Annotated in this window: 46 protein-coding genes and 1 pseudogene (1 of these 47 running past the window's edge); 23 read left to right on the forward strand and 24 right to left on the reverse strand. The window is 63.5% G+C overall.

Going from position 1 to position 57,671, the window contains the following annotated elements; all coding sequences use genetic code 11:
• Nucleotides 1–327 (forward strand): annotated as a pseudogene (locus VGH41_RS10265) (glycosyltransferase family 2 protein); the annotation flags it as partial.
• A gap of 101 nt (nucleotides 328–428) precedes the next feature.
• Here VGH41_RS10265 and dnaE read toward each other — a convergent pair.
• A complete protein-coding gene (gene dnaE, locus VGH41_RS10270; protein WP_331597339.1) occupies nucleotides 429–4,007 on the reverse strand; it encodes a DNA polymerase III subunit alpha in 3,579 nt (1,192 codons plus the stop codon).
• 275 nt (nucleotides 4,008–4,282) lie between these two features.
• Here dnaE and VGH41_RS10275 point away from each other — a divergent pair, with 275 nt between their 5' ends.
• The gene (locus tag VGH41_RS10275; protein ID WP_331597340.1) at nucleotides 4,283–5,146 is read left to right on the forward strand and encodes a sulfurtransferase; all 864 of its coding nucleotides are present in this window, start codon (nucleotides 4,283–4,285) and stop codon (nucleotides 5,144–5,146) included.
• Between the two features lie 85 nt (nucleotides 5,147–5,231).
• Nucleotides 5,232–6,128 (forward strand): tRNA glutamyl-Q(34) synthetase GluQRS, encoded by an 897-nt coding sequence (gene gluQRS, locus VGH41_RS10280; protein ID WP_331597294.1) that lies wholly within the window; start codon nucleotides 5,232–5,234, stop codon nucleotides 6,126–6,128.
• Between the two features lie 377 nt (nucleotides 6,129–6,505).
• Here gluQRS and VGH41_RS10285 read toward each other — a convergent pair whose 3' ends face one another.
• The 6 genes from VGH41_RS10285 to purT form a co-directional block, all read right to left on the reverse strand.
• A complete protein-coding gene (locus VGH41_RS10285; RefSeq protein WP_331597295.1) occupies nucleotides 6,506–7,972 on the reverse strand; it encodes a DEAD/DEAH box helicase in 1,467 nt (488 codons plus the stop codon).
• 360 nt (nucleotides 7,973–8,332) lie between these two features.
• Nucleotides 8,333–9,769, reverse strand: coding sequence for an aldehyde dehydrogenase family protein (locus VGH41_RS10290; RefSeq protein ID WP_331597296.1), 1,437 nt, complete (start codon nucleotides 9,767–9,769; stop codon nucleotides 8,333–8,335).
• Between the two features lie 79 nt (nucleotides 9,770–9,848).
• Nucleotides 9,849–11,501: an acetolactate synthase large subunit gene (locus tag VGH41_RS10295; RefSeq protein WP_331597297.1), complete on the reverse strand. Its 1,653-nt coding sequence runs from the start codon at nucleotides 11,499–11,501 to the stop codon at nucleotides 9,849–9,851.
• 270 nt (nucleotides 11,502–11,771) lie between these two features.
• Complete coding sequence (locus VGH41_RS10300; RefSeq protein WP_414696632.1) at nucleotides 11,772–12,140, reverse strand: MliC family protein; 369 nt, start codon at nucleotides 12,138–12,140, stop codon at nucleotides 11,772–11,774.
• A 45-nt stretch (nucleotides 12,141–12,185) separates the two neighbouring features.
• Complete coding sequence (locus tag VGH41_RS10305) at nucleotides 12,186–12,386, reverse strand: DUF6726 family protein (protein ID WP_331597342.1); 201 nt, start codon at nucleotides 12,384–12,386, stop codon at nucleotides 12,186–12,188.
• 173 nt (nucleotides 12,387–12,559) lie between these two features.
• Nucleotides 12,560–13,774: a formate-dependent phosphoribosylglycinamide formyltransferase gene (gene purT / locus VGH41_RS10310; protein WP_331597298.1), complete on the reverse strand. Its 1,215-nt coding sequence runs from the start codon at nucleotides 13,772–13,774 to the stop codon at nucleotides 12,560–12,562.
• A 154-nt stretch (nucleotides 13,775–13,928) separates the two neighbouring features.
• On the opposite strand from purT, the gene VGH41_RS10315 reads away from it, so the two are divergent.
• Both VGH41_RS10315 and VGH41_RS10320 read left to right on the forward strand, forming a co-directional pair.
• Entirely contained in the window at nucleotides 13,929–14,567 is a 639-nt protein-coding gene (locus VGH41_RS10315; protein WP_331597299.1) for an META domain-containing protein, read from the forward strand.
• A gap of 183 nt (nucleotides 14,568–14,750) precedes the next feature.
• Complete coding sequence (locus VGH41_RS10320) at nucleotides 14,751–18,512, forward strand: FtsK/SpoIIIE family DNA translocase (protein WP_331597300.1); 3,762 nt, start codon at nucleotides 14,751–14,753, stop codon at nucleotides 18,510–18,512.
• 130 nt (nucleotides 18,513–18,642) lie between these two features.
• Here VGH41_RS10320 and VGH41_RS10325 read toward each other — a convergent pair whose 3' ends face one another.
• Nucleotides 18,643–19,926, reverse strand: a complete 1,284-nt coding sequence (locus VGH41_RS10325; RefSeq protein WP_331597301.1) for a lactonase family protein — start codon at nucleotides 19,924–19,926, stop codon at nucleotides 18,643–18,645.
• Between the two features lie 205 nt (nucleotides 19,927–20,131).
• Between VGH41_RS10325 and VGH41_RS10330 the strand changes: the two genes are divergently transcribed.
• Nucleotides 20,132–20,284, forward strand: a complete 153-nt coding sequence (locus VGH41_RS10330) for a DUF3096 domain-containing protein (protein ID WP_331597302.1) — start codon at nucleotides 20,132–20,134, stop codon at nucleotides 20,282–20,284.
• 203 nt (nucleotides 20,285–20,487) lie between these two features.
• On the opposite strand, the gene VGH41_RS10335 is transcribed toward VGH41_RS10330, so the two are convergent.
• The gene (locus VGH41_RS10335; RefSeq protein ID WP_331597303.1) at nucleotides 20,488–20,733 is read right to left on the reverse strand and encodes a hypothetical protein; all 246 of its coding nucleotides are present in this window, start codon (nucleotides 20,731–20,733) and stop codon (nucleotides 20,488–20,490) included.
• 285 nt (nucleotides 20,734–21,018) lie between these two features.
• Here VGH41_RS10335 and VGH41_RS10340 point away from each other — a divergent pair, with 285 nt between their 5' ends.
• Together VGH41_RS10340 and VGH41_RS10345 are read left to right on the forward strand one after the other, a co-directional pair.
• Nucleotides 21,019–22,875, forward strand: a complete 1,857-nt coding sequence (locus tag VGH41_RS10340; protein ID WP_331597304.1) for a glycoside hydrolase family 15 protein — start codon at nucleotides 21,019–21,021, stop codon at nucleotides 22,873–22,875.
• Nucleotides 22,876–23,131: 256 nt separating this feature from the next.
• Entirely contained in the window at nucleotides 23,132–24,409 is a 1,278-nt protein-coding gene (locus VGH41_RS10345; RefSeq protein WP_331597305.1) for a polyhydroxyalkanoate depolymerase, read from the forward strand.
• Between the two features lie 167 nt (nucleotides 24,410–24,576).
• Here the strand turns inward: VGH41_RS10345 and VGH41_RS10350 are convergent, their stop codons facing one another.
• Nucleotides 24,577–25,209, reverse strand: coding sequence for a TetR/AcrR family transcriptional regulator (locus VGH41_RS10350; protein WP_331597306.1), 633 nt, complete (start codon nucleotides 25,207–25,209; stop codon nucleotides 24,577–24,579).
• Between the two features lie 280 nt (nucleotides 25,210–25,489).
• On the opposite strand from VGH41_RS10350, the gene rsxB reads away from it, so the two are divergent.
• The 3 genes from rsxB (at nucleotide 25,490) to VGH41_RS10365 (ending at nucleotide 27,605) form a co-directional block, all read left to right on the forward strand.
• Entirely contained in the window at nucleotides 25,490–26,350 is an 861-nt protein-coding gene (gene rsxB / locus VGH41_RS10355; protein WP_331597307.1) for an electron transport complex subunit RsxB, read from the forward strand.
• 8 nt (nucleotides 26,351–26,358) lie between these two features.
• Nucleotides 26,359–27,003 carry an endonuclease III gene (gene nth / locus VGH41_RS10360; RefSeq protein WP_331597308.1) on the forward strand — a complete coding sequence of 215 codons (645 nt, stop codon included), beginning with the start codon at nucleotides 26,359–26,361 and terminating at the stop codon, nucleotides 27,001–27,003.
• Between the two features lie 167 nt (nucleotides 27,004–27,170).
• The gene (locus tag VGH41_RS10365) at nucleotides 27,171–27,605 is read left to right on the forward strand and encodes a DUF1841 family protein (protein WP_331597310.1); all 435 of its coding nucleotides are present in this window, start codon (nucleotides 27,171–27,173) and stop codon (nucleotides 27,603–27,605) included.
• Between the two features lie 120 nt (nucleotides 27,606–27,725).
• Here the strand turns inward: VGH41_RS10365 and VGH41_RS10370 are convergent, their stop codons facing one another.
• Nucleotides 27,726–28,109: a cytochrome c gene (locus VGH41_RS10370; RefSeq protein WP_331597312.1), complete on the reverse strand. Its 384-nt coding sequence runs from the start codon at nucleotides 28,107–28,109 to the stop codon at nucleotides 27,726–27,728.
• Nucleotides 28,110–28,168: 59 nt separating this feature from the next.
• Entirely contained in the window at nucleotides 28,169–28,537 is a 369-nt protein-coding gene (locus VGH41_RS10375) for a c-type cytochrome (protein WP_331597314.1), read from the reverse strand.
• 421 nt (nucleotides 28,538–28,958) lie between these two features.
• Between VGH41_RS10375 and VGH41_RS10380 the strand changes: the two genes are divergently transcribed.
• From VGH41_RS10380 to VGH41_RS10400, 5 genes are all read left to right on the forward strand, one after another.
• Nucleotides 28,959–29,801, forward strand: a complete 843-nt coding sequence (locus VGH41_RS10380) for a MoxR family ATPase (RefSeq protein ID WP_331597315.1) — start codon at nucleotides 28,959–28,961, stop codon at nucleotides 29,799–29,801.
• Between the two features lie 88 nt (nucleotides 29,802–29,889).
• Nucleotides 29,890–31,065, forward strand: coding sequence for a VWA domain-containing protein (locus VGH41_RS10385; RefSeq protein ID WP_331597316.1), 1,176 nt, complete (start codon nucleotides 29,890–29,892; stop codon nucleotides 31,063–31,065).
• A gap of 83 nt (nucleotides 31,066–31,148) precedes the next feature.
• Entirely contained in the window at nucleotides 31,149–32,360 is a 1,212-nt protein-coding gene (locus VGH41_RS10390) for a benzoate/H(+) symporter BenE family transporter (RefSeq protein WP_331597317.1), read from the forward strand.
• 246 nt (nucleotides 32,361–32,606) lie between these two features.
• Entirely contained in the window at nucleotides 32,607–33,560 is a 954-nt protein-coding gene (gene tal, locus VGH41_RS10395; protein ID WP_331597318.1) for a transaldolase, read from the forward strand.
• A 189-nt stretch (nucleotides 33,561–33,749) separates the two neighbouring features.
• The gene (locus VGH41_RS10400) at nucleotides 33,750–34,166 is read left to right on the forward strand and encodes a VOC family protein (RefSeq protein WP_331597319.1); all 417 of its coding nucleotides are present in this window, start codon (nucleotides 33,750–33,752) and stop codon (nucleotides 34,164–34,166) included.
• A 23-nt stretch (nucleotides 34,167–34,189) separates the two neighbouring features.
• On the opposite strand, the gene VGH41_RS10405 is transcribed toward VGH41_RS10400, so the two are convergent.
• From VGH41_RS10405 to VGH41_RS10430, 6 genes are all read right to left on the reverse strand, one after another.
• Complete coding sequence (locus VGH41_RS10405; protein ID WP_331597320.1) at nucleotides 34,190–35,326, reverse strand: FUSC family protein; 1,137 nt, start codon at nucleotides 35,324–35,326, stop codon at nucleotides 34,190–34,192.
• A gap of 127 nt (nucleotides 35,327–35,453) precedes the next feature.
• Nucleotides 35,454–37,004 carry a monocarboxylate uptake permease MctP gene (mctP, locus tag VGH41_RS10410; RefSeq protein WP_331597321.1) on the reverse strand — a complete coding sequence of 517 codons (1,551 nt, stop codon included), beginning with the start codon at nucleotides 37,002–37,004 and terminating at the stop codon, nucleotides 35,454–35,456.
• Nucleotides 37,001–37,240 (reverse strand): DUF3311 domain-containing protein, encoded by a 240-nt coding sequence (locus tag VGH41_RS10415; RefSeq protein ID WP_331597322.1) that lies wholly within the window; start codon nucleotides 37,238–37,240, stop codon nucleotides 37,001–37,003. The genes mctP and VGH41_RS10415 overlap by 4 nt, the downstream gene beginning before the upstream one ends.
• A gap of 332 nt (nucleotides 37,241–37,572) precedes the next feature.
• The gene (locus VGH41_RS10420) at nucleotides 37,573–38,487 is read right to left on the reverse strand and encodes a spermidine synthase (protein WP_331597323.1); all 915 of its coding nucleotides are present in this window, start codon (nucleotides 38,485–38,487) and stop codon (nucleotides 37,573–37,575) included.
• A complete protein-coding gene (locus VGH41_RS10425) occupies nucleotides 38,484–38,957 on the reverse strand; it encodes a DNA-deoxyinosine glycosylase (RefSeq protein WP_331597324.1) in 474 nt (157 codons plus the stop codon). The genes VGH41_RS10420 and VGH41_RS10425 overlap by 4 nt, the downstream gene beginning before the upstream one ends.
• Nucleotides 38,957–39,715, reverse strand: a complete 759-nt coding sequence (locus VGH41_RS10430) for a chorismate--pyruvate lyase family protein (RefSeq protein WP_331597325.1) — start codon at nucleotides 39,713–39,715, stop codon at nucleotides 38,957–38,959. The genes VGH41_RS10425 and VGH41_RS10430 overlap by 1 nt, the downstream gene beginning before the upstream one ends.
• A gap of 192 nt (nucleotides 39,716–39,907) precedes the next feature.
• On the opposite strand from VGH41_RS10430, the gene VGH41_RS10435 reads away from it, so the two are divergent.
• Nucleotides 39,908–40,453 carry an OmpA family protein gene (locus VGH41_RS10435; RefSeq protein ID WP_414696631.1) on the forward strand — a complete coding sequence of 182 codons (546 nt, stop codon included), beginning with the start codon at nucleotides 39,908–39,910 and terminating at the stop codon, nucleotides 40,451–40,453.
• Between the two features lie 123 nt (nucleotides 40,454–40,576).
• On the opposite strand, the gene VGH41_RS10440 is transcribed toward VGH41_RS10435, so the two are convergent.
• Both VGH41_RS10440 and VGH41_RS10445 read right to left on the reverse strand, forming a co-directional pair.
• Nucleotides 40,577–42,397, reverse strand: coding sequence for a tetratricopeptide repeat protein (locus tag VGH41_RS10440; RefSeq protein WP_331597326.1), 1,821 nt, complete (start codon nucleotides 42,395–42,397; stop codon nucleotides 40,577–40,579).
• Between the two features lie 69 nt (nucleotides 42,398–42,466).
• Nucleotides 42,467–44,275 (reverse strand): tetratricopeptide repeat protein, encoded by a 1,809-nt coding sequence (locus tag VGH41_RS10445; protein WP_331597327.1) that lies wholly within the window; start codon nucleotides 44,273–44,275, stop codon nucleotides 42,467–42,469.
• A gap of 201 nt (nucleotides 44,276–44,476) precedes the next feature.
• Between VGH41_RS10445 and VGH41_RS10450 the strand changes: the two genes are divergently transcribed.
• Nucleotides 44,477–44,746 carry a hypothetical protein gene (locus VGH41_RS10450; RefSeq protein ID WP_331597328.1) on the forward strand — a complete coding sequence of 90 codons (270 nt, stop codon included), beginning with the start codon at nucleotides 44,477–44,479 and terminating at the stop codon, nucleotides 44,744–44,746.
• A gap of 140 nt (nucleotides 44,747–44,886) precedes the next feature.
• Here VGH41_RS10450 and htpG read toward each other — a convergent pair whose 3' ends face one another.
• Together htpG and VGH41_RS10460 are read right to left on the reverse strand one after the other, a co-directional pair.
• Entirely contained in the window at nucleotides 44,887–46,785 is a 1,899-nt protein-coding gene (htpG, locus tag VGH41_RS10455) for a molecular chaperone HtpG (protein ID WP_331597329.1), read from the reverse strand.
• 107 nt (nucleotides 46,786–46,892) lie between these two features.
• Complete coding sequence (locus tag VGH41_RS10460) at nucleotides 46,893–48,347, reverse strand: PLP-dependent aminotransferase family protein (RefSeq protein ID WP_331597330.1); 1,455 nt, start codon at nucleotides 48,345–48,347, stop codon at nucleotides 46,893–46,895.
• 225 nt (nucleotides 48,348–48,572) lie between these two features.
• Between VGH41_RS10460 and VGH41_RS10465 the strand changes: the two genes are divergently transcribed.
• The 5 genes from VGH41_RS10465 to VGH41_RS10485 all read left to right on the forward strand — a co-directional run bounded on the left by VGH41_RS10465 (nucleotide 48,573) and on the right by VGH41_RS10485 (nucleotide 55,083).
• Nucleotides 48,573–49,271, forward strand: coding sequence for a VOC family protein (locus VGH41_RS10465; RefSeq protein WP_331597331.1), 699 nt, complete (start codon nucleotides 48,573–48,575; stop codon nucleotides 49,269–49,271).
• Between the two features lie 139 nt (nucleotides 49,272–49,410).
• Nucleotides 49,411–50,607 carry a PLP-dependent aminotransferase family protein gene (locus VGH41_RS10470; protein WP_331597332.1) on the forward strand — a complete coding sequence of 399 codons (1,197 nt, stop codon included), beginning with the start codon at nucleotides 49,411–49,413 and terminating at the stop codon, nucleotides 50,605–50,607.
• 39 nt (nucleotides 50,608–50,646) lie between these two features.
• Nucleotides 50,647–51,111 (forward strand): RidA family protein, encoded by a 465-nt coding sequence (locus VGH41_RS10475; protein WP_331597333.1) that lies wholly within the window; start codon nucleotides 50,647–50,649, stop codon nucleotides 51,109–51,111.
• Nucleotides 51,112–51,345: 234 nt separating this feature from the next.
• Entirely contained in the window at nucleotides 51,346–52,230 is an 885-nt protein-coding gene (locus VGH41_RS10480) for a PhzF family phenazine biosynthesis protein (RefSeq protein WP_331597334.1), read from the forward strand.
• Between the two features lie 489 nt (nucleotides 52,231–52,719).
• Complete coding sequence (locus tag VGH41_RS10485) at nucleotides 52,720–55,083, forward strand: bifunctional diguanylate cyclase/phosphodiesterase (RefSeq protein ID WP_331597335.1); 2,364 nt, start codon at nucleotides 52,720–52,722, stop codon at nucleotides 55,081–55,083.
• A gap of 136 nt (nucleotides 55,084–55,219) precedes the next feature.
• Here VGH41_RS10485 and VGH41_RS10490 read toward each other — a convergent pair whose 3' ends face one another.
• A complete protein-coding gene (locus tag VGH41_RS10490) occupies nucleotides 55,220–55,678 on the reverse strand; it encodes a CopD family protein (RefSeq protein ID WP_331597336.1) in 459 nt (152 codons plus the stop codon).
• Nucleotides 55,679–55,908: 230 nt separating this feature from the next.
• Nucleotides 55,909–57,671, reverse strand: the 3' portion of a protein-coding gene (parC, locus tag VGH41_RS10495) for a DNA topoisomerase IV subunit A (protein WP_331597337.1). 556 nt of this gene lie beyond the right edge of the window; the window shows 1,763 of its 2,319 coding nt (coding positions 557–2,319); its start codon lies beyond the right edge, outside the window; it ends in the stop codon at nucleotides 55,909–55,911.

Genomic DNA, 57,671 nt, shown 5'->3' on the forward strand with positions numbered 1-57,671 from the left:
GATCTGGTGCACGAGCGGCTCGTTTTCAATACGCCGGCGCAACGGCTGTCCGGCAAGTTGATGCACTACTCGTACGAAGACTTCGAGACCGTGTTACGCAAGCTCGACGCGTATTCCACCGCGGGCGCGCAGCAGCGGCATGCAGCGGGCCAAGGCGGCAGCTTCGGCAAGGCGCTAGGACGCGGCGTCTGGGCATTCTTCCGCACGTATGTCCTGCGGCGCGGTTTTCTGGACGGCCGCGCCGGCTTCATGATCGCCGTGTTCAACGCCGAGACCGTGTACTACCGCTTTCTCAAGCTGGAACGGCTGGGAGCGCGGCGCAGCTGAGGACAGCGGCCTGGGCTTGACAGCCACGCCAGCCAAAAGCGACCCCACCCCGGAAGCGACCGCGACCGCGCGGCGATGCGGGGCATGATCGCTTCACGCTGTCAATAAACGATCTCGATCGAACTGCCCGCGAACTCGCCACGCAAGGCGGCGAGCAACTCGTCCGTGGGCTTCACGCGCCAGGCGTCGCCCAGCCGCACTTCGCCTTCCGCGTTCTCGCTGCGATAGACAACCTGCACCGCGAGACCATTCGGGATGTGTACGGCCTGCCGCTGCCGGCCGCCGTCGCCACCACCACCGAAACCGCCGCCATTGCGGCCAGCGCCGCCGCCTCGGACGGGCGCTGCAGGCGCTGCCGCGGCCGCGGGCTGATCGACGCCGGCGCTGTGCGCTTCCAGCACACGCCGCAAGGCAAGCGCGTCGGCGTTGCCGTTCATCTGGACCTTCACCGCTTCTGCATAGCGACAACGCGCGCGGCCCAGATCCATCACGGTCTCGACCGTAAAGCGGATGCCGCCCGTAAAGGCGTCGTTGCGCGCCTGCCCCTGCACTACCAGCAGTTCGTCTTCCTTGAACAACTGCTTGTGCGCTTCGAAAGTTTCGTTGAACACGGTCACTTCGCACTGGCCCGTGCCGTCGTCGAGCAGCGCGATGAGCATCTTGCCGCGCTGGGTCATCTGCGTGCGTAGTGACGCAATTACGCCGGCGATCAGCTTGTCGCGCCCTTCCTTCAGCTCGCCGATCTTTTGGCGTGCGAAGCGGCGCACTTCGTCTTTATAGGCGTCGAACAGGTGACCGGACAGGTAGAAGCCGAGCGCGCCCTTCTCTTCCTGCAGCTTCTTCTTTTCCGGCCATTCCGGCTCGTCGACCAGTTCATGGCCTTGCGACGGCGCGTCGCCCATATCGAACAGGCCCGCTTGCATTGCGTTGGCGCTCGCCTGATCGGCGGCCTCCATGGCCAGCGACACCGACGCGATCAGCTGCGCGCGATTCGCATGCAGCGTGTCGAACGCGCCGGCACGAATCAGCGCTTCGACGGTGCGGCGATTCACGACGCGACGGTCGATACGGTTGCAGAAGTCGAACAGGTCGATGAACGGGCCTTCTTCACGCGCCCGCAGGATTTCTTCGATCGCATTCTGACCGCTGCCCTTGATCGCACCGAGACCATAGCGAATCGTCTTCGAACGCTTGCCGTCCGCTTCGGCGACCGGCTCGAAGCGATACGCGGACAGATTGATGTCCGGCGGCAGCACGGCCATCTTGTTCGTCAGGCAGTCTTCGAACAGGATTTTGACCTTGTCCGTGTCGTCCATGGCAAGCGACATATTCGCCGCCATGAATTCCGCCGGATGGTGTGCCTTCAGCCACGCCGTGTGATACGCGAGCAGCGCGTACGCGGCCGCGTGCGACTTGTTGAAGCCGTAGCCGGCGAACTTCTCCATCAAGTCGAAGATTTCGTCGGCCTTCTCGCCGGTCAGGCCATTCTTTGCGGCGCCCTGGCGAAACAGCTCGCGATGCTGGGCCATTTCCTCGGCCTTCTTCTTACCCATCGCGCGGCGCAGCAAGTCGGCGCCACCGAGCGAGTAACCGCCGATGATCTGCGCCATCTGCATCACCTGCTCCTGGTAGACCATGATGCCGTAGGTCTCTTTCAGGATGGGCTCGACGCGCGGGTCCGGATATTCCACCATCTCGCGGCCGTGCTTACGCGCGCAGAAGCTCGGAATCAGGTCCATCGGGCCTGGACGATACAACGCGACCAGCGCGATGATGTCCTCGAAGCGGTCAGGCTGGGCGTCTTTCAGCATGCCCTGCATGCCGCGGCTTTCCAGCTGGAACACGGCGACCGTGTTGGCCTTCTTGAGGATGGAGAACGACGCCGGATCGTCGAGCGGCACCTGGGCAAGCGACCAGTCCTGCTTCGACGGATCGAGCCTGCGGATATAGCGCTCGGCCCAATCGAGGATGGTCAGCGTAGTCAGACCCAAAAAGTCGAACTTCACGAGGCCGACGGCTTCGACGTCGTCCTTGTCGTACTGGCTAACGACGCCGCTTTCGTCACCCTGCGTATACAGCGGACAGAAATCGGTCAGCTTGCCGGGCGCGATCAGCACGCCGCCCGCGTGCATACCGACGTTACGCGTCAGGCCTTCGACACGCTGTGCCAGCTCGATCAGCTGATGCACTTCGTCTTCGTTGTCGAAGCGCTCCTGCAACAGCGGCTCTTCCTTCATTGCGTCGGCGATGGTGACGTGCTTGCCGGGCTTGAACGGGATCAGCTTCGCGATGCCGTCCGTGAACATGTAGCCGAGATCGAGCACGCGCCCGATGTCGCGCACCGCCGCCTTCGCCGCCATGGTGCCGAAGGTGGCGATCTGCGACACGGCATCCGCGCCGTACTTTTCCTTCACGTACTGGATCACGCGATCGCGGCCGTGCTGGCAGAAGTCGATGTCGAAGTCAGGCATCGACACCCGTTCCGGATTCAGGAAACGTTCGAACAGCAGGTTGTAGCGCAGCGGGTCGAGGTCGGTCACGCCAAGCGCGTAGGCCACCAGCGAACCGGCCCCCGAGCCCCGGCCGGGACCGACTGGCACACCGTTGTTCTTGGCCCAGTTGATGAAGTCCGCCACGATCAGGAAGTAGCCCGGGAAGCCCATCTTGATGATCGTGCCGCACTCGAATTCGAGGCGCTTGTAATAGGTCTCGCGCTGCGCGTCGCGCTCGTCCTGATTCGGATACAACTGCTCGAGGCGCTTTTCCAGCCCTTCCTTCGACAGATGCACCAGATAGTCGTCGAGCGACATGCCGTCCGGAGTCGGGAACAGCGGCAGCTTCGGCTTGCCGAGTTCCAGCGTCAGATTGCAGCGCCGCGCAATTTCAACCGTATTGGCGAGCGCCGACGGAATGTCCGCAAACAGTGCGGTCATTTCGTCCTGAGTGCGGAAATACTGCTCCGTGGTGAAACGCTTCTGGCGCCGTGGATTGGCGAGCATGTCGCCTTCCGAAATACACACGCGCGCTTCGTGCGCGGTGAAGTCGTCGGGCGTCATGAACTGCAGCGGATGGGTCGCCACCACCGGCAGCTTCAGCGACGCGGCCAGCGTCACCGCTTGCTGCACGTAGGCTTCGCCGCCAGGCTGACCGCAGCGCTGCAGTTCGATATAGAAAGCGTTGGGGAAAACCTTGGCCCAATGCTGCGCATTGCGTTTGGCCGCTTCTTCGTTACCCGCCGCGAGTGCGATGCCGACGTCGCCTTGCTGCGCGCCGGACAGCGCGAGCAGCCCTTCGCCGAGCCCGGATTCGAGCCAGCCCGCTTCCACTTCGGCGCGGCCGCGATATTGATTCGTCAGCCAGGCTTTGGTCAGCAACTCGCACAGATTCAGGTAGCCGCGCTTGTCTTTAACCAGCAGCAGCAGACGCGCAGGCTTGTCGCGATCATCTGGATTGGTGATCCAGACGTCGCAGCCGGCAATGGGTTTGACCCCTTTGCCGCGGGCTTCCTTGTAGAAACGGACGAGGCCGAAGGCATTGCCGAGGTCGGTGAGCGCGAGCGCGCCCTGACCGTCTTTGGCTGCCGCCGCGACGATGTCGTCAAGGCGCACGATGCCATCGGCAATCGAGAATTCGGAGTGAACGCGGAGATGAACGAAGCGGGGATCTGACATGGGCGTTATTGTAACTCCAGGCTCCCGAAGATTTGAGTCGAAACGGGAGCGTTGGCCATTCGGACAAGGGGCAACGGGCGAGCAGGCGTGCCGCGCAGCCAGCAATTTTTCGCGCGCCTTGCGCTGCCGCAACCGGCTGGCCATTCGGCCGACTCGGGCAAACCGGCTGCATGAGGGATAATACGGGTTTCGCCCTGTTTGCCGTGGCCGCGCCGCGTGAGCGGCCATTCGCCGCCGTTCGCGCCGTACAAGGCGCCGCCGGGCCACTTTACCGCTGGACCATCATGAGCATCGTCAACCTCGCCGCCTACCAATTCGCGACCCTCGAAGCCACTGCCGAGTGGCGTCCGCTCGTCACCGAGCGGTGCAACGCACTCGGTCTGCGCGGCACGATCCTGCTTGCGCCGGAGGGCATCAACCTGTTCGTCGCGGGCACACCGCAAGCGGCGGCAGCGTTTATCGACTACCTCCGTCACGACCCGCTGTTCGAAGGCAAGTTTGCGAACCTGCAATTCAAGGAAAGCGTGTCGGAAAAGCAGCCGTTCCGGCGCATGCTGGTCAAGCTGAAGCGCGAAATCATCACCATGAAAAAGCCGGCGATCCGACCGGAACTGGGGCGCGCGCCATCCGTGGATGCGCCTACGCTGAAAGCCTGGCTCGACCGCGGCCACGACGACGAAGGCCGGCCGGTGGTGATGCTGGACACGCGCAACGCATTCGAAGTGGACGTAGGCACCTTCCAGGACGCGCTCGACTACCGCATTACGAAATTCAGCGAATTTCCGGAGGTGATCGAAAAGAACCGTGCGGATCTGGAAGGCAAGACGGTCGTTTCGTTCTGCACCGGCGGGATTCGTTGCGAGAAGGCGGCAATTCACATGAAGGAAGTCGGCATCGAAAACGTGTACCAGCTCGAAGGCGGCATCCTGAAGTATTTCGAGGAAGTGGGCGGCGCGCATTATCACGGCGAGTGCTTCGTGTTCGATTACCGCACGGCGCTCGATCCGGCTTTGAAGCCGACTGCCACGGCGCAATGCTTCGGCTGCCGCGCGGTGGTGAGCCCGCAAGCGCAGCAGTCGCCGCTGTATGTGCCCGGCAAGACCTGCCCGGAATGCCATCCGCAGAGGAACACTGCGCGCGCGGCATGAAGGGCGCGTCTGAGCTCGTGCGCGGGCGGCGTTTTCAAGCCGGCATGACGGCTCAAGCCTCGACGGCGATGCGCCGATCCAACCCATGACTTATCGCGGCCGCTTTGCTCCTTCGCCTACGGGGCCGTTGCATGTCGGCTCGCTGGTGAGCGCGCTCGCCAGCTGGCTGGATGCACGCGCACATGACGGCGCGTGGCTGGTGCGAATCGAAGACATCGACGGACCACGCACGGTACGAGGTGCGGCGGAGGACATTCTTGCGACGCTCGAGCAATTCGGCATGCACGCGGACGAACCGCCGCTGTGGCAAAGCCAGCGCACTGTTCGCTATCAGGAGGCGCTGGAGCAACTGCGGGACGCCGGGTACGTGTATCCGTGCGGCTGCACGCGCAAAGAGATTAGCGATTCGTTGCTCCACGCGCATGCGCGCAACACGACGCTCGCCTATCCGGGCACGTGCCGCGGCGGCTTGCACGGCAGGCCGGCGCGCGCATGGCGCTTGCGGGTACCGGACGGCGACGCGGCGGTCGTCAGCTTCAATGACCGTTGGCAGGGCATCCAGACCCAGAATCTGGCCACGGAGGTAGGCGATTTCGTGTTGCGCCGGGCGGATGACCAATGGGCGTATCAACTGGCGGTGGTGGTCGACGACGCGGATGCTGGCATCACGCACATTGTGCGGGGCGCGGATTTACTGGATTCGACGGCACGACAGATCTACCTGCAGCGTTGTCTGAGCGTCCCAACACCGGCATACCTGCATGTCCCGGTCGTGAACAACGAAGCTGGCGAGAAGCTAAGCAAGCAAACCGGCGCAACCGCACTGGATACAGGCAAGCCGCTGGACGCATTGCACGCGGCAGCGCGCCACCTGAACCTCGATCTGAACGGCAAAACACACACATCCCTCAAGGCGTTTTACGACGCAGCGACGAGGGCGTGGGCACGACGGATTGAAGGTCAGAGGGCGAAGCAGCAATAAAGCGAAGCCCGCAGGGGGATTGACCCAACGGCGGCGCGAAGCGCGCGCTGGAGCGGATGATGGCTGTACGAAAGGGGAAAGCGGTACGAGGGCCGATCTTGACTCGGACCACTCCGCATTGAGGCCAGTGGGAGACCCCTACGAGCTGGCGGTGTGAGCCCGCTTTCTTTTGCCTACTTTTCTTTGCGGCGGCGGCAAAGAAAGTAGGTGCCGCCCCGCACAGGGGCAACGCCAACAAACCACAAGCGAAGCAAGGAAAGGCCAACGCCGCAGGGCAAACAGCACAACAAGCAACGCTAAAAAACCAAAAGCAAATCAAGAAAAAGCCAACGCCCGAGGCGAACAACCCACAACGCCGCAGGCAAAAAACCCAAACCTTAAGAAGAAGTACTCTTCCGAACCGGCATCCCAAACCCACCCAACAACGCCGCCAGCGGCTGCTTCGAGACCGTCTTCTGCGAAGCGGCCTCATTCACGTCGTCGGCTTTCCGGCTAGAGGGCGACGGCTCATACGGCTTGGAGAAAAAATCATCCACAGGCTGCGCGCGATGATGATGCGACGCACGCTCAAACGACCCACCCGCCGACGCAGTTCCTGTACGACGGCGCCCCGGACGCTCATCGCGCCCTTCCCGTTCGCGCCGCGGAGCACGCTCCTCATGATGATGCCGCACCGGCACATCGACGGTCAGCCGTTGCACGTCGAGCGGCCGCTTGATCAGCTTCTCGATATCGGCAAGCTGCTTGCGCTCATTCGGGCTACACAACGAAAGCGCATCGCCGGATGCGCCAGCGCGCCCCGTACGGCCGATCCGATGCACATAGTCTTCGGCATTGAACGGCAAATCGAAATTGATCACAGCGGGCAGCTCGACAATATCCAGCCCGCGTGCCGCAACGTCGGTAGCAACCAGGGCCTCGATCTCACCGCGCTTGAACGCGTCCAGAGCCTGCATCCGCTCGTTCTGCGTACGATCGCCGTGAATCGCGGTCGCCACCACGCCGTCGCGCTCCAGGCTGCGTGCGAGACGGCTCGCGCCGATCTTGCTGTTGCAGAACACGATCACCTGCTTCAGACCGCGCTCGCGAATCAGTTGCACGACCGCGCCGGTCTTGTCGCCTTCGGCCACTTCATAGACCGTCTGCGTCACGTTGGTGGCGGTCGAGTTGCTGCGCGCCACTTCGATAGTCTGCGGGTTGCGCAGATAGGTCGCCGCCAGTTTCTTGATTTCACCCGAGAACGTGGCCGAAAACAGCAGCGTCTGACGCTCCTTCGGCAGCAGGTTCAGGATGCGCTGCAGATCCGGCAGGAAGCCCATGTCGAGCATCCGGTCGGCTTCGTCGAGCACCAGCATCTGCACCTGGCCAAGATTGGCGGTCTTCTGTTGCACGTGATCGAGCAAACGGCCCGGCGTTGCAATCAGGATTTCCACGCCGCGGCGCAACTGTTCCGACTGCGGATTCATATCCACGCCGCCGAACACGACTGCGCTGCGCAGCGCCGTATGCTTTGCGTAAGCATGCACGTTGGCGGCAACCTGGTCGGCCAGTTCGCGGGTCGGCGTGAGGATCAGCGCCCGCACCGGGTGGCGGGCCGGCGAGGCGCTCGTGCTGGCGTGCGGCAGCAGGCGCTGGATGATCGGCAGCGAAAAGCTCGCCGTCTTGCCCGTGCCGGTCTGCGCGGCGCCCATCACGTCGCGGCCCGCGAGAACCACGGGAATCGCCTGCGCCTGGATCGGCGTTGGCGTCGTGTAGCCCTGCTCCACGATGGCTTTCAGGATGTCGGGCGCAAGGCCAAACTGGTCAAAGGTCGCGGTATCGGGCGTGACGGCTGTGTCGGACATGGTGGCTTTCGCTAAAAATGCGCCTGCGCGGGGGACGCGGCAGCGGCCGGGGCCGCGGAGGGCATCAGGATGAAGCGGAGCCACGGCGTGCCGCAAGATACCCAATATAGTCAGGGAAGAATGCAGCCGGCTCCGGCCGACGGAAACACCCGCCGGAAAGGGCGGTATTGTAGCACTTCAGCAAAAACACTCATGGCGCGACCGTCCGCTTTCTGCTCACGCCGCCCGGGTAAGGCTGACGGCGTGTCGGGAATCCCTGCGGGCCCGCACAGACTAGGATACGCAGACGACAGCGCCGTGACAGAAATTAATGGGGCACGGATTCATCCTTCACCGTCCCTCATTGTCCTTCATTGCACCTCACCAGGTTTGCCGCATCACCATCAGGCGGAGTTCGGTCATATCTTCGATCGCGTAGCGGACACCCTCACGCCCCAGCCCCGAATCCTTGACGCCGCCATACGGCATATTGTCCACCCGGAACGACGGCACGTCGTTGATCACCACGCCGCCCACTTCCAGCCGGTCCCAGGCTCGATGCGCGTGAGCCAGCGAATCGGTGAATACGCCTGCCTGCAGGCCGAAATCGCTGTCGTTGACGGTCGCGAGCGCCGTGTCGAAATCGTCGAACTTCTCGAGAATCGCCACCGGCCCAAAGGCTTCCTTGCGATACAGGTCCGAATCGCGCTTCACGTCTTCGAGCAGGGTCGCCTCGAACATCGCGCCATCCACCTTGCCGCCCGCCACGATCTTCGCGCCGTCCAGCACCGCCGCTTCCATCCAGCCGGCGAGGCGCTTCGACTCCGATTCGGAAATCATCGGCCCAACGAATGTCTTCTCGTCCTTCGGATCGCCCATGATCAGCGACTGGGTCTTCGCGATCAGCTTGTCGCGCAGTGCGTCGTAGAGGCTCGCGTGGACGAGAATGCGCTGCACGCCGATGCAGCTCTGCCCCGACTGATAGAAAGCGCCGAACGCGAGACGCTCCACCACGTAATCGAGCTTGCCGCCCTGATCCCCATCCACGATGGCCGCCGCGTTGCCGCCCAGTTCCAGGATCACCTTCTTCTTGCCGGCTTTCTTCTTCAGGTCCCAGCCCACCGCCGGCGAGCCGGTAAACGACAGCAGCTTGAAGCGCTCGTCGGTGGTGAACAGGTCCGCGCCGTCGCGGTGCGCGGGCAGGATCGAAAACGCGCCCTTCGGCAAATCCGTCTCCGCGAGGATCTCGCCCATGATCAGCGCGCCGACCGGCGTGCGGCTCGCCGGCTTCAACACGAACGGCACGCCCGCGGCCAAGGCCGGCGCCACTTTGTGCGCGGTCAGATTGAGCGGGAAATTGAATGGCGAAATGAACGAGCACGGCCCGATCGGCACGCGCTTCACATAGCCGTGATAGCCGTTCGCGCGCGGTGAAATCTCCAGATTGATGATCTCGCCGTCGATGCGCACCGCCTCTTCCGCCGCCACCTTGAAGGTATCGATCAAGCGCGTGACTTCGCCGCGCGAATCATTGATCGGCTTGCCGGCTTCGATGCACAGCGCCATCGCCAGTTCGTCGTAGCGCTCGCGAAAGCGGCTCACGCAGTGTTCGAGTACGGCTTGACGCTTGAACGGCGCAAACTCGCGCAGCGCGGGCAACGCGTCCACCGCGTGGCCAATCGCCTTGTCAATCGCCGCTGCGTCCGCCATCGCCACGCGCGTCGCCACTTCGCCGCTGAATTTATCCGTGACTTCGAGATCCGTATTGGCCGCCACCGCAACGTTGGCGAGGTAGTACGGGTAAGTCTTCTTCAACATGACTCGTTCTCCTTGATGCGATCCGTTTCAACGGGGTCCCGCAGCAAACCGCATGCCCCGCGGGCATTCGAAGGTACGTTTAGAGCTGCGCGCTCAGGCGCTTGATCTCGCGATTGAGCACCCGTTCGTTATCCGAGTAGTCAATCGGCAAATCGATCACATGCACGCCCGGCGTCGCGAAGCACTCGCGCAGCAGCGGCGCGAATTCCGCCGCCGCCGTGATGCGGTGCCCTTGTGCGCCGTAGCTCTTCGCGTAGGCGACAAAGTCGGGATTCTGCAGCGTCATGCCATAGTCCGGGAAATTCAGGTTTTCCTGCTTCCAGCGGATCATGCCGAAGGCATCGTCGCGCAGGATCAGCACCACCAGATCGAGCTTCAGACGCACCGCGGTTTCGAGTTCCTGCGAATTCATCATGAAGCCGCCGTCGCCGCACACGGCCATCACCTTGCGGTCCGGATGCACGATCTTTGTCGCGATCGCCGACGGCAGACCCGCGCCCATCGACGCCAACGCATTGTCGAGCAGCAGCGAATTCGGCTCATGCGCGCGGTAATAGCGCGCAAACCAGATCTTGTACATGCCGTTGTCGAGACACACGATACCGTCGACCGGCGTGGTCTCGTACACGTCATTGACGATGCGCACCGGATACATCGGAAAGCGATCGTCGAGCTGCCCTTTGACCAGATGCGCCTCGAAGTGCTGCTTGATCTCCATGAAGCGCGCAAAGTCCCAGTGCTCCTGACCGTGCTTGAGACTCTCCTTCAATTGCCACACCGCGTTGGCAATGTCCCCGACGACTTCGATCTGCGGGAAATACACCGGATCGACTTCGGCGCCCAGAAAATTCACATGAATCACCGTCTTCTCGCCGGCGTCGGCGCCGCGCATGAAGAACGGCGGTTTCTCGATCACGTCGTGGCCCACGTTGATGATGCAGTCGGCGTGATCGATCGCGCGGTGCACGAAGTCGCCGTCGGAGAGCGTGGCGTTGCCGAGCCACAACGGATGCGACTCGTCGATCACGCCCTTGCCCATCTGCGTGGTGAAAAACGGTATGCCGATCTGGTCGACGAACTCGCGCAGCACCTTGGTGGTGGTTTTGCGATTGCCGCCCGCGCCGATCATCAGCAACGGATGCTTCGCGCTGGTAATCGCCTCGACCGCCTGCGCAATCGCCTTTTCTTCGGCCACCGGGCGGCGGCTGTAGCTCTTGGGAATCGGCTTGCCGTCGCCTTCTTCATCCGCCACGTCTTCCGGCAGCTCCAGATGCGTCGCGCCAGGCCGCTCTTCCTCGGCCCGCCGCACCGCTTCACGCACCAGCGCGGGAATATTGCCGATCGACACGATCTGCCGCGTGTACTTGGTGAGCGGCTCCATCATCCGCACCACGTCGACAATCTGAAAGTGGCCCTGCTTGCTGGTCTTGATCGGCTTCTGGCCGGTGACCATCAACATTGGCATGGCGCCCAGCTGGGCATAGGCGGCAGCGGTCACGAGATTGGTCGCGCCCGGCCCGAGCGTGGACAGGCATACGCCGATGCGGCCCGTCAGACGGCCATAGGTGGCCGCCATGAAACCCGCCGCCTGTTCGTGGCGAGTCAGGACCAGCCTGATTTTGGAGCGGCGCAGCGATTCGAGGAGATCGAGATTTTCTTCGCCTGGGATGCCGAACACATACTCGATGCCTTCAGCTTCCAGCGACTTCACGAACAGATCCGATGCTTTCATTGGGAGTCTCGCTTGACGAACGCGCGCGGACGGCATGCCCACGCAGTGGGATCCGGGAACGGATGATCGAAGACGATGACACGCGCGGCCACTCATCAAATGGTGGGCGCGGGGAACAGCTTACTACCTGCGAGCAAAAGCTGCGCGCAGGCGGGCGCAACAGGAAGATTTGCCGCGCTGCGGGATGCGGTGGTCCTCATGACGCATACCTCATGACGCATGCCTCATGAAGCATGCGTCGAGGCAACCGCGAGTTCGTGAGCTCGCGAGTTACCGGACGATAGTCACGCAGTTGGAGAGAACGGGCGGCGCGTTGTCACCCGCCGTGGCGTCATACAGGTCGGCACGCGGTCCCTTGGTCCACCATGTGTAGCTGCCCGCCTGGTATTTCGCACCGGACCCGGACAGCGTGTTGACGAACAGCAGCGACTTGCCTTTGACCGGTACGAGCGCAAAGCTCTGGCCATTGGCCGTGTTCCAGTACGTGACCTGCAGGATCTTGCCGGTCGCGCAGGTGTATTTGTGAGTCTGCCGCTGCTTCGTTTGAATCTCGGCGAGGCGCAACGGTTCGGCCCATGCCGCGCCGACTGTCATCATCACGCCCAGCGCACCCGTGACCGCGACGAGCCATGCCTTCATCAGATGCCTCGCTTGGCTATGCTTCATTGAGAAAGTTTTGCTGGCTCATGGGTCGATGACGTCGGCGCAAGCGTCGGTCGGCGCCGCGGCCACGTGGCCCACCACCGGCACGATCTTCAGCCCAGCCGAAGCGACGCGGCACGGCGCGGCAGCCAGCCCGCATCCGGCCAGCTCCACGCAGAGCGCCAGCAGCACGCCGAGCGCAGCGAGGCGGCCAAGGCGCTCAATGGATCCGCCGCGCGCCATGCGCTCACTGCGTGCAATGCCGGAAAGTCGTGCCTTGTTGCGGATGTCTGGCGTCATGCATGCTTCTCCTGCCCTGGGTCCTGCCTTGGGTCCTGCCTCTGATACTAAACGGCGCCGCGCGATTCACACGATCGCGCAGCGGGCGATGCGCGGCGCGCGCGGCCCTTGATGCTTTACTTCGCCGACACCGGCTGCACCGCCGCCGCGGCCTGCCTGGCGAGCGTGCGGGCTTCATCCGTGTTCGCGCCGGTGGCGAGCGCCACGCCCATGCGCCGCTTGACGAAACTCTCCGGCTTGCCGAACAGCCGCAAGTCTGCATTGGGTACCGCAAGTGCAGCCGCGACGCCTTCGAACGCGATTCCCGCTTCGTCCAGACCGCCATAAATCACGGCCGATGCACCCGGCGCACGCAGCGACGTGTCCACCGGCAAGCCGAGAATGGCGCGGGCGTGCAATTCGAATTCCGACAGACGTTGCGAGCACAGCGTGACAAGCCCCGTGTCATGCGGGCGCGGGCTCACTTCCGAGAACCAGACCTCGTCGCCGCGCACGAACAGCTCCACGCCGAACAGGCCCCGTCCGCCGAGCGCCGCAGTCACCTTGTGGGAAATCTCGCGCGAGCGTTCGAGCGCAAGCGGGCTCATTGGCTGCGGTTGCCAGGATTCGACGTAGTCGCCCGCCACCTGCACGTGGCCGATCGGATCGCAGAAATAGGTGCCGGTCTCGCCGCTTGCCGGATCAATGGCGCGTACCGTCAGTTGCGTGATTTCGTAGTCGAAGTTGATGAAGCCTTCGACGATCACACGGCCGCGATTCACCCGACCGCCCGCCAGCGCGTGTTGCCATGCCGGTTCGACGTCGGCGTCGCTCTTCAGCACCGACTGCCCCTTGCCCGACGACGACATCACCGGTTTCACGACGCACGGATAACCCACCCTGGCGATGCCGGCCTTCAGCTCTTCCAGCGAATCGGCGAAGGCGTACGGCGAAGTCGGCAAGCCGAGTTCTTCGGCTGCCAGACGACGAATGCCTTCGCGGTTCATCGTCAGTTGCGTGGCGCGCGCGGTGGGGATCACTTCGGCAATACCGTCGGCTTCGATCGCGGCAAGCGCGTCCGTGGCGATGGCTTCGATTTCCGGCACGATCAGATGCGGGCGCTCCTGCTCGACCAGCGCACGCAGCGCGGCGTGGTCGGTCATGTCGATCACATGCGCGCGATGCGCGACCTGATGACCCGGCGCGTTCGGATAACGGTCGACCGCGATCACTTCAACGCCGAGGCGTTGCAAGGCAATGATCACTTCCTTACCCAGTTCGCCCGCGCCGAGCAGCATGACGCGGGTTGCCGAGTTCGAAAGCGGGGTGCCGATCCGTTGGCCGATCTGCATGAGGTCTCCAGAAAAATGTCGGATGAGATGGAATGGGTAGATCAGCAATGTTAACATGCGCAACCTCTGCACCGCCCGCACCCCGCAGCGCTCGCGCGCGGCAACCTGAGTGCGTTACCCTTACGCCTTTGCCAGTTTGAAGAGGACCGACGCCATGCTCCCAACGCCTTCAGCGCGACGTATTGCGCGTCACGCGGCAACGTGTGCTGCATCCCGGCCTGACCCGCGGTTTGCACCGCGCGGTGCGCGGATCGGCGGGCCCGCGCGCAGCACGCTCGCCGCGCTGACGGCGCTGTGCGTCGCCACACTGCTCACCGCCTGTTCGATGCCCAGGCATCCGGATGCCGCCGCTCCGCCGCCCGATCCGTTCAACCCGGCGGCGACGCAACTGCTCGACGACACCTCCTGGCAACTGACCGGCTGGCAACAGGCTGACGGCACGCAGCGCGCGGTGCCGGGCGGTGTCAGCGGCAACGGCACGAATGTCACCGGCGGCACGCCGCTCACCCTCGTCCTCTCGACCGCCAGCGGTCAGCGCAACGCCAGCGGCTTCTCGGGATGCAACCGCTACATGGGCACCTACACGCTGAAGGACGGCAAGCTGGGCTTCGGGCCGCTCGCCGGCACGCGGATGGCGTGCGCGACGCCCGGCGGCCAGATCGAAGGCGCCTATCTCGATGCCCTGACGCATATCGACCGCAGCGGCGTGCAGATGCGTGCGCCGCAAGAATTGCAGCTGGTCCTCGAGAATGGCGACAAGCTGACGTTCGCACGGCAGGATCAAAAGAAATGACGACCGGGCGCCTTGCTGCCGCGGCGTCACGGCAGTGCTCGCGCCCGCTGACGGCAGGTCTCGCGCGGGTCTGCTTGCTGATCAGCGGCAAGCCTCCTGGCCGCTGCCTTCGAAGCGACATGCTTCGCCGGTTTAAACTCGACGGATTGCATTTCACGGGTCCGTCATTCGTTGATGTCTAGCATGCACACGGTAGTTTTCGGCTGGTTCGGCGGGTCGGCCGTCTGGTTTCTCCCTCTCTTCTGGCGTCTCGTGAAGTCTGTGCTGCCAGGCGGCGTCGGGCTGCGTGGGCCGGGCACGATTCGCCTGTGGCTCGGCTTCGTCTGCGTCCTCGTGGCCAGTTGCACGCTGGAGGCATCGCTGATCAATGTGGCCGGCATCGACGGCCTGGGGCATGCGCTGGCCACGGGCTTCGGCAAGCTGCTCGGGCATATCGGCACGCCGCTCGTGATGCTGGCGCTGCTGGGGCTGAGCTTGCCGTGGCTGCTCGAATTCCGTTGGAGCAGTGTCGCCGCGTGGGCAGACGGCGCCTTCGGCCTTGGCCTGAGCCGCGGGCTGGCAAAGCGCGATGAAGACGCGCGCCGCCGCAGCAGCGTCGACGACACGCTGCCTGCTTATGCGTCGACGCCGACCAATACGATGGCACCGAAAAACAAAGGCCGCTATGCGCGTCCGACCGTCTGGCGGCCGCCGGCTTCGCCGCGTGGTGCCGCCGCCGCGGGCGTGGGGACGGCGGGTGCCGTGGCCGCGAAAGATGCGCTGGGTGGTGAGGCGCGCGGTGCGGGCGCTGCGGGTGCCGCCAGTTGGCGCGCCCGCAATGTGCCGCCGCGCGGGCAGGCCGCAACGGCGGCATCTGCTGATCAGACGGTGCGGCCACGAACCGGCACGCCGGGGCGGCAAGCCGGCGCTCACGTGCCGCCGCAAAACGCCGGCGCACCGCTGGATAGGTCCGCTGCATGGGCGCCCGCTGAACCGGTCGCACCGGCCGGGTGGCTACGCGAACCCGCGGCAACGCGGCTTAGCCCGTTGGGCACAGCCGCGACCGCAGCTGGCCTGAGCGGGACGCCGGCACCTTCCAGGGCGTTCGCTGCGCCCCGTCCGACGCCCGGCGCCGCGCTCGCATCGGCACCGGGATCGGCTCGCGCGGCGCCGATGCAACCCGTCGCGCAGCCGGTGCGCCCGAATGCACCGGCAACGCCGTCGCCGCGCAGCGCCACGCCGAGCCCGCAGATGTCGGCATCACGACCCGCTACCGGCGCCGTGCGGCCCCCCAGCCACCCGGTCGACTCCGGCACGCGTACCCCGGCCTATTCACGGCCGGCAGCGACGACGGACAGCGTCACGCCGCCCGCCAGCGTGCAGGAAACGCTACGCAGCATCGAAGAAAACGCCGCGCGCTGGACGACCATCGCGGGCGCCAGTCTCGCGCGCAGCCGCGCTCTGGAAACGGCGCCGCAAACAGGGGATGAAACGGCGGCGCCGCCGGTCGATCGCGTGGCGCCAGATACACCGTCAGCGGCTGCACCATCAGGCGGCTCGCCGATTGACCGCGACGTGGACGAGGCCGTCGCCGAGGTCGCGGCGCAAAGCGCAGAACATGCCGAGGTGATGCACTGGCCGATCGGGCCGTCTGAAGCCGGACTGCCCGAGCTTCATCCGCACGAGGAAGCGCCGGTTGAAATGAATGCGGCGCCCACTTCGATAACCGCGCCCGCGGCGCAGGTTGAAGTGCCGGTCGACGCGGCTATCGATGCGACACCTGGTGTCGCGGAGCAACCGGTCGTGTCGACCACGCCCGCCCCCCTGCCCTACCCCACGCCAGGCGTCGACGCAGACGCGCCCGCCACCGTCGAAGCATCGAACGCTGCCGATCACACGGCCTCGTCAACTTTGAGCAGCGGCGCAGCGGCAACCGTCGTCATCGAGAAATCGCTGGTGCCGTGGGAAGACGTAATCGATACCGCGGCCACGCCGGCATCGAGCGCGGCTCCGGCTCACACAACGCCGACACCCGCGCCTACGCCGATTCCGTCCAACGTCGTCCGCTTTCCGGGTTTTGGCGGTGCCAACGTTGCGCTTCGAGCCGAAGCTGAGGCATCCGACGCAAACGAGGCAAACCACGTCTACCGTCCCGCGACTGTCATCACCGACGCAAACGCCGATCGAAGCGACCCGGCATCCGTCACGACGCATCCGCACGTCAGCGCCATCTCGAACACCGGCGCATGGCTCGCAAAAGCCGAACACACTGCTCCGCTTGCACCCGACGCAGCCGGCCCGAATGGCGACATCGAAGCCGACACCGAAGTCGAAACCGAAGCCGACACCGAAGAAGCCCCCAACGAAGCAACCCACGCCGCGCGCCTTTCCCTGCACAGCGAGCCCGCCAACGAACCGGTCGTCCCACGCCCACCGGTGCGCGGCCATGCGCCGACGGTCTTCGAATTCCGCGCCCCCGCCGCTTCGATGGTCGAACTGCCGACGCTCGACCTGCTTGCACGGGCCGACACCGACGTCGAACCCGTCTCGGAAGAACGGCTCGCCGAAACCGGCCAGCTGATCGAACAGCGCCTGCAGGAATTCAAGGTGCCGGTGACGGTGGTCGGTGCATCGGCCGGTCCGGTGATCACACGCTTCGAGGTCGAGCCCGCGCTCGGCGTGCGCGGCAGCCAGATCGTCGGCCTGATGAAGGACCTGTCGCGCGGCCTGGGACTCACGTCGATCCGTGTGGTCGAGACGATTCCCGGCAAAACCTGCATGGGCCTCGAACTGCCGAACGCGAAGCGTCAGACGATCCGCCTGTCGGAAATCCTCGAAGCGAATGTCTACCAGCATTCGCATTCGATGCTCACGCTTGCAATGGGCAAGGACATCACCGGTCATCCGGTGGTCGCCGATCTGGCCAAGGCGCCGCACATGCTGGTCGCCGGCACGACCGGTTCAGGCAAGTCGGTGGCGATCAACGCAATGATCGTGTCGCTGCTCTACAAGGCCACGCCCGAAGAAGTGCGCCTCATCATGATCGACCCGAAGATGCTGGAGCTTTCCGTCTACGAAGGCATTCCGCATCTGCTCGCGCCGGTCGTGACCGATATGAAGCTCGCCGCCAACGCGCTCAACTGGTGTGTCGGTGAAATGGAAAAACGCTACCGCCTGATGTCGGCGGTCGGCGTGCGCAATCTGGCGGGCTTCAACCAGAAGATTCGCGATGCCGAGGCCGCCGGCAAGAAGCTCGGCAACCCGTTCTCGCTGACGCCCGAAGCGCCTGAGCCGCTCGCGACGCTGCCGCTGATCGTCGTCGTGATCGACGAACTGGCGGATCTGATGATGGTGGCCGGCAAGAAGATCGAAGAACTGATTGCCCGCCTCGCACAGAAAGCGCGCGCCGCGGGTATCCATCTGATTCTCGCGACGCAGCGCCCGTCGGTCGACGTCATCACCGGCCTCATCAAGGCCAATATACCTACGCGTGTCGCGTTCCAGGTATCGTCGAAAATCGACTCGCGCACGATTCTCGATCAGATGGGCGCCGAATCGCTACTGGGTCAGGGCGACATGCTGTTCCTGCCGCCCGGCACCGGCTATCCGCAGCGCGTGCACGGCGCGTTCGTCGCGGACGAAGAGGTGCACCGGATCGTCGAGTATCTGAAGCAGTTCGGCGAGCCGCAATATGAGGAAGGCATTCTCGACGGCCCCGCCACCGAAGGCGCGACCCAGGACCTGTTCGGCGACACGCCGGAGGCCGAAGCCGATCCGCTCTACGACGAAGCCGTTGCCTTCGTGGTGCGCACGCGGCGGGCGTCGATCTCTTCCGTGCAGCGGCAATTGCGGATTGGCTACAACCGCGCGGCGCGTCTGGTCGAGCAAATGGAGACGGCAGGCCTCGTGTCCTCGATGGGCATCAACGGCAGCCGCGAAGTACTGGCGCCCGGACCAGCCGAGTAAGCCGCCCCTCGCCAGGCGAGACGGCAAAAAAACGGGCCCCGGACGCAGTGATGCTTCCGGGGCCCGTTTCATTGACGGATTGACGGATTGACAGATTGACGGCGCGCCGCCGCAACGCCGGCTACGACGGCTACGACGGCGACACCAGCTTGAAGTCCACCGGCGAACCGATATCGAACTTCTTCGGATTCGCTTCGAGCAACCCGGTCTGCTGGTCGCGCCTGAACACATAGACAGTGTCGCTGTTCTGATTGCCGACGATCAGCCACTGGCCGGTCGGATCAATCGCGAATTCGCGCGGCGACTTGCCGAGACTGGACTGCCGGCCCACCAGCTTCAGATGACCGTTGGCCGGATCGACCGAGAAGATCACGATCTCGTTGGCGTCGCCGCGATTGCTCGCATACAGGAAGCGGCCGTCCGGCGACAGATGGATCGCCGCTGCGCCCACTTGCCCCTTGAAGCCCGGCGTCGCAAGCGGCAACGCCTGCACCAGGGTGAGCTTGCCGTCGTCGTACCGGAACGTGCTGACGGTGGCGGCCAGCTCGCTTGTCAGATACGCGTACTTGCCGTCGTTTCCGAACACGAGATGGCGCGGACCACTGCCCGACTTCACGTCCGTATAGCGCCACTCGGTGGGCCCCAGCAAGCCGCGGCTGCCGTCCGGCGTGTAGCGGTAGGAGTACAGCTTGTCCGCACCGAGATCCTGGGCAAACAGATAGTGGCCGTCCGGCGAGAACACGGTGGAGTGCACATGCGAATTGTCCTGGCGCCCCTTCACCGGACCGCCGCCCTCATGATGCACGGTGAGCACCGAGGTACCCACCTGGCCGTCGGCTTGCAGCGGGAACACCGCAAAGCTGCCGCCCGGGTCGGCCGCGACCGAGTAGTTCGCCGTCAGGAGATACTTGCCGTCCGGCGAGATCTTCAGATAGCACGGGTCATTGCCCTCCGCCGACACCTTGTTGAGGAACGTCAGCTGGCCGCTTGCCGGGTCGAAACGGAACGCGCTGATACCGCCGCGCTGCGACGCCGGGCCGTTGTCGCCGGGCAGTTCGTTGACCGAATAGACGTAGCGGCGATCCGCGCTCACCACGAGATACGACGGGTTGACGGTCTTCGCGACGGACACCGGAGTCATCTCGCCCGACTTCGTGTCGAACCGGTAGACGTAAATGCCTTCGCTCTTGCCCGCCGTGTACGTACCGACGAGCATGTCGTAGACCCCATCAGCGGGCGCCGGACCGGCGTCCTGTGCAAACGCATGCGAAGCAACGAGAGAGACCATGAGCACGAAACCTTTTATGATCGAACGGGCAGACGTGGCCGACCTGGCATACGCGGCAGCCTTCGGAACGGATTGAAGGGGATACTGCGGTGCGGCACGGGAGACGGCTCGGGGACTACGAAGCATGTCGACCTCCTTTGACATCGGGTTATTCGGTTTTGATGGTGTCGCTGGTCTGCCACGCGATGTGGAGCGTTTTTGTTTGTCGCCGCAAGTATAGAAGGTTGAGCCGGATCGCACAGCCTGGCCGGCTGGCTACCGGTGCTGGAGGGCGCGCACCTCTGCCCGATGACGCAGTTCTCTTACACCCGCCTCACCATTCGGAGTTTCCATGAACGTCACATTCAGTCTGGGCCCGCTTGTTTCGCTGATCGCCGGCATTCTCATTCTTGTGATGCCGCGCCTCCTGAATTACATCGTCGCGCTCTATCTGATCATCATCGGCGTCATCGGGATTTTCAATGTCGGGGCCTCGCACTTCTGATACCGCGATGCGCCACGCATGGCAAACAGCACGCGCGACCGGGCGCGGGACGGCCCGGCCAGTACCGTGCTCGCCGAATCCTTGCAAAGCTGTGCTGTCGCAACCGGGCGGACCGCATGGCCATACATGCGTGATTGCCGGGTTGGCGCACGAATTGCGTGCACCGAGCCGGCTGTCCCGGACGAGCTTGATCTGGCCGCGGTCTAACCGTTCGCCAGCTGGTCCAGCCGCAACCGTCCCTGCAGCGACAGGCCGCCGACGGCATAATGTCCGTCGCCTCTTTGATATTGCTTGAAGCAGGCGCGTTCGACCAGGAAGGCCAGCGCGGTTTGCATCCCATTGCGGGAAAGCCCGAGCCGCTTTGCGTCGAGCGGCAGCATGGAGCCGTCGGCAAGTTCGCTGGCGGCCGAGAGAATCGTGATGCAATCGGACTTCGATGGGTTCAGCATGGCTTTCATCCTCGAAAGAAGCGTTTGCGTGCAAGATGGACCGGCATCACGCCGCCTGTTGCCGGACTCCTGCTGATCGTCCAAATCATGATTGTAGGCAGCGGTTTCGAGGAATGCCAAGGCGGCCAGGCGGCCACGGCCGCTGAACCAAAAAGCATACGAGGGGTCCGGTAATAGACGCGCGCCAGCTCCCGCGGGTTGCACGATTTACACGCTTCGCCCGGTTCGCGCTTATACGTTGCTTTTGCGTCTGATCTGACAGGTAGCCCTTTTAGCCAGCCAACTATGCCCGCACTCATCGAAGACTATGCCCTTGTCGGCGACGGCCACACCGCCGCACTGATCTCCCGCGACGGTTCCGTGGACTGGCTCTGCTGGCCGCGCTTCGATTCCGGCGCCTGCTTTGCCGCGCTGCTCGGCACGGAACAGAACGGCCGCTGGCTGATCTCGCCGGTCTCCGACAAGCCGCCCGTCATCAGGCGTCGCTATCGTGGCGAAACGCTGATACTGGAGACCGATTTCGAAACCGACGAAGGCGCGGTCACCGTGATCGACTTCATGCCGCCGGGCAACGGCTGGTCGGAGCTGGTGCGCATCGTCGTGGGCCGGCGCGGCACGGTGCGTATGAATATGGAACTGGTGCTGCGCTTCGATTACGGCTTTTCGATTCCTTGGGTCAGCCGCCTCAAGAACGACAGCGGCATCAAGGCGATCGTCGGACCGGATACCGCCGTGCTGCGCACGCCAGTGGAACTGCGCGGCGAAAACATGCATACGATCGCCGAATTCACGGTGACAGCCGGTGAGCGCGTGCCGTTTTCGCTCTCGTATGCGCCTTCGCATCTGCGTATTCCGCCCGCACGCGACCCGCACACGTCCCTCGCGCGCACCGAGAACCACTGGCTCGAATGGTCGGCGCGCAGCACCGTCGAAGGCAAATACGCGGAGCCGATCCGGCGCTCGCTGATCACGCTGAAGGCGCTCGCTTACGAGCCGACCGGCGGCATCGTCGCCGCGCCCACCACGTCGTTGCCGGAACATCTGGGCGGCACCCGCAACTGGGATTACCGCTATTGCTGGCTGCGCGACGCAACCATCACGCTGCTGGCGATGATGCGCGGCGGCTACTTCGACGAAGCGCGCGCGTGGCGCAGCTGGCTGGCTCGTGTGATGGCAGGCGCGCCCGAGCAGTTGCAGATCATGTACGGCATTGCCGGCGAACGGCGCCTGCCCGAATTCGAAGTCGACTGGCTGCCCGGCTACCAGGGTGCCAGACCGGTGCGCATCGGCAACAACGCGGCCGGCCAGCTGCAGCTCGACGTGTACGGCGAAGTGATGAACGCGCTGCACCTTGCGCGCGTCGGCGGTCTGCAGGCGGACGAGACTTCCTGGAACGTGCAGGTCAACATGCTCGAACATCTGGAGACGATCTGGCGGGAACCCGACGAAGGCATCTGGGAAACGCGCGGCGGCCGTCAGCACTTCACGTTCTCGAAAGTGATGGCGTGGGTCGCGTACGATCGCGCCATCAAATCCGCCGAATCCTTCAATTTGCCTGCACCGCTCGAACACTGGCACGAGATGCGGGCGCAGATTCACGCCGAGGTCTGCGAAAAGAGCTGGAACCCCACCCTCAACGCCTTCACCCAGGTCTACGGCGGCGACGAACTCGACGCGAGCGTGCTATTGCTGCCATTACTGGGCTTTCTGCCGCCCACCGACCCGCGCGTGATCGGCACCGTGGCCGCCACCGAGCAGTACCTGATGCGCGACGGCTTCGTGATGCGTTACCGCACCACCGAATTCGACGACGGCCTGCCGCCAGGCGAAGGCACTTTCCTCGCGTGCAGTTTCTGGATGGTCGACAACCTGGCCTTGCAGGGCCGCGTCAAGGAAGCGGAGACGATGTACGAGCGGCTGCTCGGACTCGCCAACGACGTGGGGCTTCTTGCCGAAGAATACGATCCTGCGGCAAAACGCCTTGTCGGCAACTTCCCGCAGGCGTTTTCGCACGTGGCGCTGGTGCATACCGGCTTGAATCTGATGAAGCACGAACAGGAGATCGCCAAAGCGGCCGGACACCCGACGCATGGCAAGCCCGCCAGCGAGCCGGACGGCGCGGCACCTGAGGAGTTAGTCTGATATCGGCAGGATCGTGGCCGACTTGACCCTGCGGCAAGCCCGGATGGCGGCGCAGCAACATCGCCAGTAGCATGATTTAATGACACTTTGCCGGCCAGGAGGCTCGAGTTGCTGCGTTGCACAAACCTGCTTTGTCCGATATCATCAAGCGAGACTGTTGGCCGATAACCAAGCGTCCACAACCAATACGGCCCGCCGCAACGCGATACGCGTGTTTGCGAAGCCCCATGCGAACCGCCCCAACGCCGGAGCACCCATGCTCTATCAACTGCACGAATTCCAGCGGGCTCTGCTCAGCCCGCTGACCGCCTGGGCCCAGGCCGCGTCGAAGTCCTTCGCGAACCCTGCCAGCCCGTTCGCCTATGTTCCGGGCGCCACCCGTCTTTCCGCCGGTTACGAGTTGCTCTACCGGCTTGGCAAAGATTACGAAAAGCCCGAATTCAATCTGCACCAGATCGTCAAAGATGGTCATAACATCCCGATCATCGAGCAAACGATCGTCGAGAAGCCGTTTTGCCGTCTGCTGCGCTTCAAACGTTTTGCCGATGATAGCGCAGCTGTCAGCCAATTGAAAGATGAACCGGTGGTGCTGGTGTGTGCGCCGCTCTCCGGCCATCACTCCACGCTCTTGCGCGACACGGTGCGCACATTGCTGCAAGACCACAAGGTGTACATCACGGACTGGATCGACGCACGCATGGTGCCGCTCGAGGAAGGTTCCTTTCAGCTGGACGACTATGTTGCTTACATTCAGGAGTTCATCCGCCATATCGGCGCGAAAGACCTGCATGTGATCTCCGTGTGCCAGCCCACGGTGCCGGTCCTCGCCGCCATTTCGCTGATGGCGAGCCGCGGTGAAGACACGCCGCGCACCATGACGATGATGGGTGGCCCGATCGACGCGCGCAAGAGCCCGACTTCGGTGAACTCGCTTGCCACCCAGCATTCGTTCGAATGGTTCGACAACAACGTGATCTACACGGTGCCGCCCAACTATCCGGGTGTGGGCCGCAAGGTTTATCCGGGTTTCCTGCAGCACACGGGTTTCGTGGCGATGAATCCGGAGCGTCACGCGGCTTCGCACTGGGACTACTACCAGAGCCTGTTGCGCGGCGACGAAGACGACGCCGAAGCGCATCGCCGCTTCTACGACGAGTACAACGCCGTCCTCGACATGGACGCCGACTACTATCTCGACACCATCCGCGTGGTGTTCCAGGAATTCCGCCTCGCGGAAGGCACATGGGACGTGGCGGGTGAACGGGTACGGCCGCAGGACATCAGGAAGACCGCGCTCTTCACGATTGAAGGCGAGCTCGACGACATTTCCGGCGACGGCCAGACGCGCGCCGCTCAAGATCTGTGCAGCGGCATTCCGGCCGAACACAAGCAGCATTTCACCGCGGAAAAGTGCGGGCACTACGGCATTTTCTCGGGTCGCCGCTGGCGCACGATCATTTATCCGCAACTGCGCGACTTCATCCTTGCGCACAACAAGGCGCCGAAGGCCGCAAAAGAAAAAGTGGAAGCCTGACAGACGCGATACCCGAGCAAGCGCCGGGCAGGCTTCGGGCAACACTCGGCAGCGCTCCCGCTTCTCGCGGGGCGGCATTCTGAAAGATGGGTGCGCAGCAAATGAAAGAAGACGGCTCCCGCGGGGGCCGTCTTCGTTTGAGTGGGACTTCAGGCCACCTGCAACCCTCAGCGTCTCAATAGATACGCGAGCAACAACTCGGTGTTCATCTGCACGATTTCGCTTCGCTCGGCGGCCGTGCTGAAATCGCGGCCAAGCGTCGCTTCAAGCGTGAAGCGATTGGACACGATGTAATAGCCCATGCCCGAGAGCGTGACGTAAAAACGCAGCGGGTCGACATTGGTGCGAAACAGACCCGCGCGTTGCCCACGCTCGAGAATGCTGCCCAACGTTGCGACGATAGGCGAGATCATTTCGCGGATGCGCGTGGACTTCTGCATATAGCGGGCCTCATGCAGGTTCTCGTTATTCACGAGACGCAGCAGTTCGGGATGATCCCGATAGTAGTCCCACACAAAATGCGCCAGCCGTGTAACAGCCTCGACCGGTGCAATACCGTTCAGGTCGAGCGTACGCTCAGCCTCGGTCAGCGCGCCGAAGGCGTGCTCCAATACGGCCGTGAATAGCTGCTCTTTACTACCGAAGTAGTAATACAGCATTCGTTCATTGGTCTCAGCTCGGCGGGCGATCTGATCGACGCGTGCGCCGAACAACCCACCATTTGCAAATTCCTCGGCGGCCGCAAGCAGAATACGGCGCCGGGTGCCTTCAGGATCTCTTTTGATTTTCGGCTGATTCATGGTGGCATCATCGTGAGCCGCGTTATCCGGATCGCGCCGCCGGCCTCTCCTCGGGCCTTGCACCGACAGCGTTGAACGGGCGCGCCATTGTTGGGGGACACCCTTCTGCGGTCTTTCGAAAAAGCGCTTCGATTATGGCACATGGTTTGACAATCGCAATCGGGGAAATCGGCGATAATGCGCTATTTCTCCTACTGCCAGGACGCGAACGAAAGCCGCCTCGCGTCCGCCTGCCGTCGAGCGCCAGCGGCGCCACCGGCAACGCCCCACCGTCGTGACCGTGACCGATTCCAGAACACTCGCAGACCGCATCGAAGATCTGCTGCCCCAAACCCAATGTACGAAGTGCGGCTATGCCGCCTGTCGGCCGTATGCCGAAGCCGTGGCGCTTGGTACAGCGAACTACAATCAGTGTCCGCCGGGCGGCGCTGAAGGCATAGCGCGCCTCGCGGCGCTGCTTGGCAAGCCGCTGGTCCCGCTCAATCCCGCCAACGGTGTCGAACGAGCACGCCCTTTGGCGGTTATCGACGAGAACCTGTGCATCGGCTGCACGCTTTGCATGCAGGCGTGTCCGGTAGACGCGATCCTTGGCGCACCGAAACAGATGCACACGGTAATCGAGGCGCTGTGCACCGGCTGCGATCTGTGCGTCGCTCCCTGCCCGGTAGATTGCATCGCGATGGTGCCCGTCACCGGCGCGGCGACCGGTTGGGATGCCTGGAGCGAAACCCAGGCCAACGCCGCGCGGGCGCGCCACGACCAGCGCGCAGCGCGGCTCGAGCGCGAACGCGAGGCCGCTGAAGCACGTGCGGCGGCGCGCCGCGCGGCCAGCACCGGCACTGCTGTTGCGCCTGTTGCGAATGCCGCTGCAACGGACGGCGGTACGCCGGAGGCTGCCACCAACGACCCCGAAGCGAAGAAGCGCGCCATCATCCAGGCTGCCCTCGAACGTGCGCGCAAGAAAAAGGAAGAGCTGGCCGCGCGAGGCGCAGGTCCGCAAAACGTGGAACATGTGAGCGCCGAGGTGCAAGCCCAGATCGACGCGGCCGAAGCGCGCCGCCGGCGGCTCGGCATAGAAACCCCTGACGACGCCGCGCAAGCGCCCGGCAGCGAAGCGGCTCCCCGTCCGCCCAAACCCTGACCGCCCGTATGAACGCGAACAAACGCCGCGCCATCTTCGAGACGCTGCAGAGCCTCAACCCGCACCCCACCACCGAACTCGAATACACCACGCCGTTTGAGTTGCTGATTGCCGTGATGCTGTCGGCGCAAGCCACTGACGTGTCGGTCAACAAGGCCATGCGCAAAATGTTTCCGGTGGCCAACACGCCGCAGACCATTCTTGAGCTCGGCGAGGAAGGCGTAGCGGACTACATCAAGACGATTGGTCTTTACCGCACCAAGGCGAAGAACGTCATTGCGACCTGCCGGATTCTGATCGAGCGGTATGACGGCGAGGTGCCGGCCGATCGCGAGGCGCTCGAGAGTCTGCCCGGGGTGGGCCGCAAGACCGCCAATGTCGTGTTGAACACCGCGTTTGGTCATCCGACCATCGCGGTCGACACACACATCTTCCGGGTCGCGAATCGAACCGGCCTCGCGCCCGGCAAGGATGTGCGCGCCGTCGAAAGCGCGCTGGAGAAATTCACGCCAGCCGAATTCCGGCAGGATGCGCATCACTGGCTGATCCTGCACGGCCGCTATGTATGCAAGGCACGGCGACCTGAATGCTGGCATTGCGTGATCGAGCCGCTGTGCGAATTCCGCCAGAAGACACCACCGCCGGATCTGTAAGCGGCGTGGTTCGGCACCGGCAACCAAGTGCCGTCACCACGCCTCGGCTCGCCCAATCCGCCCTTCGTCAGGCGGTCAGCGTCGCGTCCGCGCACGGCGTAAAATGACGCTTTGCGCGTCGCGCCTCTGAACCTGCGCACGCCTCTCACCACTGCTTTCTGCCCACGATGTTCAATCCCAGCCGCGACGAAGTCCGAAGCTTTTTCACCGAGACCTGGCGCAAGCAGCGCGAAGGCGCAATCCTGACACCGCTCGAGGCCATCGCCGCGGACTGGATCGTCGAACACCCGGAATACCACGCCGAACTCAAGGACCCCGAAGCTGCCTCCGCTCAGGACTACTCGCCAGAGCGCGGCCAGACCAATCCGTTTCTGCATTTGTCGATGCATCTGGCGATCAGCGAGCAGTTGTCGATCGATCAGCCGCCTGGCATCCGTGCGGCGCACGAGCGCCTTGCCGCGCGCCTCGGCTCGACGCACGACGCGCAGCACGCCATCATGGAGTGCCTCGGCGAAACCATCTGGGAAGCGCAGCGCACCGGCACGCCGCCTGACACGGACGCGTATCTGCAGCGAATCGAACGCCGCGCGTCACGCGATTGACGGCTTCACGGGCCGCGTCGACAAGCACTCCGAAAGGCGCGCCGCGCATGGCACACCGCTCAAAACGAAACACCCCGCGCGAGCGGGGTGTTTCGTTTGCATCAGCCGGACTGAAGGCGCTTACTTCTTCTCGACCAGATCGCCGTTGAGCGATTCGATATACGCGGCGATGTCCTTCATGTCGCTCTGCGACAGGCTTTGCACCTGCGCCTGCATGATGGCGTTGTTGCGACCGAGGTGCGGGTTGCCGTTGCCCATCTGATATTGGCGCAGCGCCCAGTAGATGTAGTCCGCATGCTGCCCGGCGAGCTTCGGATATTCCGGACTCACCGGCTTGTTGAGGTTCACGCCGTGGCAAGCCGCGCAGTTGTGCGCGTCGGCCAGCACCTTGCCGTTGCCGGCGTCGGCGGCGTGCGCCATGTTCGCTGCGGCCAGACCAATCAACGCCGCCGCTGCACATGCAGCCTTGAACACCGTATGGAGTGCCTGATGGGGCTTCTTCATGAATTCTCCTATCCCGCGAAATGTAATAGCCGTGTGTCTGGATGGATGACCGCAGCCGATCATTTGTCGGGATTGTTCTTCGAAGAGGGATTCTGAGCCGCGTAGTACGCAGCGATGTCGGCGATGTCCTGGTCCGACAGCGAGGTGGCGATGGCATGCATGGTTTCGAAGTGGCGATCACCCTTCTTGTATGCATGCAGCGCGTTTTCGAGGTAAGCCTGATTCTGGCCGCCCAGGATAGGCACCCGGTACACCTCGGGGTACGCCGTGCGATAGTCGGGAATGCCGTGGCAGCCGATGCACATCGCGACCTTTCCTTGGCCCGCCGTGGGGTTGCCTACGACATCCGCTGCCTGCGCACTGGCCGCGTAACCCGCTAGCACCGACAGCGCTGCGATCACGACATGTTTGCCGACGAATTTATTCATAGCATGTAACCTGGCTTGAGGGGAAACGGGCGCCCAAAAAGGCAACAGCCTGCACCATTATTCTTCTAGGGTTGCCACGCAGGCCAAAAAAATCGGCCTAATTGTACCGCGCCGTTACGCAGGGCGTCCACCGAACGGGCGGCGCTGCCCAGCGGGCCCGAGGCCCGCCGGCACGGCGCTTGCAAACGGCATAAAAGCTGTATGCCACGTCGTTTCAGCGCATCTGCGCACATGCGCCCGGACTGGCCGCGTGTCTCATCTGCGGGAAAACCCGCGTAACACTGAGCGCTAACTGCCGGTGCGGCGCGCATCGAGGTCAACGCCACGGCCGGCACCGCGGGTCACACCATACGCGAGCCTGTCACGGCCCAACAGGGCTTCTGACTTATACTGGAATTTTTCCCCGAACGGGCATCTCGCCATGCGTTTCGAAGGTTCATCGCAATACGTCGCCACCGACGACCTGAAGCTCGCGGTCAATGCCGCGATGACGCTGCAGCGCCCGTTGCTGATCAAGGGAGAGCCCGGTACCGGCAAGACCATGCTCGCCGAGGAAGTGGCCGCGGCGCTCGGCATGCCGCTGTTGCAATGGCATATCAAGTCCACCACCAAGGCCCAGCAAGGTCTCTACGAATACGACGCGGTGTCGCGCCTGCGCGATTCGCAGCTCGGCGACGAGCGCGTGAAAGACATCCGCAACTACATCGTCAAGGGTGTGTTGTGGCAGGCCTTCGAAGCCGATCAGCAGACCGTGTTGCTGATCGACGAAATCGACAAGGCCGACATCGAATTTCCGAACGACCTGCTGCGCGAACTCGATCGCATGGAGTTCTACGTGTATGAGACGCACGAACTGGTGCGCGCGAGGCACCGTCCGCTCGTCATCATCACGTCGAACAACGAGAAGGAGTTGCCCGACGCGTTTTTGCGCCGCTGCTTCTTCCACTACATCAAGTTCCCCGATCCGGTGACGATGCAGCAGATCGTCGAAGTGCATTTTCCCAACATCAAGCAGGAACTGCTGAGCGCCGCGATGGCGAGCTTCTTCGAACTGCGTAACGTGTCCGGCCTGAAGAAGAAGCCGTCCACCTCGGAACTGCTCGACTGGCTGAAGCTGCTGCTCGCCGAAGACATTCCTCCCGAAGCGTTGCGCTCGTCGGATCACAAGCAGATCATTCCGCCGCTGCACGGCGCGCTGCTCAAGAACGAACAGGACGTGAGCCTGTTCGAACGGCTGATCTTCATGAATCGCAACAACCGTTGATGCAACCGCGGCGCCTCGTCCAGGCTTCGTTGCAACGGGCGCCACGCTGGTGCGCCAGCCGCTTGACCGCTGACGCAGAGGAACTCGCATGCTGATCGACTTCTTTTATTCGCTGCGCGCGGCGAAGCTGCCGGTTTCAGTCAAGGAATACCTGACGCTGCTCGAGGCGCTGAAGGCGAATGTGATCGCGCCGTCGCTCGACGAGTTCTACTACCTCGCGCGTCTCACGCTGGTCAAAGACGAGCAGTATTTCGACAAGTTCGACCAGGCTTTCGGCGCCTATTTCAACGGTGTGGCCATGAAGTCGGAAGTCGCCTTCGACGTCCCGCTCGACTGGCTGAAAAAGAAACTGCAGCGCGATCTGTCGCCCGAAGAGAAGGCCCAGGTCGAAGCCATGGGCGGTCTCGACAAATTGATGGAACGCCTGAAGGAACTGTTCGACGAACAGAACGAACGCCACGAAGGCGGCAGCAAGTGGATCGGCACGGGCGGCACCTCGCCGTTCGGCAACGGCGGTTATAACCCGGAAGGCATCCGCATTGGCGGCGAATCGGTGGGCAGCCGTACCGGCGTCAAGGTGTGGGAGGCGCGCGCGTATCGCGACTACGACGACCAGGTCGAGATCGGCACACGCAACATCAAGGTGGCATTGCGGCGTCTGCGCCGCTTCGCGCGCGAAGGCGCCGCCGAAGAGCTCGATCTGCCCGACACGATCCGCAGCACCGCGGCCAACGCCGGCTGGCTCGATCTGAAGATGGTGCCCGAGCGCCACAACAATGTGAAAGTGCTGATGCTGCTCGACGTGGGTGGCTCGATGGACGACCACATCAAGCGCACCGAAGAGCTGTTCTCCGCGGCCAAGGCCGAGTTCAAGCACCTCGAGTTCTACTACTTCCACAACTGCGTGTATGACTTCCTGTGGAAGAACAACCGCCGCCGTCATGCGGAGCGCATGCCCACGTGGGACGTGCTGCACAAGTTCACGCCGGACTACAAGCTGATCTTCGTCGGCGACGCAACCATGAGCCCGTACGAAGTGCTGCAGCCGGGCGGCTCGGTGGAGTACAACAATCCCGAAGCCGGCGCCGTCTGGCTGCGGCGCCTCGCGGATCACTTCGCGCATCATGCATGGCTCAACCCGGAGCCAGAAGGTTTGTGGGAATACCGCCAGTCGGTGTCCGTGATTCGCGAAGTATTGGGACATAGGATGTATCCTCTCACCCTCGCCGGTCTGGAGACCGCGATGCGCGTGTTGAGCAAATGAGCCAGCCAATCCGCTGAGCGGAGCGGCCCGTCAGCTGAACCCGGCCGCTCCGGGCTCGCCTGTCACAGCCTGAGACCTTCTGCATGAGTCCGTCTTCTTCACCCGAATTGTCCCCGTCCACCCCGCGTTTGAGGCCGTTTGCGGACACCTCGCTAGCGGCGGTCGTCGCCGGTTTCGTCGCCATGATGACGGGCTATACCAGTTCGCTCGTGCTGATGTTTCAGGCAGGCGAGGCCGCGCATCTCTCCCATGCGCAGATTTCCTCGTGGATCTGGGCGTTGTCGATGGGCATGGCCGTCTGCACGATCGGCCTGTCGCTGCGGTTTCGCGCGCCCATCGTGATCGCCTGGTCGACGCCGGGCGCCGCGCTGCTGGTGTCGTCGCTGCCGCATGTTGCCTATCCGGAAGCAATCGGCGCGTTTATTGTCTGCGCACTGCTGCTCACCGTGGTCGGCTTGACCGGCTGGTTCGACACGCTGATGAAAAAAATTCCTGCCGGCATTGCGTCGGCGCTGCTGGCGGGCATCCTGTTCGAAATCGGCATCGAGATTTTCCGCGCGGTGCAGTTCCAGACCACGCTCGTGCTGGCCATGTTCTTTACCTATCTGGTGATCAAGCGTTTCGCGCCGCGCTCCGCGATCGTGACGACGCTGGTGGTCGGCACCGCCGTGGCCGGCGCCCTCGGGCTGCTCGACTTCAGCCGCTTCCACGTGGCGCTCGCGCAGCCGGTGTTCACCATGCCGGTGTTCTCGGTGGCGGCGATCGTCAGCATCGGCATTCCGCTGTTCGTGGTTGCCATGGCCTCGCAAAACGTGCCCGGCATCGCAGTGCTGCGCGCGGACGGCTACGACACGCCCTCCGCGCCGCTGATCGCCACGACCGGCATTGGCTCGCTGCTGCTGGCGCCGTTCGGCTCGCACGGCATCAATCTTGCGGCGATCACCGCCGCAATGTGCACCGGCGCCGACGCGCACGAAGATCGCAACAAGCGCTACACCGCCGCCGTCTGGGCCGGCGTGTTCTATCTGGTCGCGGGGATTTTCGGCGCGACCATCGCCGCGCTCTTCGCTGCGTTGCCGAAGGCGCTGGTGGTCTCGGTGGCGGCGCTGGCGCTGTTCGGCTCGATCATGAGCGGCCTCGCCAATGCGATGCAGGATCTGAAGCAGCGCGAAGCGGCGCTCGTCACCTTCATGGTGACGGCCTCCGGTCTCACGCTGCTGTCGATCGGCTCCGCCTTCTGGGGGCTGGTTGCAGGTGTGCTGACGCAACTGGTGCTGAACGTGCGGCGCCCCTGAATCGCAGGCTGGCGGATCGAAAAGTGCGCGCGTCAAAACCGCATCATCCGATCCGCCCTAGAATAGAAGTATCGGGCGGCATTTCCCGGCACAATCGTGGAATGCCGCAGCGTGAAGTACCGCCGCTGAGGCTGTTACAAGGCAAATACCAGGCGAGCACCCGGTAAACGTCAGGTGATTGCTCCGGTTGCCTCTACGGCACCTCCTCTCTTGGACCATTGCGCCCGTGCGCCTGAAAGGCTCGACATGACTACCGCACTCGATCAACTCAAGCAATACACGACCGTGGTTGCCGATACCGGTGACTTCCAGCAGCTCGCCCAGTACAAACCGCGAGACGCGACCACCAACCCGTCGCTGATCCTGAAGGCCGTTCAAAAGGACGACTACCGTCCGCTGCTCGAAAAAACCGTGCGCGATCACGCGTCGAAGCCGGTGGGCGCGATCATCGACCACCTGCTGATCGCCTTCGGCACCGAAATCCTCAAGATCATTCCGGGCCGCGTGTCGACCGAAGTCGACGCGCGCCTGTCGTTCGACATCAAGGGCTCGATCGCCAAGGGTCACGAGCTGATCAAGCTGTACGAAGCGGCCGGCATTGGCCGCGAACGGATTCTGATCAAGCTCGCGTCCACCTGGGAAGGCGTTCGCGCGGCCGAGCAACTGCAGAAGGACGGCATCCACTGCAACATGACGCTGCTGTTCTCGCTCGCCCAGGCCGCCGCCTGCGCGGAAGCAGGCGCGCAGCTGATCTCGCCGTTCGTGGGCCGGATTTACGACTGGTACAAGAAGAACGCCGGCAGCGCGTGGGACGAGGCGAAGGACGGCGGCGCCAATGATCCGGGCGTGCAGTCGGTGCGCCGTATCTACGCGTACTACAAGAAGTTCGGCTACAAGACCGAGGTGATGGGTGCGAGCTTCCGCACCCCGGGCCAGATTCTCGAACTGGCGGGCTGCGACCTGCTGACCATCAGTCCCGATCTGCTGCAAAAACTGCAGGACAGCACGGACAAGGTGGAGCGCAAGCTGTCGCCGGACATGGGTCAGGGCGCGAATATCGAGCGCGTGCCGGTCGACGAGTCGTCATTCCGCTTCCTCGTCAACGACGAGGCAATGGCGACAGAAAAGCTTGCTGAAGGCATTCGCGCGTTCGCCGCGGACGCGGTCAAGCTGGAAAAGCTGATCGAAGGCCTGCGCTAAGCGCGCCGTGTGGTGGCGGCGCGGGCGTCACGGCCGCGCGCCACTGTCACGGAAGCTTCACCGGCCATGTGACCGGGTTTCACAATCGGCGCCGCAGCAGACGACTACAATCGTCCGTTGCGGCGTCTTGCATTGCGCGACCGCCGGGCGATACGCCGCCGCACAAGCGAAAACTCATGGGAGACGATCATGCATATTCAGCCATACGTATTCTTCGACGGCCAGTGTGAAGAGGCGCTGCGCTTTTACGGCGAGAAGCTTGGCGCCCAGGTGCTGTTCCAGATGCGTTACAAGGATGCGCCGCCGGACACCGGGCGCGAGGCCGATCCGAAGACGGACGACATGATCATGCACGCGTCGGTCAAGTTCGGCGAGGCCATCGTGATGATGTCGGATGACTGCATGAGCGAAAGCGTCACCCACACCGGTTTCAACCTGTCGCTGCACGCCGACAATGCCGCCGACGCCGAGAAATACTTCAACGCGCTCGCCGAGGGCGGCCAGATCAGACTACCGTTTCAAGCCACGTTCTGGAGCAAGGGCTTCGGCATGCTGACCGACCGCTTTGGGATCGGCTGGATGGTCTCCGTTCCGGAAGAACACTGAATCCGCGGCGCATCGCCGGAATGTCACAGCGGCATGGCGGCGGAGTCTGCGCGGTCATGAGGGCGCTCGATATTCCATTGCGGCTCGGTCTCGAGCAGCATCGCCCGTAAGCGCTCGACCTGCTCGACCACCCGCTGGCCCAGCCAGAACGGCCCCTGTAACTCCGGGGCCAGAAGCTGGGGCGACGTGGCGTCGGGCGGGCATACCACCGGCGTTTGCGGAATGCGAAAGCGCGTCGTGCCGCCGAAGCGCAGACCGCGCGCCATCATCAGCAGCGTGCCGCGCACTGCGCGCGCCTCCGTTCCGCACTGCTGGGCGAAGGCGGCACGCGCGGCCGCATCGGCCTGCGTCAGGGCGCCGCCAGCCATCAGTTCCAATGCACTCAACACCGAGCGGTGCACGCGCTGGATGTTCTCCAGCTGCGAGTGCGGCACTTCGATTTCCTTTGCCACGGAAGGCATCAGCGCACGCAGTTGAACGAGCCGAGCGTTCAGTTCGAGGAAGACCTTGATCTGCTCGTCCGGGTTGAACGGTGCACCGGTGAGCAGACGCGTGTAGATGCGCGCGCAGACGCGCAGATTGTCGGCAAGCAGATAGCGCCAGGAGTACGTGGCGTGCAGCGGCAGTGCAAACGAAAAGGCCAGCGCGATAACGATGCCGATCAGCACGTTCAAGGTGCGCCACAGACCGACGTCGAGCTGGTTGTCGCCGTGACCCGCGACGATGCACATTGTGATCGCCGTCAACAGTCCGATGTAGCCCGCCTTGCCGATGGCGTACCACGCGCAGACCGCTGCGACTATGGACATCAGCGTATAGGTGAGCATGAGCGAACCGATCAGGTTCTGCTGCACGATGAGCAGCAGTCCGATGGATGCGCCAAGCAGGGTCCCGGCGGCGCGCTCCGTGGACTTCTTACGGATGTTGCCGTGATGCTGCAAACCGCCGATCACCACCAGCAACGTCACCGACGACCAGATGCCATGCGGTATGTCGACGCCCGTGGTGGCCAGAATCGACACGAGCATCGCGAGACCGACACGCAGGCTGTGAAACAGCCTGGCGTGCCGGTAGCGATAGTACGGCGACGTGATCGCCCGCACCATGCGGCTGAACGCGGTGCGGCGCGGAGTCAGCGGATTGGAATCGGCAGAGGCCATAGTCGTCCGAAGCAAAAGACGCAGAGTGATGTTAGTTCCTGCATATGCTGCACCAAAAAGCAAAACGCCCGCAAATTTTTGCGGGCGTTCAGCTTGATCCGCCTGGCGCACTCACCAGGCGAACCAATCAGCTCTCCACCACGTCCAGATAATCTTCCGGGCGCGTGCGATCCTCGGAGTGCTTCATGCCGACGGCGCGCATCAGCAGGCTGACCACGACCGACACCGCCAGATTCACGATCAGCGACCACACCGCCGCATAGCCGGGAATCGCGAAGCCGAACAGATGGATCGTGAAGATCGAACCGGCCAGTTTCAGCGAAATCGCCATCCACGTGCCGGTCGCAATACCGACCGCCCAGCCGAGCAGCAGGCCGCGATAGTCGAGCATGCGTGTGTAAAGACCGAGCACGATCGCCGGCAGGGTCTGGATGATCCAGATGCCGCCCAGCAACTGCAGCTGGATGGCATACGTCAGCGGCAAACCGAGAATGAACGCCACCGCGCCGACCTTGACGATCAGCGAGACCAGCTTGGCGATGTTGGTCTCCTGCTCATGCGTCATGTGACGGTTGATGAACTCCTTATGGATGTTGCGCGTGTAGAGGTTAGCCGCCGCAATCGACATGATCGCGGCCGGCACCAGCGCGCCGATGCCGATTGCCGCAAACGCGACACCGACGAACCATGAAGGGAAGAAGTGCAGGAACAACGCCGGCACCGCGAAGTTCGGGCCAAACGCCTTGAAGTACGGCGCGTACTCCGGCATGTCCTTCACGCCCGCGGCCAGCGCCATGAAGCCGAGTAGCGCGAGCAGCCCGAGCACCAATGAATAAGCCGGCAACATGGCCATGTTGCGGCGTATCGTGTTGCCCGACTTCGAGGACAGCACAGCCGTGATCGAATGCGGATACAGAAACAGCGCGAGCGCCGAACCCACCGCGAGCGTCGCGTACGCGCTATAGCCGTTCAGGCTTCCTGCATCGGGCGCCTTCAGCAACAGCTTGGCTGGCGGCACGGCGCCGAAGATATGACCGAAGCCGCCCAGTTGCGGCGGAATCACGATGATCGCGGCCGCGATCGTCACGTAGATGAGCAGATCCTTGACGACCGCGATCATGGCCGGCGCGCGCAGGCCCGAGGTGTACGTGTACGCCGCGAGAATCGCGAAGGCGATGATGAGCGGCAGATCGCCGATAAAGCCGGTCGTATCGAAGCCGAGCGCGCCGATCACGACTTCGATGCCGACCAGTTGCAGCGCGATGTACGGCATGGTCGCAACGATGCCCGTCACCGCCACCGCGAGCGCGAGCATGCGGCTGCCGTAACGGGCGTTGACGAAGTCGGCGGAGGTGACATAGCCGTGACGTTTCGCAATGCTCCACAGTTTGGGGAATACGACGAACGCGAACGGATAGATCAGGATCGTATAGGGCAGCGCGAAGAATCCCGTGGCGCCGGCCCCGAACACGAGCGCCGGCACCGCCACGAACGTGTAGGCGGTATAGAGGTCGCCGCCCAGCAGAAACCATGTGACGATGGTGCCGAAGCGCCGGCCGCCCAGACCCCACTCTTCCAGATGGGCGAGATCGCCGCGCCGCCAGTGCGCGGCGATGAAACCGAGAATCGTGACGCCGATAAAGAACAGGACGAAGACAAAGGTGGCGACGGAATTCATTGCACGCCCCCTTGCGAGCGATCCGCTGAACGCCTCCTGGTCTTGAAGTAGACAAGCGCCGTGATGACCGCGCTGATCAGCACCCACAGCAACTGATACCAGTAGAAGAACGGGAATTCGAAAAGCTGCGGTTCGACCTTGTTGTATGACGGCACCCAGATCATTGCGATCCAGGGCAGCAACAGCAACCAGAGCCAGCGCTTGCTGGCCTTGTTCGCGTCGGCGTCTAGAGCCATGAGGTCTCCTCTTTCCTGTTCTTGAATTCTGTCCCGTGCGACGGGAGGTAGATACTGAAGCGGATTGGCCGGGGGCGCCCCAAAAGCACTGAAAGAGTATAGGAGTCGCGAACGGACGGTCAAGCAGGGACGACCCGAGGCAAAGGCGCACCGTCGAGGAGGCTTTGGAGAGTCGGTAGGGAGGGTCTGGAAGGCAGACGCCGCAAGGGTTTGCGGCAGGCGGAAAATTCTGCTGGAGTGCTCAGCAACGGTGCGGCAAGTTTGCGCCTCGCGCTCTCGTCAGCGGACCGGCTTGCGCCGCACCGGTCCGCCGATGTTGGCCGAGTGCCGGTCTAGATCGAGAACGAGCCGTCTTTCTGCCCGCTCGATTCCTGCAGACCCTTGATCCATTTGCGCGCCGGCAAGCCGAGTTGCGCTTCGATCAGCTTCGCGCGCGCCTGCAGCGTCGCGAACGGCACCTCGAGCGCCGGCCCCGAAAACGCGATCGCCACGCGGTTGCCGTCGTGCACTTCGGGCAGCGCAATCACGCGGCCATCAAAGGCTTCGTTCAGGCGCTTCATGTTGCGCACGAAGCTCGGATGATCGCCGAACAGATTCACCGTCACCACGCCCGCATCCGTCAGGCATGCACGCACCGCGCGGTAGAACGCCACGCTGTCGAGCACCGGGCCACGCGCGGTGGCATCGTAGACGTCGATCTGCAATGCGCCAATCGTGCCATGGTTGGCGCGGTCGTTGACGAAGTCCCATGCGTCGAGTTCATGCACGCTCAAACGGGCATCGTCAGGCGGCAGTTCGAACATCGTGCGCGCGGCGATGACGACGGCCGGATTGAGCTCGACGGCTTCGACCTGCGCGCGCTTCAGGAAACGATGCGCGAACTTGGTCAACGCCGCAGCGCCGAGGCCGAGTTGCACGATGCGTTTCGGCGTTTCGATGAACAGCAGCCAGGCCATCATCTGCTGCGCGTATTCGAGTTCGATGTGATCCGGCTTGCGCAGCCGCATCGCACCCTGCACCCATTCCGTACCGAAATGCAGATAGCGCACACCGCCCTCTTCCGAGAACGTCACCGGTGCAAAGCGCGGCTTGCGCGGCGCTTCGATTTGCGGCGCGTCGTCGAGGTCTTCGTCGCGCAGCGCGCGCTTGTTCGTGCGCGTCATTTTCTGTTTGCTGCCCGCGGATTCGGACGCGTTGTTGCGGAAAGCACGTGCCTCGGCGGAAGCGCGCTTGATCAGTTTCGTCATGTGAGGATGTCGCGCCAGAGACGCAATTTTTGGTCGAACGAGAGCATAGCATTCGCCGGACTCGACGAAGGCAATACGAGGGTGGCATAGCCGGCGGCGCTGATCACCGGAGCGAAGCGGCCGGCCGTCTTGCCGTTGAAGCAGACTTTGAGAAGCTGTGGCGCGTGGGCGCGCAGCGCGGCGAAATCATTGGGGGTGGCGTTGCGGATCGCGACATCGAGGCTGCCTTCGCGCTCGCAGGCGGCGAGCACGTCCCACACGCCGATGCCGTGTGCGAGCACGCGCAACAGGCGGTCTTCGTAGGCCAGTTCGTCGAGCGGTTCTGCAAGCACCGCGCCGAGCAAACGCCAGAACTGGTTGCGCGGATGCGCGTAATACTGCGTCGCCGCCAGCGACGCCTCGCCGGGAAAGCTGCCGAGGATCAAGGTATGCGTATCGCTCGCGACTACCGGTGGGAAACCGCGCAGCATCAGCGGTTCGCCTTGGGGTCCTGAGGCCGCTGTGCCGGCTCCCCATGTTGCTGGCCGCGCCCGGGGTGAGGCTCGCTCCGATGCGCCGGATGAGCCCGCGACGCGGTGTGCTCCAGCGACCGGCCATGTTCACGGCCGTGGGCGCGCGGCGGCTGGTGTTCGTGGACGGGCCGTTGGCCGTCCTCCGGGCTTGCAAGCGAAGCCGCTGCAAGATGCGTCCACAGCGCGGGCAACATGCATTCGCTGACCATCAGCGGTGCGCCATGGCGCTCGAACACCGAGCGGCGCGCGACGAGCGCATGCGGCGATGCGCCGCCGATCTCCCGCGCCGCCAGCCGGTACAGCGGATGCCGCGCCGTCAGGCGGCGGCTCACCAGTGCCGAGCGGGACACGCTGCTGTCGCTGTAAAGCAATTCAGCGAGCGGTCGCGTGCGCAAGCGCCGCATCGCCTGCCAGACACCGGCACTTGCCGTGAGCGGCGTAATACTGTGCGCCGCGACGAACGGCGTGCCGTCGACCGACAACACGACTTCACGGATCCACACGGGCGCGCGCGGCACGACGTCGAGCGCGGCGCACTCGTCGCTCCACGCTTCGGCGACGGCTTCGCGCGTGACGCGCACCGCGACCGCGCCGAGCACGCGCAGATGCGCGGTGAGCGAACCGCCGCGCGTGAGCCAGTCTTTCTGGTCGGGGGTAAGGCCGGGTAAGGGCGCGACGCGCCAGTGAGCGTCCGCGGCATCGAAACGGATAGGCATGGTGTCGGATTATAGCGGGCACGCGTAGGGATGCGCTGTCACGCTCGGCCCAGGCGCTCCCTGTGCGGCAGCGCGTTTGGCGACATGCGTAAATCCGCTCGCCGCTTTCAGACAGGTCCGATTCTCCTAAACCGCCCAGGCAAGCTAAAAGATTGCTGCTTTGCCAATGCGGCGATCTGCCCAGCACAAGTCATGGGCACGCCATCCAATCAGATATTCGAGGAGAAGAACACGATGAGAAAGTTCCTGCGTGCCACAACCTGCGCCACGGCCGTCCTGCTGATGGCCGGCTGCGCGTCGTCATTGAACCGCGCTAAAGAGACTTCGCTGAACGAGGCCGTCGGCATCGAAGTGAAACCCGTCGCCGATGGCGTGTCGGTCAAGCTGCCCGAAACGGCGCTGTTCGACTTCGGTAAGTCAGAAATCCGCCCCGATGCCATTGCCGTGATCAACCGTTCCGCGGTCTTGCTCAATCGCAGCAAGAAGCCGATCCTGGTGGAGGGCTACACCGACAACGTCGGCACGCTCGACTATAACCAGAAGCTTTCGGAAAACCGCGCGACGGCAGCCGGATATGCGCTGGTGGCGCGCGGCGTGGCCATGGATCGCATTCGCACCAAGGGCAACGCTTATAACAACCCGGTAGCCAGCAACGACACGCCGGAGGGGCGCGCGCTCAATCGCCGCACCGAAATCCTGGTGCGCGGCGAAACAATGGATACGTTGATGGGCCGCTGATACCTTCGGCGGATAGTGCAATGACAAACCGGGCTCCGGACGTGCCAAACAGGTCCGGAGCCCGGTGCGTTTGGCGGGCTGGCTCACTGTTGCGTCGCGCGCCCGACCGGTTGGCGAGAATCCCTAGAGCGTGTTGTCCGCGAACGCTCGCAACGAGGCTCGCACCTCGTCTAGCACCTCTTTCCAGCCACCCAACTCCCGCTGCCTGAACAGGCGCGCTGACGGATACCACGGACTGTCGCTACGGTCGATCATCCAGCGGAAGTCGGTACAAGCCGGCACCAGTATCCAGACCGGCCGCGCGGACGCACCCGCCAGATGCGCGACGGCCGAATCGACCGTGATCACCAGATCGAGCGTCTGAAGAATCGCCAGCGTATCGGCGAAGCTGTCGATCTCCGGGCCCAGCCGATGCATGTCGATCTCTGCAGGCAATGCCGCGGCTTCGTCCTGAGCGCGGCCCATCTGCAACGAAAACCATTGCACGCCGGACTGTGCGAGGACGGTCTGCCATGCGCCCAACGCAATCGAACGATAGCGGTCAAGTTCATAAGCAGGGTTGCCCGCCCATACGAGCCCGACCCGCTTCCGCCGCGCTCCGTTCGCTTCGGCTCCGGCAAGAGCATCCAGCCGGTTTTGCCAACGGCTCAGTCTGACGGGTTCCGCGCTCAGATAGGGCATGGCGACCGGCAGCATCGGCAGTGTCAGGTTCATGTGCTCCGGCATCCGCAGCATCCGGCACCAGAAGTCGTACGGTCCGGGCGGCTCGGTAGTCCACGCGGCATGCACGCCGGAGGCACCCCGAGCCAGCTCGCCCAATGGCGCTTCGACCCATACATCGACGAGCGCGCCTCGTCGATGCAGCCAGGCGGCGCCTCGCAGAAACTGGATCTGATCGCCCAGCCCCTGTTCGCCGATCAGCAAAAACCGGCAGCCGGCCACCGGCTCACCTTGCCACTCGGGGAAATTCGGGCGCACCAGATCGTGGTTTTCCGGCAGGGCTTCGTGCCAGCGATACTGCTTCCAGCCCCGCTCGTAATCGCCAAGACGCAAGTGCGACGCGGCAAGATTGAATTGCATGCGGGGCTCAGCCGGCAGGAGTTGCGCGGCTTCGACCGTATGCACGTGCATCTGTTCGAACTCGCCAAGCATGTTGAACGCGAACGACGCATTGTGATGCAGCCATGGGTTCCGCGGATCGACCGTGAGGCCCTGCCCGGCCACGCTGATGGCATCCCTGAAGCGATGGATGCCGTTGAGGGCGAACGCGACCCGTTCGAGTGCAGCAGCGTCGTTCGCGAAGATCGCGCGCAGGTCAACCAGCATTTGATTGATTTGCGGCCCACGCCCAGCCTTCGACAAGGCCATGATGAGTTCGACCACGTCGGACGCGTGGCTCGCGTCGAGGGTCCACGCTTGCAGCCAATAGTCCGCCGCTGCGGATAACTGTCCGAGCTCAGTGCTGATTCTGGCCAACGCGCGCACCGCGTGATGCAGGCCCCGCTCGTGTTCAAGCGCCTTGAGGTAGTGAAGGCGCGCTTCGGCGAGACGGCCGGACAGACGCAAGCAATCGGCCAGGTTCCGCTGCAGGCTGGCGGTACTCCCTGCCAGTTCCAGCGCGCGGTAATAGAAGGCCTGCGCGGCCACCCCGTCCCCTTCGGTCGCGGCCAGAATGCCGCGATGCTCCCAGAGATCGGCCCTTGCGGGCGCGGCAGTCAACGCCTGATCGAGATATTGCCGTGCCCGGTCAATCTGCCTCTCACGAAAACAGGCGATGCCCATGCGATGCAGCGCATCCGCATGCTGCGGTTGTTGCGCGAGCAACCGCTGATGCTCGCGCATCGCTTCGTGCGTCCGACCGGCGTTCAGCCAGGCGTCGGCGCGAGCCAACAGGTCTTGTGCGTCGTCCGGTGGAGAGGTGGGTAGAGCGCCAGGATCGTGCATCGATGGAATTCGACTACTGGTTGGGTTGGCCGGGAACGTCGGCGACATTCGACATTGGTGTGATCCCCACTAGCGGCGAGCGGCGCCCATCAACCTGAGGCGTGCCGCCACCCGCTCCACCACCGGCGCCCAATCACCCGGCCGCGGTTGCCGGTAGAGCTCGACCGAGTCATACCACGGCTGCTGCTCCTCGTTGCCCCAACACCAGTGCGAAACGTGATCGAGCATCGCCAGCACCGGGCGCCCCAACGCACCGCCCACATGCAGCGGCGCACTGTCGATGGTCAATACAGCGTCGAGCGCCGCGACATGGGCGGCCACGTCATCGAAGCCCGCTTCGTATTGCGCAGTCAGATCGCGTACGCGACACCCTTGTGCGGCGAGATAAGCCACGTCCGAACCGAAGCCCGGTGCAAGCGGATGAAATACCATATCGGGAAGCACAAAAACAGGCGCCAACGCCAGAAGCGGAATCGAACGTTTGGCGTCGCGGCGGTGGGTAGGACTGCCCCGCCAGGCAAGTCCGATGTGTAGCGCGCTCGCATCGGCCGCCGCCGGCTTCACTTTCAGCCGCCACGCTTCGGTTCGTTGAGCATCCACATGCAGATACGCCCAGCCGCGCACCTGCTCCGGCTGCAGGTCGAGCATATACGGCACACTCATCATCGGCAGAGCGAAATCGGGTTTGCCGAACGAACCGTCTTCAAGCGACACGCAATCGGCATAAAACCGCGCAAATAGTGGCTGCAACGCTTGACGCACAGCCAGCACCAGGCGGCCGCCCTCGTCGTGCACACGCGCCGCCAGTTCCGGCAGGAAACGCACCATCTGGATGTCGTCGCCGCTACCCTGCTCGCTGTGCACCACGAGCGTCTTGCCCGCCAGCGCTTCGCCGCGCCAGCGCGGACACAGTTTCGCCATGACGGAGATGACGTTGTTCGCTTCGCGGTCATCGCGCTTGAGCCGCGCTTCGAAGCGCGGCCAACCCGTCGTCCATTCGTTGCGCCGCAATTCGAGGTTGGCCAGGTCGATGGCTGCCTCGGTGGTCTCGGGATTGATGGCCAGCGCGGCATGCAGCACTGCTTCGCTTTCGTCGTAGCGCGCCTGTTCGGCGAGATACTGGCCGATCGCGCTCATCACCGCGGGATTGCCGGGTGCCGCGGCATCGACGGCGCGCATGGTCGCCTCGGCTGCAGCGGCGTGGTTGCACTGCCATTGCGCGTGGCTCAATTGCCATGCCATTTCGGAGTCGGCCGGATTCTTCGCGAGAGCCTCACGGCAGACGCGCTCGACGGCATCCCAATCGCCCATTTCGCGATGCGTCAGCACCAGTTGCAGCGGCAGTGCCGGATGAATGGCCGGATCGAGCGCATACGCACGTGCCAACGCCTCGCGCCGCTCGACCTTCGCTTGCGCGCCCGGGACGGACGCCAATGCGACCGCGAGCCACCACGGCGCACGCGCGTCGTGCGGTGCGTGCTGCGCATACGCACGCAGCATGTGTGCCGCTGCCGAGTGCGCCCCGCACCGATCGATCAGCCAGACAATCCACTCGAGGGTCATCTTCTCGGCTTGCGCCGCCACGGCCAGCGCACTGTGGTGCTTCGCGACGTCGTGCGCGCCGAGCGCATCGGCAAACAGCGCGAGCCGTGCATAACGGCCGCCGCTCACGGTCTCACCCTGCGCCAATGACGCACTGTGATAAGCCTGCTCGAAATGCCCCGCGATCGCGCACAGATCGGCGTGAATCTGCGGCGTGACGCCGTGGTTGACCAGCTCGACGGCGCGGACTTGCGCTGCGTCGAAGCCTTGTTCGCGCAGTACCGACCAAACTACGTGGACAGGATCGGCGAGCGTGGCGGAGTGGTTTTCGGACATGAGAAAAATCAGGAAGTGACGAGATGAAGTCCGGGGCCGGACCGGCACAGAATAGGACGGATTCGCACGGCTTCATCTCATATTCAAATCTTGAAATAACCTCGTTGATAATATTTAGTTAGTAAACCATACTGATTTTTCGTTTGGCCGAACGAATCCACCTCTTAAGCCGTTTTAAGAAGATTCAAAAAGGAGCAGGAATTGAACAAGAATGGAAAAGAAACATCCGACCGCATTGCCCATCTGGCCGCACTCGTGCTCGCGCGGCACGCCTCCTCGCATCTGGAGAAGGAACTGGCTGGCTCGGCGCTCGCGCAGCATCACACGGCGAGGCACACCAGCGCCGCGATTGGCAGCCTCGCGGCAAAGGTACTGGCCGATCATGAGGCTTGCGTCGAGGCGAAGGAGCTAGCGGGCTCGGTGCTCTCGCAGGTACGGCAACACGCCAGCGTGGCTGCTCACGCCGGCTGAACAGCGGCGCTAGCGCGATGCAACGCAACGCAACGCAACGCAACGCAACGCATCGCACATTAACCATGGCAAAAAAAATGCGCTGCCGAAGCAGCGCATTTTTGCAACTCACTGAGGGCTGCAGAACCGCCCTCTCAAACTCACCCGGCACGCGCCAGCAACAACGCGTTGGTCCGCTTGACGAAGCTCGCCGGATCTTCCAGCGCGCCGCCTTCCGCGAGCAACGCCTGATCGAACAACAGGTGGCACCAGTCGTCGAAGTTCGCGCTGTCCGCATGCAAACCCTTCACCAGCGCGTGTTCCGGATTCACCTCCAGAATCGGATGGAACGACGGCGCCTGCTGGCCAGCCGCCTTCAGCATGCGTTGCAGGTAGCCGCTCATGTCGCCGTCATCCGCAACCAGGCACGAAGGCGAATCCGTCAGACGGAACGTCAGACGCACGTCCTTTGCCTTGTCCTTGAGCGCTTCCTTCATCTTCTCGACGAGCGGCTTCAGTTCCTCGCTGACCTTCTCCTGCGCCTGCTTTTCTTCGTCGTTCAGCGCGCCGAGGTCCAGATCGCCGCGTGCGACGCTCTGCAGCGGCTTACCGTCGAACTCGGTCAGGAACGACAGCATCCATTCGTCGACGCGATCGGTCAGCAGCAACACTTCCACGCCCTTCTTGCGGAACACTTCCAGATGCGGGCTATGGGTCGCGGCCTGCCAGGTGTCGGCCGTCACGTAATAGATCTTGGTCTGCTCGGGCTTCATGCGCGCGACGTAGTCCGCCAGCGACACGGTCTGCTCCGGCGACTCGTTGTGCGTCGACGCAAAGCGGATCAGCTTGGCGATCCGGTCCTTGTTGGCAAAGTCTTCGCCCACGCCCTCTTTCAGCGCCTGCCCGAATTCTTTCCAGAACGTCGCGTACTTTTCCTTTTCCGCGGCGTCGTCGGAATTCGCCAGTTCTTCCAGCATCGACAGCGAACGCTTGGTCACGCCTTCGCGAATCGCCTTCACATCGCGGCTTTCCTGCAGGATTTCGCGCGACACGTTCAAAGGCAGATCGCTCGAATCCACCACGCCCTTCACGAAACGCAGATACGTGGGCAGCAGTTGCTCGGCGTCGTCCATGATGAACACGCGCTTCACATACAGCTTCAGGCCGCTGCGATGATCGCGGTTCCACATGTCGAACGGCGCTGCGCCCGGCACGTACAGCAATTGCGTGTACTCGCTTCGGCCTTCGACCCGGTTATGCGTCCACGTCAGCGGATCCTGATGATCGTGCGACAGGTGTTGATAGAACTGCTTGTATTGCTCGTCGGTGATCTCGTTCTTGGGACGGGTCCACAGCGCGCTCGCCTGGTTGACGGTCTCGTCTTCGTCTTTCGTGACCATCTCGCTCTTTTCCGCGTCCCATTCTTCCTTCTGCATGAGGATGGGCAATGCGACGTGGTCCGAGTACTTCTGGATGATCGATTTCAGCCGGTGCGACGACAGCAGTTCGTCTTCGTCCGCGCGCAGATGCAGCGTGATGGTCGTGCCGCGTTGCGCGCGCTCGATGGTCTCCACCGCGAAATCGCCCTCGCCCGCGCTTTCCCAGCGCACGCCTTCCGCAGCCGGCAGACCGGCGCGGCGCGTTTCGACGGTGATCTTGTCCGCGACGATGAAGCCCGAGTAAAAGCCCACACCGAACTGGCCGATCAGCGCCGCATCCTTCTGCTGGTCGCCGGAGAGCTTGCCGAAGAATTCCTTGGTGCCCGAGCGAGCGATCGTGCCGAGATGCGACACCGCTTCATCGCGGCTCATGCCAATGCCGTTGTCGTCAACCGTAATGGTGCGCGCGGCCTTGTCGTACGAGATGCGAATCCGCAGATTCGAATCGTTCTCGTACAGCGCGCTGTTTTCGATCGCTTCGAAGCGCAGCTTGTCGGCGGCATCCGAAGCGTTCGAGATCAGTTCGCGCAGAAAAATCTCCTTGTTGCTGTACAGCGAATGGATCATCAGTTGCAGAAGCTGCTTCACTTCTGCCTGAAAGCTCATGGTTTCTTGTGCCATGGTCGGACTTCCTCTCTGTTTGTAGCGGTTGATTCAGTTCAGCGCGTGACCGGCGGCGCCCGGCCGCGCGGCGCGTCGGGGGCTAGTTGGGTACTATCGCAGCCATTTCAAGAGGCGCGCCGTGCGACACCGTCCAGATAGCGGCACAGAAACGCCGGCAGCGCCGGATCGCCGCAATTGGCGACGTTAAAGCGCGTCCAGCTCGACGGCGACTGCTGCGGCGAAAACAGGCTGCCCGGCGTCAGCAGAAAGCCGGCCTCGTGGCCGGCCGCCGCCAGCACGTCCGAATCGACCCCCGTATCGGCCCACAGGAACATGCCCGCGCCCGGTGTCTGAAACAGCCTCAGACCGGTCTTTTCGAGCATCCGCGCACTTTTGTCCCGCACCCCGTCGAGGCGTGCGCGCAACCGTTCGACGTGGCGCCGGTAGTGGCCTTCGGTGAGGATCTTGTACAGCACGCGCTCGTTCAGCTCGGGACTCGTCATGCCGACCAGCATCTTCTGATCCGCGACGGCCTTCGCCAGTTCGGCCGCGCAGGCGATAAACCCGACGCGCAGATTCGGCGCCAGCGTCTTCGAAAAGCTGCCGAGGTAGATCACGCGCTTCAGCTGGTCGAGGCTCGCGAGGCGCGTGGCCGGATAGCCCGGCGGACACAGATCGCCGTAGACGTCGTCTTCGACGACGATGAAATCGTATTCTTCCGCGAGGCGCAGGATGCGAAACGCCTGCGCGGCGGTAAGCGAGGTGCCGGTCGGGTTTTGCAGCACCGAGTTGATCACGAGCATCTTCGGCCGCCACGTCTGCACCAGCGTTTCGAGCGCATCCAGGTCCGGACCGTCCGCCGTGTACGGCATGCCGACCAGACGCGCGCCCTGCGACGCGAAACGCCCGAACATCTGAAACCAGGCCGGATCGCCGACGATGACGGCGTCGCCCGACTGCACAAAAATGCGCGCGATCAGGTCGATGGCCTGGGTGATCCCCGAGGTCATCACGATGTGCTCCGGCGAAGCGCCGATTTCCAGCTCTTCGAGGCGCGTCTGCAATTGCTGGCGCAACGGCAGAAACCCCTGCGGCGTGCCGAACCCGAGCATCTGCGCCCCGCTTTGCCGGCCGAGCGTGCGCAGCGCGCCGGTGATCAGATCGCCGTCGAGCCAGCGGCTTGGCAGATAACCGAGGCCAGGCCCGCGCTCCGGCCGCGCCGAGGTCTGCAGCATGTTGCGCAGCAGCCAGACCACGTCGATGGGGCTCGAACCGGGTACGGCTTCCGCGCTCGCGCGGCGCTCGCCGGGCATCGGCGCGGCGAGCCGCTCGCGCACGTAAAAGCCCGAGCCGCGCCGCGAATCCAGAAAGCCTTGCGCCACCAGCCGCTCGTACGCTTCGACCACCGTGAAGCGCGATACGCCTTTATCCAGCGCGAGCTTGCGGATGGACGGCATGCGCATGCCCGCCCGAAACACGCGTTCTTCGATACGGCGGCGCGCCCACTGGACGAGCTGATCCACGAGCGTCAGCGCGGACGCGTCGTGCGGGGCGGGAATCTGGTCGAGCGGGACGGACATCGGGCCTCCAACTGTACCGAACACTATCGGGACGATTGTACCGTTACTGTGCTGGCGCACGGCGTTACATTCGATTTGGACGAGTGTTTGGGGAAAGCCGGCATCAGGATTTACGGCGCCCATGGCCCAGCGGCGCGGCGAACGGTTATGCTAACGGCCCCGGCACGCCGCCCCTGCGGCGGTGTTGCCAGATCCCCGCAGAAACCGTTCTCGCTATTCGCCGCCATGACTGCCCATACGCTCCGTCTCGACCACCTTGTGATTTCCGCCCGCACACTCGACGAGGGCAGCCAGTACGTCGCCGACACGCTCGGCGTGGCGCCGGCCGGCGGCGGCGCGCATCCGTTGATGCGCACCCACAACCGGCTGCTGAACCTGTGGGGCGGCGTGTATCTCGAAGTGATCGCGATCGATCCGCAAGCCGAGCAGCCCGCCAGCGGCGCAGAAGCACGCCCGCGCCTGTTCGCGCTGGACGCGCCGGCCACGCAGAAACGGCTGGAAAGCGGCCCGTATCTGTCGCACTGGGTGGCGCGGGTGGAACGTCCGAAGCATCTGCCGCGCTGGCAAGCCCAGTATCCGCAGCGGATTGCGCCGGTTGTGCCGATGACCCGCGGCGATTTCACATGGGGCCTGACGGTGCCGGACGACGGCGCGTTTCCGGCCTGGCAAGGCGTCGGCGACGGTCTGGTGCCGACGCTGATCCAGTGGGACACGCCGCTGCATCCGTCGGCGTTGCTGCCGGAAACGGGCCTGGCGCTGAAGTCGCTGAAGGCGTCGCACCCACAGGCGGAGACGCTGGAAACGCATCTGCGCTGGCTGGGCGCGGCGCATCTGCTCGAAGTCTTGCCGCAGGACGAAGCCGCGAGTGCTCCGGCGCTCGTCGCTGAGATTGAAACACCTGCCGGGCTGCGCATCCTTAAATAAGACTGCGCATGACTCGCCGCTGCAGGCGGAGATGCCAGGGTGAGCCGTTCCAACCCTGCGCACGGGGCGCGGTCGGGCGACTCGCGCCATAATGAAAGTTTTTGACGAATCTGCTCCAGCTACACCTGTCGAGGAAACCATGGATCAAAGCGACCTTCAAGCCCCCACGTGGCAACTGTCCGAACGCGCGCGCAAGCTCACCAGCTCGGCGATTCGGGAAATCCTGAAGGTCACCGAACGGCCGGAAGTCATCTCTTTTGCGGGTGGTCTGCCGTCCCCCGCGACATTCCCGGCTGAACGGATGCGCGAAGCCTCCGACCGGATCCTGCGCGATTCGCCCGCCGCCGCGCTGCAGTACAGCGCAACGGAAGGCTATCTGCCGCTGCGCGAATGGATCGCGGCGCGCTATTCGGTCAACGGCGCGACCATCCGCGCCTCGCAGGTCCTGATCACGACCGGCTCGCAGCAGGCGCTCGATCTGCTCGGCAAAGTGCTGGTCTGCCCGGACAGTCCGGTGCTGGTCGAAACGCCCACGTATCTTGGCGCGCTGCAGTCCTTCTCGATGTACGAGCCGCGTTACGTGCAGGTGCCGACCGACGACAACGGGCTGATTCCCGAAGCACTCACGCCCGAACTGACGGCGGGCGCGCGCCTGTTGTACGCGCAACCGAATTTCCAGAACCCGACCGGGCGCCGTCTGCCACTCGAACGCCGCCGCGCGCTGGCTGCGCTGGCTAAGACCGCGCCGTTTCCGATCATCGAAGACGACCCGTATGGCGCACTCGATTACGCAGGCGAACCGCTGCCGACCATGCTCTCGATGGCGCCGGATCACATCGTGCACCTCGGTTCGTTCTCAAAGGTGCTCGCACCGGGCCTGCGGGTGGGTTACATCATTGCGCCGGAAGAACTGATCTTCAAACTGGTGCAAGCCAAGCAGGCCACCGACCTGCACACGCCCAGCTTCACGCAGCGCATCGTGCACGAAGTGATCAAGGACGGCTTCCTCGACACGCACGTGCCGACCATTCGCGCGCTGTACCGCGATCAGTGCGCGGCCATGCTGTCCGCACTCGAACGTTTCATGCCGGAAGGCGTAAGCTGGAATCGTCCGGAAGGCGGCATGTTCGTGTGGGTGAAGCTGCCTGCGCAGATCGACAGCATGAAGCTACTCGAAGAAGCCGTTGCACAGAACGTCGCGTTCGTGCCGGGTGGTCCGTTCTACGCGAACGAAGCGCAACACAACACACTGCGCCTGTCGTTCGTCACGGTGCCGCCGGCGAAGATCGACGAAGGCGTGGCCCGTCTCGCGGATCTGCTTCGCGCCCGCGTTTGAGGGCGCGCCCCCTCTTTCCATCACTGACAAGGACACGTCATGGCTCAAGCTAATGTGTATGACAAGCTCAAGGAACTGGGCATCGAATTGCCCGCCGCCGGTGCACCCGCCGCGGCTTACGTAATGAGCGCGCAAAGCGGCAACACGGTGTATCTGTCGGGACACATTGCCAAGAAGGACGGCAAGGTATGGACAGGCAAGCTCGGCGCCAGCCTGAGCACCGACGAAGGCAAGGCGGCGGCCCGTTCGATCGCCATCGACCTGATGGCCACGCTGCACAATCACGTGGGCGACCTCAACCGTGTGACGCGCATCGTCAAACTGATGAGCCTCGTGAACTCGTCACTCGACTTCACCGAACAGCATATCGTCACCAACGGCGCGTCGGAGCTGATCGCGGATGTGTTCGGCGAGCGCGGCAAACATGCACGTTCGGCCTTCGGCGTCGCGCAGATTCCGCTTGGCGCATGTGTGGAGATCGAATTGATCGCGGAAGTCGAATAATACGGATGGACGCCGCGGCCGCCTGCTGCATGGGGCGCGCCGGCTGGACGGCCGACCCCAACGCGTCGTGAGGTGCCAGACCACCCTCGGCGCGTTTTGCTTTTTGGGCCGTGCCGGCCAGGGGCCCATAAACATGCTCGAAAAGTACCTGAAAATCATTGTGGCGCGATGGTTGGAAACCGGTTACCACAGTAGAATCAGCCGGTCCCGCTACCCGATTGGTCAATCCGCTCAATGTCCGCTCACACTGTCCGCTTCAAACAAGTCGACGTGTTCACCGCCGTGCCGTTCAAAGGCAACCCGCTTGCCGTGATATTCGACGCCGACGACCTCGACACCGCCCAGATGAAGGCGATTGCCCGCTGGACGAATCTGTCTGAGACCACGTTCCTCGTCAAAGCCACCGATCCGGCTGCGGACTATCGCGTCCGCATCTTTACGACGGAAGGCGAACTGCCGTTCGCAGGCCATCCGACGCTCGGCACTGCGCATGCATTGCTTGCAAGCGGCTATCAACCGAAAGTCCCCGGCAAGCTGATGCAGCAATGCGGTGCGGGTCTGGTGGAACTCAAGGCGCTGGATGGCGGCGCGTGGGCTTTCGCGGCACCGCGTGCGCGCGTCACGCCACTCCCGGCAGATCTGTACCCGGCACTCGCCGATGCATTGCGCACCGACGCCGTCGATTTCAGCGCACCGCCCTGCGGCATGGATAACGGCGCGCCGTGGCTCGTCGTGCGCGTGAACTCGGCCGCCGCCTGCCTCGCCATCGAACCGGATGCTGCAGCGCTCGCGCATATCGTGGAAGCAGTCGGCACGCATGGGCTGGCGGTCTATGGTCCGCATCCCGCTGACGGCCCCGCCACCTACGAGGTGCGCTGCCTGATGGTGGGCGGCAGTCTCGGTATCGGGGAAGACCCGGTGACCGGCAGCGCGAATGCCGCGCTCGCGGAACTGTTGAGCGCACAACAACGTCGCCCCGGGCTCGCTTACACCGCACGTCAGGGCACGGTCCTGGGCCGCGCGGGAAGCGTCTCAGTGGAGTATGACGACGCGGCCGGCAAGACGTGGATCGGTGGCTCGTCAGTGACAATTGTTGACGGCACATTTCGGCTGCCGTAACGAACAAATTCAGTGCTGCAGCGAATGGCGCGTGGATTGCATGCGATAAACCCTTTATAAGAATGCGCGGCGCTTGCCCACCAAGGCCAAGCTAGACCACAAAACGCCTCATCAGGACAACTCGATGACGCTCGGACGTAAGGATCACGCGCAGTGCCTGGGCACGGGGATGTGCCTGCTATCGACGAATCCCTCGAAAATTGGCGCGCGGGCTGTATCGCAAGAGGGCTCACGGACATCGCTCAACAGGGCGATGTGTGTGCCCGTTCGGGCGCGCGTATACCCGGAGCAAGGACACTTCCTTAATCTATTGGCATTCAGTAATATCGAAAGGTGGCCGATGGCCCATGGTTGGCCTCGTACACCGCCACGCTCTTTCCTCCTGCGCAGCAGTCCCGGCACCTCGCTCACCATGCAGCCAATTCCGAATCTCGCGCAGTCGAAGCACACCAAGCCGCTGCAGAACGGCGCATGGACACGCTCCGTCCAATGAGTCAGTCCCGCTTCTCTGCTGCGCGCGAAGCCAGGCACCTCCAGAAGCCAGTGGTGCCGCGCCGCCGTGCACTGCTCGCCATTCCCGCGCTCGGCGTGCTGGTGCTGATCCTGCTATGGGCTGTGATCTTCGCGCGGCTGTCGGTCGAGAAAGAGGCCACCTCGCGCGAGGCTATGGCCTCTGCTGCAATCCTTTCCGCGGCGCTGGAGCAACACACGGTCAAGGCCATCCATCAGGTCGACCAGATCACCCGCTTTGTCAAATACGAGTTTGAGAAGACGCCGAGTCGCTTCGATCTGGCCAGCACCGTCGAAAAAGGCGTGGTACAGAGCGACACGCTCGTGCAGGTTTCGATCATCGACGAGCGCGGCAGGCTGGTATCGACCACCGCCGAGCAGAATCCGAAACAGATCGATCTGTCGGACCGCGAACATTTCAAGGTTCACGAGCACGAGAACGACGACAACCTGTTTATCAGCAAGCCCGTGCTGGGCCGCGTCTCGGGACAATGGACGCTGCAGATGACGCGCCGTCTGAATCATCCGGACGGCTCGTTCGCGGGCGTCGTGGTGGTCTCCGAAGATCCGAGCTACTTCACCAGCGACTTCTATAACAATGCGGCAATCGGCCGCGACGGTGTGATTGCGGTGATCTCGGACACGGGCGCCGTGCTCGCGCGCCGCACCGGCAACGCCGAAGCCAACAACGGCAGGTTCTCCGCCACCGGCTCGTATCCCACTTCCGAGCACGTGTCGGGCACCTACGTGGATTCGATCGACAACGTCACGCGCATCTTCTCTTACCGGCATATCGACGGGTATCCGCTCGGCGTGCTGGTGGGCCTCTCGCAAGCCGAAGAATTCGCCGACTACAACCACACGCGCAACGTCTACCTGTTGATGGCGGGCTTCATTTCGCTCGCCATGCTCAGCTTCTTCGCAGTGGCGACGGGACTGATCGGCAAACTGCTCGGCCGCGAACGCGAGATGACGCATCTGGTCGAATACGACCTGCTGACCGGCCTGCGCAATCGCTATGCAACGCTGCAAAGCTTGCGGCACGACGTCGCCAATCCGCTAAACCTGAGCCGGCTCGCGATCCTCTTTATCGATCTGGATAATTTCAAAACCGTCAACGATACCCTCGGCCATAACGCCGGCGACATCGTGCTGCAGATGACGGCCTTGCGCCTCGCCGACGCGATCGGCGACGGCGGCGCACTGAGCCGCATCGGCGGTGACGAATTCGTGGTGGTCATCAAGGGTGACGACGTCGAGAAGCGCGCCGTGGATCTCGCGGAAGCCTGTGCCGAGGTATTCGCCAAGCCCTTCGAAGTGCGCGGCAGTGCATTCGTGCTGCATGCGAGCATTGGCATTGCGCTCTATTCGGTGCCGAACGAAAGCGAAATCGACCTGCTGAAAAAAGCCGATCTGGCAATGTACAGCGCGAAAGACGCGGGCAAGAACTGCTACCAGTTCTACTCGCCGCAACTCTCGCATCGCGCGGACCACTTGATGAAGTGGGAGCAGCAATTGCGCGTGGCGCTCTCCGAGCGTCAACTGTTTCTCGCCTATCAACCGAAAATCGACCTGACACGCCGCTGCATCACCGGCTTCGAAGCGCTGGTGCGCTGGAATCATCCGCAGCACGGTTTGATTCCGGCTAACGAGTTCATTCCGGTCGCGGAATCGACGGGGCTGATCGTGCCGATCGGCGACTTCGTCATCGACACCGCGTGCCGCCAACTTGCACAGTGGCAACAGCAAGGCTACGACACCCTGTCGCTGGCGGTGAACATCTCGGCGGTGCAATTCTGGCGCGGCGACCTGTACGAGACCATTTCGCGCGCCATCGAGGAAACCGGTATCTCTGCGCGCCGCCTCGAACTCGAAATCACCGAAACCGCGATGATGGAATATCCCGAGCTCGTCTCGGAGAAGATCTTCGCGCTGAAACGCCTTGGTGTGCGCATTGCGCTCGACGACTTCGGGACCGGCTATTCGTCGCTGTCCTATCTAAACCGTTTCTCCGTCGATACGCTGAAGGTGGACCGCTCGTTCGTACAAGCTATTCCAGGTGACCGCAGCGTCTGCGTGATGGTGACTGCCATCGTCAATCTGGCACGTTCGCTCGGACTCACCGTGGTGGTGGAAGGCACCGAAACCGAGGAACAGATCGCGTGGCTGGCCGCACTCGGCCATATCGAAGCGCAAGGCTTCCTGTTTTCGCGCCCGGTCCCGGTGGATGCCATTCCGGCACTGCTCGAACGCTTCGGCGTCTGCGGGATGCCCGAGCGCCGCAACGCCCGTGAGCCGGCCGCCGATAGCGCCGCCTCCAGCACCAGCGGGCAATCCGCCTAAGACCACCCCGCTCGATGCTCCGCTCGAGCCTGGTTGATCCGGTTTGCCTTGAATTGCCTCAGGGATGCGCTGGCGTAGATAAGAAAAACGCCGCATCGAGCGGCGTTTCCATCAAGCCTTTGGGCGCGTGGCTAACTCAAACGCCGCCCGACAACGCGGCTACACCAATCGTCACGACGCCCAGCACCAGATTGACGAGGACGAGGCGCCGTACCGTGCCCACTGCACGCGCGCCGTCCGGCCAGTTCTGCGCCTGCACCGCGCGCCTGATACGCGGAAACACCGCGAAGCGGATATGCCCGAAGATCAGCATCATCACGATGCCGAGGCCCGCCATGGCATGCAGTTGCCACGATGCGTGACCGCCGCCGAACTGCATCAGCAAAAAGCCGCCGGTCAGCAGGATCACGATGACTGAAACGGCGACCCAGTTGAAGAACCGCCCAAACACCGATTCCCACAGCGGCAAGCGCAATTGCGGCGACAGGTCGGCCAGCGCGGGGCGCAGACAGAAGTGCGCGAAGACCATACCGCCAACCCAAACGGCCACGCCGAGCAGATGTAAAAAGAGCGCGAGTTCGATGGCTTTGGACATGATGCTGTTTCCCTCTCTGTGTGATGGCGTACGGCTTGCTGTCGCTTGTAGTGAGCGGTATTCGACGCGGCTGATGACCGCGTTCGACCGTGCGCTGTTCGTGCAGTTCCACGGCTCGCGCGCAAACCATCGTTTTTATTGTGTCAGCCGGCTCGCTGATCCCCGAATTCCTGTTGTCAACCGCGTGCGCGCCCTGTGTCTTGAGTCGCGCACGCGGTACCACCTCACGCTTATGCGGGCAGTGCCGGGCGCATGCCGAGCAGCTTCAGCCTCGTATCCGGCGCGCGACCCTTGCGTGCCCGCTTGCCCACATGCGGCGTCAGCGCGGTGCCGCTCAGCGTCTCTTCATATGCCTTGCCGCCGCGGCCCGTGCCCATCAGCACAAGACCCGCCTTGCCGATGGCCAGCGCCTGGGTGAGCGGCTCCTTCTCGTCCAGCGCCATCAGCGTGACGCCACGGCCACCGCCCGACAAGGTCTTCATTTCGTCGAGGCCGAACACAAGAAGACGGCCGGCGCCCGACAGACACGCCACCTGCGTGGCGTCCGGCAGCATCGGCATCGGCGCGAGCGGGGCTGCGCCTTCGTCGATGGTCATGAACGACTTGCCGGCCTTCACGCGGCTCACCATGTCGCCCACCCTGGCGATAAAGCCAAAGCCGTTGCTCGAAGCCAGCAGCAACGCCTGATCCGCCGGCGCCGCGTAGTAATGCATCAGATGGCTGCCCGACTCCAGTTCGATCAGCGACGTCACCGGTACGCCGTCGCCGCGTCCACCCGGCAGCAGTGCGACCGCGACCGAATAGACGCGCCCGTTGCTGCCCCACGCCACCAGCGTATCGGGCGTGCGGCACTGGAACGCCGCATAGAGCGCGTCGCCGGCCTTGAAGGCGAAGCCGGCCGGATCGAGCCCATGGCCCTTCAGTGCGCGCACCCAGCCCTTCTGCGACACGACCACGGTGACCGGTTCGTCGACCACGCGTGCTTCGAAGGTGGCGCGCTTTTCCTGCTGGATCAGCGTGCGGCGCTCGTCGCCATACTGCTTCGCGTCACCTTCGATTTCCTTGATGAGCAACCGCTTCATGGCCGATTCGCTGCCCAGCAGTTCTTCGAGTTTGGTCTTCTCGTCGCGCAGTTCGGCCAGTTCCTTCTCGATCTTGATCGCCTCGAGGCGCGCCAGCTGACGCAGCCGGATTTCAAGAATGTCTTCGGCCTGGCGATCGGACAGGTTGAATGCCGTGATCAGCGCGGCCTTCGGTTCGTCGGATTCGCGGATGATGCGGATGACTTCGTCGATATTCAAGAAGACGATCATCCGGCCTTCAAGAATATGGATCCGGTCGTTCACCTTCGTCAGGCGGAAGCGCGTGCGGCGCGTGACGGTGGCTTTGCGGAACGCGATCCATTCGCTCAGCATGTCGCGCACGTTCTTCTGACACGGCCGGCCATCGCCGCCGACCATCACCAGATTGAGCGACGCGTTCGATTCGAGGCTCGTATGGGCGAGCAGCGAATTGACGAATTCGGTCTGGTCGATGCGGCTCGATTTCGGTTCGAAGACGAGCCGAACCGGTGCGTCACGGCCCGACTCGTCGCGCACCGCGTCGAGCAGTGCGAGCATGGTCTGCCTGGTCTGCAGCTGTTCGGGCGTGAGCGTCTTCTTGCCGAGCTTGATCTTCGGATTGGTCTGCTCTTCGATTTCTTCGAGTACCTTCTGCGCGGCCGTATTCGGCGGCAGTTCGGTGATCACCAGTTGCCACTGGCCGCGCGCCAGCTCTTCGATCTTCCAGCGTGCCCGGACCTTGAGCGTGCCACGTCCGCTTTCGTAGGCAGCAGAGATCTCCGCTTCGCTCGAGATGATCTGGCCGCCGCCCGGGAAGTCCGGGCCGGCGATATGCTGCATCAGTTCGGCGTGCTGGATGTGTTCGTTGCGGATCATCGCCACGGCGGCAGCGGCGACTTCACGCAGGTTATGCGACGGGATTTCCGTCGCAA

The sequence above is a fragment of the Paraburkholderia sp. genome (assembly GCF_036488795.1).
Classification (GTDB): domain Bacteria; phylum Pseudomonadota; class Gammaproteobacteria; order Burkholderiales; family Burkholderiaceae; genus Paraburkholderia.

What these genes read in the sequence shown, in the direction of transcription:
- VGH41_RS10415 (WP_331597322.1), bottom strand. Translation starts at nt 37,240, where the DNA reads ATGGCTCTAGACGCCGACGCGAACAAGGCCAGCAAGCGCTGGCTCTGG.
- VGH41_RS10380 (WP_331597315.1), top strand. Translation starts at nt 28,959, where the DNA reads ATGCGTTTCGAAGGTTCATCGCAATACGTCGCCACCGACGACCTGAAG.
- nth (WP_331597308.1), top strand. Translation starts at nt 26,359, where the DNA reads ATGAACGCGAACAAACGCCGCGCCATCTTCGAGACGCTGCAGAGCCTC.
- mctP (WP_331597321.1), bottom strand. Translation starts at nt 37,004, where the DNA reads ATGAATTCCGTCGCCACCTTTGTCTTCGTCCTGTTCTTTATCGGCGTC.
- VGH41_RS10405 (WP_331597320.1), bottom strand. Translation starts at nt 35,326, where the DNA reads ATGGCCTCTGCCGATTCCAATCCGCTGACTCCGCGCCGCACCGCGTTC.
- VGH41_RS10375 (WP_331597314.1), bottom strand. Translation starts at nt 28,537, where the DNA reads ATGAATAAATTCGTCGGCAAACATGTCGTGATCGCAGCGCTGTCGGTG.
- VGH41_RS10320 (WP_331597300.1), top strand. Translation starts at nt 14,751, where the DNA reads ATGCACACGGTAGTTTTCGGCTGGTTCGGCGGGTCGGCCGTCTGGTTT.
- VGH41_RS10340 (WP_331597304.1), top strand. Translation starts at nt 21,019, where the DNA reads ATGCCCGCACTCATCGAAGACTATGCCCTTGTCGGCGACGGCCACACC.
- VGH41_RS10365 (WP_331597310.1), top strand. Translation starts at nt 27,171, where the DNA reads ATGTTCAATCCCAGCCGCGACGAAGTCCGAAGCTTTTTCACCGAGACC.
- VGH41_RS10335 (WP_331597303.1), bottom strand. Translation starts at nt 20,733, where the DNA reads ATGCTGAACCCATCGAAGTCCGATTGCATCACGATTCTCTCGGCCGCC.
- VGH41_RS10370 (WP_331597312.1), bottom strand. Translation starts at nt 28,109, where the DNA reads ATGAAGAAGCCCCATCAGGCACTCCATACGGTGTTCAAGGCTGCATGT.
- VGH41_RS10315 (WP_331597299.1), top strand. Translation starts at nt 13,929, where the DNA reads ATGCTCCCAACGCCTTCAGCGCGACGTATTGCGCGTCACGCGGCAACG.
- tal (WP_331597318.1), top strand. Translation starts at nt 32,607, where the DNA reads ATGACTACCGCACTCGATCAACTCAAGCAATACACGACCGTGGTTGCC.
- VGH41_RS10290 (WP_331597296.1), bottom strand. Translation starts at nt 9,769, where the DNA reads ATGTTGAAGAAGACTTACCCGTACTACCTCGCCAACGTTGCGGTGGCG.
- VGH41_RS10325 (WP_331597301.1), bottom strand. Translation starts at nt 19,926, where the DNA reads ATGCTTCGTAGTCCCCGAGCCGTCTCCCGTGCCGCACCGCAGTATCCC.
- VGH41_RS10460 (WP_331597330.1), bottom strand. Translation starts at nt 48,347, where the DNA reads ATGTCCGTCCCGCTCGACCAGATTCCCGCCCCGCACGACGCGTCCGCG.
- VGH41_RS10350 (WP_331597306.1), bottom strand. Translation starts at nt 25,209, where the DNA reads ATGAATCAGCCGAAAATCAAAAGAGATCCTGAAGGCACCCGGCGCCGT.
- VGH41_RS10440 (WP_331597326.1), bottom strand. Translation starts at nt 42,397, where the DNA reads ATGCACGATCCTGGCGCTCTACCCACCTCTCCACCGGACGACGCACAA.
- VGH41_RS10385 (WP_331597316.1), top strand. Translation starts at nt 29,890, where the DNA reads ATGCTGATCGACTTCTTTTATTCGCTGCGCGCGGCGAAGCTGCCGGTT.
- VGH41_RS10425 (WP_331597324.1), bottom strand. Translation starts at nt 38,957, where the DNA reads ATGCTGCGCGGTTTCCCACCGGTAGTCGCGAGCGATACGCATACCTTG.
- VGH41_RS10330 (WP_331597302.1), top strand. Translation starts at nt 20,132, where the DNA reads ATGAACGTCACATTCAGTCTGGGCCCGCTTGTTTCGCTGATCGCCGGC.
- VGH41_RS10285 (WP_331597295.1), bottom strand. Translation starts at nt 7,972, where the DNA reads ATGTCCGACACAGCCGTCACGCCCGATACCGCGACCTTTGACCAGTTT.
- VGH41_RS10480 (WP_331597334.1), top strand. Translation starts at nt 51,346, where the DNA reads ATGTCCGCTCACACTGTCCGCTTCAAACAAGTCGACGTGTTCACCGCC.
- VGH41_RS10345 (WP_331597305.1), top strand. Translation starts at nt 23,132, where the DNA reads ATGCTCTATCAACTGCACGAATTCCAGCGGGCTCTGCTCAGCCCGCTG.
- VGH41_RS10295 (WP_331597297.1), bottom strand. Translation starts at nt 11,501, where the DNA reads ATGAAAGCATCGGATCTGTTCGTGAAGTCGCTGGAAGCTGAAGGCATC.
- VGH41_RS10485 (WP_331597335.1), top strand. Translation starts at nt 52,720, where the DNA reads ATGAGTCAGTCCCGCTTCTCTGCTGCGCGCGAAGCCAGGCACCTCCAG.
- VGH41_RS10445 (WP_331597327.1), bottom strand. Translation starts at nt 44,275, where the DNA reads ATGTCCGAAAACCACTCCGCCACGCTCGCCGATCCTGTCCACGTAGTT.
- VGH41_RS10420 (WP_331597323.1), bottom strand. Translation starts at nt 38,487, where the DNA reads ATGACGAAACTGATCAAGCGCGCTTCCGCCGAGGCACGTGCTTTCCGC.
- purT (WP_331597298.1), bottom strand. Translation starts at nt 13,774, where the DNA reads ATGCAGATCGGCCAACGGATCGGCACCCCGCTTTCGAACTCGGCAACC.
- VGH41_RS10300 (WP_414696632.1), bottom strand. Translation starts at nt 12,140, where the DNA reads ATGAAGGCATGGCTCGTCGCGGTCACGGGTGCGCTGGGCGTGATGATG.
- gluQRS (WP_331597294.1), top strand. Translation starts at nt 5,232, where the DNA reads ATGACTTATCGCGGCCGCTTTGCTCCTTCGCCTACGGGGCCGTTGCAT.
- VGH41_RS10275 (WP_331597340.1), top strand. Translation starts at nt 4,283, where the DNA reads ATGAGCATCGTCAACCTCGCCGCCTACCAATTCGCGACCCTCGAAGCC.
- VGH41_RS10305 (WP_331597342.1), bottom strand. Translation starts at nt 12,386, where the DNA reads ATGGCGCGCGGCGGATCCATTGAGCGCCTTGGCCGCCTCGCTGCGCTC.
- VGH41_RS10400 (WP_331597319.1), top strand. Translation starts at nt 33,750, where the DNA reads ATGCATATTCAGCCATACGTATTCTTCGACGGCCAGTGTGAAGAGGCG.
- VGH41_RS10430 (WP_331597325.1), bottom strand. Translation starts at nt 39,715, where the DNA reads ATGCCTATCCGTTTCGATGCCGCGGACGCTCACTGGCGCGTCGCGCCC.
- VGH41_RS10435 (WP_414696631.1), top strand. Translation starts at nt 39,908, where the DNA reads ATGGGCACGCCATCCAATCAGATATTCGAGGAGAAGAACACGATGAGA.
- VGH41_RS10490 (WP_331597336.1), bottom strand. Translation starts at nt 55,678, where the DNA reads ATGTCCAAAGCCATCGAACTCGCGCTCTTTTTACATCTGCTCGGCGTG.
- VGH41_RS10475 (WP_331597333.1), top strand. Translation starts at nt 50,647, where the DNA reads ATGGCTCAAGCTAATGTGTATGACAAGCTCAAGGAACTGGGCATCGAA.
- VGH41_RS10390 (WP_331597317.1), top strand. Translation starts at nt 31,149, where the DNA reads ATGAGTCCGTCTTCTTCACCCGAATTGTCCCCGTCCACCCCGCGTTTG.
- VGH41_RS10470 (WP_331597332.1), top strand. Translation starts at nt 49,411, where the DNA reads ATGGATCAAAGCGACCTTCAAGCCCCCACGTGGCAACTGTCCGAACGC.
- VGH41_RS10465 (WP_331597331.1), top strand. Translation starts at nt 48,573, where the DNA reads ATGACTGCCCATACGCTCCGTCTCGACCACCTTGTGATTTCCGCCCGC.
- htpG (WP_331597329.1), bottom strand. Translation starts at nt 46,785, where the DNA reads ATGGCACAAGAAACCATGAGCTTTCAGGCAGAAGTGAAGCAGCTTCTG.